Annotated in this window: 51 protein-coding genes (2 of these 51 only partly in view); 27 read left to right on the forward strand and 24 right to left on the reverse strand. The window is 65.1% G+C overall.

What is annotated here, in order from left to right; all coding sequences use genetic code 11:
• Positions 1–430, forward strand: the 3' end of a protein-coding gene (gene rsgA, locus KVX96_RS15690; RefSeq protein WP_261195654.1) for a ribosome small subunit-dependent GTPase A. The gene continues 623 nt to the left of window position 1, outside the view; 430 of the gene's 1,053 nt are visible here — the last part of the coding sequence; its start codon lies off the left edge, out of view; its stop codon occupies positions 428–430.
• A gap of 37 nt (positions 431–467) precedes the next feature.
• On the opposite strand, the gene KVX96_RS15695 is transcribed toward rsgA, so the two are convergent.
• The 4 genes from KVX96_RS15695 to KVX96_RS15710 form a co-directional block, all read right to left on the reverse strand.
• Positions 468–788 carry a hypothetical protein gene (locus tag KVX96_RS15695; protein WP_261195656.1) on the reverse strand — a complete coding sequence of 107 codons (321 nt, stop codon included), beginning with the start codon at positions 786–788 and terminating at the stop codon, positions 468–470.
• Positions 785–1,264 (reverse strand): protein phosphatase, encoded by a 480-nt coding sequence (locus tag KVX96_RS15700; RefSeq protein ID WP_261195657.1) that lies wholly within the window; start codon positions 1,262–1,264, stop codon positions 785–787. The genes KVX96_RS15695 and KVX96_RS15700 overlap by 4 nt, the downstream gene beginning before the upstream one ends.
• On the reverse strand, positions 1,257–2,789 hold the full coding sequence (locus KVX96_RS15705) for an ankyrin repeat domain-containing protein (protein WP_261195659.1): 1,533 nt from the start codon (positions 2,787–2,789) through the stop codon (positions 1,257–1,259). The genes KVX96_RS15700 and KVX96_RS15705 overlap by 8 nt, the downstream gene beginning before the upstream one ends.
• A gap of 164 nt (positions 2,790–2,953) precedes the next feature.
• Complete coding sequence (locus KVX96_RS15710) at positions 2,954–3,790, reverse strand: neutral zinc metallopeptidase (protein ID WP_261195660.1); 837 nt, start codon at positions 3,788–3,790, stop codon at positions 2,954–2,956.
• A gap of 94 nt (positions 3,791–3,884) precedes the next feature.
• On the opposite strand from KVX96_RS15710, the gene KVX96_RS15715 reads away from it, so the two are divergent.
• A complete protein-coding gene (locus KVX96_RS15715) occupies positions 3,885–5,636 on the forward strand; it encodes a DNA polymerase III subunit gamma/tau (RefSeq protein ID WP_409977132.1) in 1,752 nt (583 codons plus the stop codon).
• Positions 5,637–5,805: 169 nt separating this feature from the next.
• Here KVX96_RS15715 and KVX96_RS15720 read toward each other — a convergent pair whose 3' ends face one another.
• The 6 genes from KVX96_RS15720 to KVX96_RS15745 form a co-directional block, all read right to left on the reverse strand.
• On the reverse strand, positions 5,806–6,765 hold the full coding sequence (locus KVX96_RS15720; RefSeq protein WP_261195662.1) for an SPOR domain-containing protein: 960 nt from the start codon (positions 6,763–6,765) through the stop codon (positions 5,806–5,808).
• Between the two features lie 231 nt (positions 6,766–6,996).
• Entirely contained in the window at positions 6,997–7,629 is a 633-nt protein-coding gene (gene upp / locus KVX96_RS15725) for a uracil phosphoribosyltransferase (RefSeq protein ID WP_261195663.1), read from the reverse strand.
• Positions 7,622–8,614 (reverse strand): adenosine deaminase, encoded by a 993-nt coding sequence (locus KVX96_RS15730; protein WP_261195665.1) that lies wholly within the window; start codon positions 8,612–8,614, stop codon positions 7,622–7,624. Before KVX96_RS15730 ends, upp begins: the two co-directional genes overlap by 8 nt.
• Positions 8,611–9,822: a phosphopentomutase gene (locus KVX96_RS15735; RefSeq protein WP_261195667.1), complete on the reverse strand. Its 1,212-nt coding sequence runs from the start codon at positions 9,820–9,822 to the stop codon at positions 8,611–8,613. The genes KVX96_RS15730 and KVX96_RS15735 overlap by 4 nt, the downstream gene beginning before the upstream one ends.
• Positions 9,822–11,129, reverse strand: a complete 1,308-nt coding sequence (locus tag KVX96_RS15740) for a thymidine phosphorylase (RefSeq protein ID WP_261195669.1) — start codon at positions 11,127–11,129, stop codon at positions 9,822–9,824. The genes KVX96_RS15735 and KVX96_RS15740 overlap by 1 nt, the downstream gene beginning before the upstream one ends.
• A 1-nt stretch (position 11,130) precedes the next feature.
• A complete protein-coding gene (locus KVX96_RS15745; protein WP_261195671.1) occupies positions 11,131–11,523 on the reverse strand; it encodes a cytidine deaminase in 393 nt (130 codons plus the stop codon).
• A gap of 263 nt (positions 11,524–11,786) precedes the next feature.
• On the opposite strand from KVX96_RS15745, the gene KVX96_RS15750 reads away from it, so the two are divergent.
• Both KVX96_RS15750 and KVX96_RS15755 read left to right on the forward strand, forming a co-directional pair.
• Positions 11,787–14,066: an NADP-dependent malic enzyme gene (locus KVX96_RS15750; RefSeq protein WP_261195672.1), complete on the forward strand. Its 2,280-nt coding sequence runs from the start codon at positions 11,787–11,789 to the stop codon at positions 14,064–14,066.
• Between the two features lie 203 nt (positions 14,067–14,269).
• Positions 14,270–16,162: a propionyl-CoA synthetase gene (locus KVX96_RS15755; RefSeq protein WP_261195673.1), complete on the forward strand. Its 1,893-nt coding sequence runs from the start codon at positions 14,270–14,272 to the stop codon at positions 16,160–16,162.
• A gap of 211 nt (positions 16,163–16,373) precedes the next feature.
• Here the strand turns inward: KVX96_RS15755 and KVX96_RS15760 are convergent, their stop codons facing one another.
• On the reverse strand, positions 16,374–16,892 hold the full coding sequence (locus KVX96_RS15760; RefSeq protein ID WP_261195674.1) for a hypothetical protein: 519 nt from the start codon (positions 16,890–16,892) through the stop codon (positions 16,374–16,376).
• A 323-nt stretch (positions 16,893–17,215) separates the two neighbouring features.
• Positions 17,216–17,983 (reverse strand): NAD kinase, encoded by a 768-nt coding sequence (locus KVX96_RS15765; RefSeq protein WP_261195675.1) that lies wholly within the window; start codon positions 17,981–17,983, stop codon positions 17,216–17,218.
• 201 nt (positions 17,984–18,184) lie between these two features.
• On the opposite strand from KVX96_RS15765, the gene glyA reads away from it, so the two are divergent.
• Positions 18,185–19,480 carry a serine hydroxymethyltransferase gene (glyA, locus tag KVX96_RS15770; protein ID WP_261195676.1) on the forward strand — a complete coding sequence of 432 codons (1,296 nt, stop codon included), beginning with the start codon at positions 18,185–18,187 and terminating at the stop codon, positions 19,478–19,480.
• Between the two features lie 17 nt (positions 19,481–19,497).
• Positions 19,498–19,935: a GNAT family N-acetyltransferase gene (locus tag KVX96_RS15775; RefSeq protein WP_261195677.1), complete on the forward strand. Its 438-nt coding sequence runs from the start codon at positions 19,498–19,500 to the stop codon at positions 19,933–19,935.
• A 121-nt stretch (positions 19,936–20,056) separates the two neighbouring features.
• Here KVX96_RS15775 and KVX96_RS15780 read toward each other — a convergent pair whose 3' ends face one another.
• The 6 genes from KVX96_RS15780 to KVX96_RS15805 are packed head-to-tail and all read right to left on the reverse strand — an operon-like array spanning position 20,057 to position 26,981.
• Positions 20,057–20,842 carry a carnitinyl-CoA dehydratase gene (locus KVX96_RS15780; RefSeq protein ID WP_261195678.1) on the reverse strand — a complete coding sequence of 262 codons (786 nt, stop codon included), beginning with the start codon at positions 20,840–20,842 and terminating at the stop codon, positions 20,057–20,059.
• Entirely contained in the window at positions 20,842–22,896 is a 2,055-nt protein-coding gene (locus KVX96_RS15785; RefSeq protein ID WP_261195679.1) for an acetate--CoA ligase family protein, read from the reverse strand. Before KVX96_RS15785 ends, KVX96_RS15780 begins: the two co-directional genes overlap by 1 nt.
• Positions 22,897–22,900: 4 nt before the next feature.
• A complete protein-coding gene (locus tag KVX96_RS15790) occupies positions 22,901–24,061 on the reverse strand; it encodes an acyl-CoA dehydrogenase family protein (protein WP_261195680.1) in 1,161 nt (386 codons plus the stop codon).
• 1 nt (position 24,062) lies between these two features.
• Complete coding sequence (locus KVX96_RS15795; protein WP_261195681.1) at positions 24,063–25,472, reverse strand: carnitine 3-dehydrogenase; 1,410 nt, start codon at positions 25,470–25,472, stop codon at positions 24,063–24,065.
• Positions 25,473–25,515: 43 nt separating this feature from the next.
• Positions 25,516–26,070: a lipocalin family protein gene (locus KVX96_RS15800; RefSeq protein ID WP_261195682.1), complete on the reverse strand. Its 555-nt coding sequence runs from the start codon at positions 26,068–26,070 to the stop codon at positions 25,516–25,518.
• Positions 26,067–26,981: a 3-keto-5-aminohexanoate cleavage protein gene (locus KVX96_RS15805; RefSeq protein ID WP_261195683.1), complete on the reverse strand. Its 915-nt coding sequence runs from the start codon at positions 26,979–26,981 to the stop codon at positions 26,067–26,069. Before KVX96_RS15805 ends, KVX96_RS15800 begins: the two co-directional genes overlap by 4 nt.
• Before the next feature lie 84 nt (positions 26,982–27,065).
• Here KVX96_RS15805 and KVX96_RS15810 point away from each other — a divergent pair, with 84 nt between their 5' ends.
• The 6 genes from KVX96_RS15810 to KVX96_RS15835 all read left to right on the forward strand — a co-directional run bounded on the left by KVX96_RS15810 (position 27,066) and on the right by KVX96_RS15835 (position 32,954).
• Positions 27,066–28,040 (forward strand): GlxA family transcriptional regulator, encoded by a 975-nt coding sequence (locus tag KVX96_RS15810; protein WP_261195684.1) that lies wholly within the window; start codon positions 27,066–27,068, stop codon positions 28,038–28,040.
• A 17-nt stretch (positions 28,041–28,057) separates the two neighbouring features.
• On the forward strand, positions 28,058–28,849 hold the full coding sequence (gene pcaD / locus KVX96_RS15815; protein WP_261195685.1) for a 3-oxoadipate enol-lactonase: 792 nt from the start codon (positions 28,058–28,060) through the stop codon (positions 28,847–28,849).
• A 117-nt stretch (positions 28,850–28,966) separates the two neighbouring features.
• Positions 28,967–30,388, forward strand: a complete 1,422-nt coding sequence (locus KVX96_RS15820; protein WP_261195686.1) for a circularly permuted type 2 ATP-grasp protein — start codon at positions 28,967–28,969, stop codon at positions 30,386–30,388.
• Positions 30,389–30,392: 4 nt separating this feature from the next.
• Positions 30,393–31,343, forward strand: a complete 951-nt coding sequence (locus KVX96_RS15825; protein WP_261195687.1) for an alpha-E domain-containing protein — start codon at positions 30,393–30,395, stop codon at positions 31,341–31,343.
• Between the two features lie 4 nt (positions 31,344–31,347).
• A complete protein-coding gene (locus tag KVX96_RS15830; RefSeq protein WP_261195688.1) occupies positions 31,348–32,190 on the forward strand; it encodes a transglutaminase family protein in 843 nt (280 codons plus the stop codon).
• Between the two features lie 26 nt (positions 32,191–32,216).
• Positions 32,217–32,954 carry a peptidase gene (locus tag KVX96_RS15835; protein WP_261195689.1) on the forward strand — a complete coding sequence of 246 codons (738 nt, stop codon included), beginning with the start codon at positions 32,217–32,219 and terminating at the stop codon, positions 32,952–32,954.
• Here the strand turns inward: KVX96_RS15835 and KVX96_RS15840 are convergent, their stop codons facing one another.
• On the reverse strand, positions 32,955–34,703 hold the full coding sequence (locus KVX96_RS15840; RefSeq protein WP_261195690.1) for a mechanosensitive ion channel family protein: 1,749 nt from the start codon (positions 34,701–34,703) through the stop codon (positions 32,955–32,957).
• Between the two features lie 208 nt (positions 34,704–34,911).
• On the opposite strand from KVX96_RS15840, the gene KVX96_RS15845 reads away from it, so the two are divergent.
• The 6 genes from KVX96_RS15845 to KVX96_RS15870 all read left to right on the forward strand — a co-directional run bounded on the left by KVX96_RS15845 (position 34,912) and on the right by KVX96_RS15870 (position 42,232).
• Complete coding sequence (locus KVX96_RS15845) at positions 34,912–36,492, forward strand: ABC transporter substrate-binding protein (RefSeq protein WP_409977133.1); 1,581 nt, start codon at positions 34,912–34,914, stop codon at positions 36,490–36,492.
• Positions 36,493–36,599: 107 nt separating this feature from the next.
• Positions 36,600–38,162, forward strand: a complete 1,563-nt coding sequence (locus KVX96_RS15850) for an ABC transporter substrate-binding protein (RefSeq protein ID WP_261195692.1) — start codon at positions 36,600–36,602, stop codon at positions 38,160–38,162.
• Positions 38,163–38,238: 76 nt separating this feature from the next.
• Positions 38,239–39,222 carry an ABC transporter permease gene (locus KVX96_RS15855; protein WP_261195694.1) on the forward strand — a complete coding sequence of 328 codons (984 nt, stop codon included), beginning with the start codon at positions 38,239–38,241 and terminating at the stop codon, positions 39,220–39,222.
• Between the two features lie 4 nt (positions 39,223–39,226).
• Complete coding sequence (locus KVX96_RS15860; protein ID WP_261195695.1) at positions 39,227–40,141, forward strand: ABC transporter permease; 915 nt, start codon at positions 39,227–39,229, stop codon at positions 40,139–40,141.
• 130 nt (positions 40,142–40,271) lie between these two features.
• A complete protein-coding gene (locus KVX96_RS15865) occupies positions 40,272–41,270 on the forward strand; it encodes an ABC transporter ATP-binding protein (RefSeq protein ID WP_261195696.1) in 999 nt (332 codons plus the stop codon).
• Entirely contained in the window at positions 41,267–42,232 is a 966-nt protein-coding gene (locus KVX96_RS15870) for an ABC transporter ATP-binding protein (RefSeq protein WP_261195697.1), read from the forward strand. Before KVX96_RS15865 ends, KVX96_RS15870 begins: the two co-directional genes overlap by 4 nt.
• A 124-nt stretch (positions 42,233–42,356) precedes the next feature.
• On the opposite strand, the gene KVX96_RS15875 is transcribed toward KVX96_RS15870, so the two are convergent.
• On the reverse strand, positions 42,357–43,109 hold the full coding sequence (locus tag KVX96_RS15875) for a YbaY family lipoprotein (protein ID WP_261195698.1): 753 nt from the start codon (positions 43,107–43,109) through the stop codon (positions 42,357–42,359).
• 73 nt (positions 43,110–43,182) lie between these two features.
• On the reverse strand, positions 43,183–44,064 hold the full coding sequence (locus KVX96_RS15880; RefSeq protein WP_261195699.1) for a LysR family transcriptional regulator: 882 nt from the start codon (positions 44,062–44,064) through the stop codon (positions 43,183–43,185).
• A gap of 138 nt (positions 44,065–44,202) precedes the next feature.
• Between KVX96_RS15880 and urtA the strand changes: the two genes are divergently transcribed.
• The 6 genes from urtA (at position 44,203) to KVX96_RS15910 (ending at position 51,762) form a co-directional block, all read left to right on the forward strand.
• Entirely contained in the window at positions 44,203–45,480 is a 1,278-nt protein-coding gene (urtA, locus tag KVX96_RS15885) for an urea ABC transporter substrate-binding protein (protein WP_261195700.1), read from the forward strand.
• 72 nt (positions 45,481–45,552) lie between these two features.
• On the forward strand, positions 45,553–47,520 hold the full coding sequence (gene urtB / locus KVX96_RS15890; protein ID WP_261195702.1) for an urea ABC transporter permease subunit UrtB: 1,968 nt from the start codon (positions 45,553–45,555) through the stop codon (positions 47,518–47,520).
• Positions 47,521–47,620: 100 nt separating this feature from the next.
• Positions 47,621–48,793: an urea ABC transporter permease subunit UrtC gene (gene urtC / locus KVX96_RS15895; protein ID WP_261195704.1), complete on the forward strand. Its 1,173-nt coding sequence runs from the start codon at positions 47,621–47,623 to the stop codon at positions 48,791–48,793.
• Positions 48,790–49,530, forward strand: coding sequence for an urea ABC transporter ATP-binding protein UrtD (urtD, locus tag KVX96_RS15900; protein WP_261195706.1), 741 nt, complete (start codon positions 48,790–48,792; stop codon positions 49,528–49,530). The genes urtC and urtD overlap by 4 nt, the downstream gene beginning before the upstream one ends.
• A 3-nt stretch (positions 49,531–49,533) precedes the next feature.
• A complete protein-coding gene (urtE, locus tag KVX96_RS15905) occupies positions 49,534–50,229 on the forward strand; it encodes an urea ABC transporter ATP-binding subunit UrtE (RefSeq protein WP_261195707.1) in 696 nt (231 codons plus the stop codon).
• Between the two features lie 156 nt (positions 50,230–50,385).
• Positions 50,386–51,762: an FAD-binding oxidoreductase gene (locus tag KVX96_RS15910; protein WP_261195708.1), complete on the forward strand. Its 1,377-nt coding sequence runs from the start codon at positions 50,386–50,388 to the stop codon at positions 51,760–51,762.
• Between the two features lie 87 nt (positions 51,763–51,849).
• Here KVX96_RS15910 and KVX96_RS15915 read toward each other — a convergent pair whose 3' ends face one another.
• The 3 genes from KVX96_RS15915 to KVX96_RS15925 all read right to left on the reverse strand — a co-directional run bounded on the left by KVX96_RS15915 (position 51,850) and on the right by KVX96_RS15925 (position 54,937).
• Entirely contained in the window at positions 51,850–52,548 is a 699-nt protein-coding gene (locus tag KVX96_RS15915; protein ID WP_261195709.1) for a fumarylacetoacetate hydrolase family protein, read from the reverse strand.
• A 66-nt stretch (positions 52,549–52,614) separates the two neighbouring features.
• Positions 52,615–53,955, reverse strand: coding sequence for a D-alanyl-D-alanine carboxypeptidase family protein (locus tag KVX96_RS15920; protein ID WP_261195776.1), 1,341 nt, complete (start codon positions 53,953–53,955; stop codon positions 52,615–52,617).
• A 283-nt stretch (positions 53,956–54,238) separates the two neighbouring features.
• Positions 54,239–54,937: an HAD family hydrolase gene (locus KVX96_RS15925; protein WP_261195710.1), complete on the reverse strand. Its 699-nt coding sequence runs from the start codon at positions 54,935–54,937 to the stop codon at positions 54,239–54,241.
• A gap of 129 nt (positions 54,938–55,066) precedes the next feature.
• Here KVX96_RS15925 and clpS point away from each other — a divergent pair, with 129 nt between their 5' ends.
• The 3 genes in view from clpS to KVX96_RS15940 are tightly spaced (at most 29 nt apart) and all read left to right on the forward strand, a layout consistent with a single transcriptional unit that may run on beyond the window.
• Positions 55,067–55,411: an ATP-dependent Clp protease adapter ClpS gene (gene clpS, locus KVX96_RS15930; protein WP_409977134.1), complete on the forward strand. Its 345-nt coding sequence runs from the start codon at positions 55,067–55,069 to the stop codon at positions 55,409–55,411.
• A 20-nt stretch (positions 55,412–55,431) separates the two neighbouring features.
• Positions 55,432–56,445 (forward strand): class I SAM-dependent methyltransferase, encoded by a 1,014-nt coding sequence (locus KVX96_RS15935; RefSeq protein ID WP_261195711.1) that lies wholly within the window; start codon positions 55,432–55,434, stop codon positions 56,443–56,445.
• Positions 56,446–56,474: 29 nt separating this feature from the next.
• Positions 56,475–57,025, forward strand: partial view of an SDR family NAD(P)-dependent oxidoreductase gene (locus KVX96_RS15940; RefSeq protein WP_261195712.1) — the 5' portion only. Its footprint extends 256 nt past the window's final position; the window shows 551 of its 807 coding nt (coding positions 1–551); the start codon lies at positions 56,475–56,477; the stop codon falls past the right edge of the window.

The following is a 57,025-nucleotide window of genomic DNA, read 5'->3' on the forward strand; positions in this document are numbered from 1 at the left end:
CGCGCTTTGTGGCGACATGCAGGCCACCGGCGGCATCCGCGAGGATGACGCCAAGGGCCGCCACACCACCACGAGCCGCAGCTTCCTGCAGGCCCGCCACGGCGGCTGGCTGATCGACACGCCCGGCCTGCGCGCCCTGCGCCTGCAGGACGCCGGGGAGGGCATCGACGCGGTGTTCTCCGACGTGGCCGAGATGGCAGAGCGCTGTCGCTTTTCCGACTGCCAGCACGAAAGCGAGCCCGGTTGCGCGGTGCAGGCGGCGATTGCCGAAGGCACATTGGAGGCCGACCGGCTGCGCCGCTGGCAGAAGCTGCGTTCGGAAGACAGGCGCAACAGCGAGACGATCGCGCAATCGCGCCACCGGGAGAAACAGTTCGGCAAGATCGTGCGCGAGGCGATGCGCGAACGGGATCGGCGCGGCAAGAGCTGACCCAGTCAATGGCAGGCCGCCCCAAATGGGCGGCCTGTTACGGGCCCGGATGGGTGATCCAGGCCCAGCCGATCAGCCCGGCAATCCCCAGCACCCACAGCAGCGCCACCAGCGCGAGCAGCCGCGCCGCCCAGCGGGCCCAGCCCGTCGCCGCCCCGCGCCCGGCCTGCCAGCAGAAGATCGCCACCACCCCGGCCGCAAACTGCCCACCGAGGAACCAGGAGATCCGGTTCATCCCGCGCGTAAAACCGTCACCGGTCGGCGGCTCCCAAAGCTGCGCCACCGCCCAAAGCTGGCACGCCAGCCAAAGCGCGAGCAGAGGCCAGAGCCAGGTCCAACGCGGTTTTTCCTCTGTCATCGAAGCACCCTTTCCGCCCAAAGCCTTTGAGCCTCCGTCTCCACCGCCAGCGGGTGATGGCGGCGCAAATGGGCAAAGGCCTCCGCCTGACCTTGAGCTGTGAGCAATGCCAAGGCCACCATGCCCGAGCGCCCGCGCCCGCCGTGGCAATGGGCCAGCACCCGCCCCCCCTTGGCCAAAACCGCCAAAGCCTCAGCCTTCAACGCGGGCCAAGCCAAACTGGTGTCCGCCGAAGGCACCCCGAAATCCACAATCGGGAACCCACGCCAGCCGATGCCCGCCGCCGCGAGGCCTGCGGGCAAGTCCTGCGCGCTGCCCATCTCGGACGCTTCGGTGCAGGAGATCACGAAAGCGGGGGCGAAATCGGCAATGGCGCGCAGATCCGCCGCCAGATCCCCGCCGCGCCCCGGCAGGGGCGCAACGCCGATGCACCCCGCCCCCGCAGGAACCTGCCGGATCACGAAAGGCTCAGACAACCCCGCCCTCCGAAACCTGCTCCGGGTGCTCCTCGGCCCATGTGGCAAGGAAGGCCGCCATCTCAGGCTCCCCTGCGAACTCCGGCGCGCGGCGCGGCAGCATCGCGCCGGCCTCCAACACCAGCCGTGCGCAGGCCACATGATCGCGCGCAGCACGTGCGGGGCAGTTTTCGGAGCCGTGAATGATCGTGGACAGCAGATCGCCTCCGTACCGGTTCATCCGCCGCATCTCCGCCGCCAGATCGGGGCTTTGCGCAAGCAACCACGACACCGCCTCCGGTAGGCCCTCCCACCCGGCGATCTGCACCGGGGGCAGGCCCATCGCATCGGTCACGTCCAGCGGCGCACCTGCGTCCACCAGCCGCTTGGCCAGTGGCACATGCTCGGGCGCGTGGAGCAGTTCCAAAAGAACAGACCCAGCGGCCGCCGGAACCGGTCCCTTCGCGCGCCCCTCCAAGGCCTGTGCGATGGCGGCATCTTCCGGAGACAACGCTGTATCCGCCCCCGCCGCGGCAAGCGCCTCGGCCACGGGCTGATTGCCATAGATCCGCGCGCAGGCATAAGCCGTGCGCCCCTCCCAACGCGCGTCGAGGTCCGCCCCATAGGCGAGCAGAAGCCGCGCCATCTCCGCATCGCAATTCCTGCGCGCCGCCTGATGCAGCGCCCCCACATGACCCGTGGCCTCGCCCGAGGGGTGCGGCTGCACCCCTTCGTTCGGATCGGCCCCCGCCTCCAGCAGTATGCGCACCTTCTCATGGCTGTTGAAATCCATCGCCCGCAGCAGCGCGTTGGTGCCTTCCGGGCGCGCACCATGGGCCAGCAGCAGCTTCACCCCGTCGGCATGGGGAAGCTCGGTGGAATGGTAGAGCGACTCATTGTCGTTCGGATTCGCGCCCTCCGCCAGCAGCCAGCGCGCCAGCGGCAGGTTATCGGCATGCCCCAGTGCGCCGTAGAGTGCCGAGAGCAAGTGATCGTCGCCGGGCTGATAAGGGTAGCCGTCGTTCACATCCGCGCCGTGGGCCAGAAGCATCTCGGCAATCGCCAACATGTCGGCCTCACGCTCCGGATGGCTGTGAATATGGCGCGAGAAGGCCAGGTGCAGGATCGGACGGCGCGGGCCGAAAAGCGCTACCGCCGCGCCGGGATCCCGCGCGAGCCATGCCTCCACGGCGGGCCTGTCCAGCAGCGCCACCAGCAGGCCGAAATGCCCCTGCGCCAGATCCGGCGTATCGGCCAGAAGCCGCTCCACCACCCAATTCTGTCCATGGTAAAGCGCCACCTTCAGCCGTTGCTCCTTCGCGGCGCGGTCAAAGCCCCGCAGATCGGCGGCGAATTTCAGCTTGGGCCAGCTTTCAAAGCCGTTTTCCTGCGCCACCACATGCAGGAAATCCGCAAGCTTCAGCGCACGTCCGTCGGCGCGCGGCGGATGCAGGCGCAGCCGGTGCAAGGCATCGGCATCGCCCGCGGCATGGGCTTTCTGCAAACGGCGCGCGGCGCGGCGCAATTGGTCAAGGGATCGGGTCATCCGGTTTCTCCCGTGTCGGGCCCTGTGATCCGCTGGCTCGGGCCGGGCAAAACCAAATGGATTTCGCATATGTCATCGGGTGCCTTGCAGCTTTCCGCGGATCAGGCGGCCCCCCGACAGCCGGGCCGGCCCAAGCCTAGCGCGAAGCCAGCGCCGATCCAAGCCTAGAGGTCTTGGACCGAAAACGTATCGCAGGCGGTAATGTCGCCGGCCTCATAGCCCCGCGCAAACCAGCCCTGTCGCTGCGCCGAGGTGCCATGGGTAAAGGTATGCGGCTGGGGCACCTGCCCGGCCCGCCGCTGCAGGTAGTCATCCCCGATCCGCCGCGCCGCGTTCAGTGCCTCATCCAGATCGCCGGGCTCCAGAAGCCCGCCCACGGCCCGCGCCCAGACGCCCGCGAGGCAATCGGCCTGCAGCTCCAGCCGCACGGTTAGCGCATTGGCCTGCACCTGGCTGGCCTGCTGTCGCAGCCGGTTCACTTCCGGCAGGATCCCCAGCTCGTTCTGCACATGATGCGCCACCTCATGAGCGATCACATAGGCCGCCGCGAAATCGCCACCGGCGCCGAGCGCGCGGTTCATGTAGGCGAAGAAATCGGTGTCCAGATAGGCTTTCTCATCCAGCGGGCAGTAGAACGGCCCCGTCGCGCCCGAGGCGTTGCCGCAGGGGCTGGCCGTTACACCAGAGAACAGCACCACGACTGGGGCCTCGTATTGCGCGCCCAGCTGATCGCGAAACACCTGCGTCCAGACGTCCTCTATCGTGGCCAAAACCCGCGCCGAGAATTCCGCCGCCGCCTGCTCCTCCGCGCTCAAGGGGGCGGAGCTTTGGCCCTGGGTCGTGCCCCCGCCCTGCAGAAGCGGCGTCACATCGACACCGGCGAAATAGCCGATCACAAGGATAATCAAGAGGCCGATGCCGCCGATCCCGCCCGCCCGCGCGCCGCCGGACCGGCGGCGATCCTCGATATTGCTGCTCCGGCGCACCCCTTTCAGACGCATGACACCCTCCGCACGCTTAACCCCTGAAAGCCTAGCCCATGCTTGAAGCCCGCGCACGGCGGATTTAGGGTCTCCCCAACCACGGGGAGCCCAGATGTCCGACACACCAGAGACCGCCTACCAGGTCCTTGCCCGCAAATACCGCCCGGCCACCTTCGCCGACCTGATCGGGCAGGACGCCATGGTGCGCACCCTGAAGAACGCCTTCGCGGCCGATCGCATCGCACAGGCCTTCATCATGACGGGCATCCGTGGCACCGGCAAAACCACCACCGCGCGCATTATCTCCAAGGGGATGAATTGCATCGGCCCCGATGGCACAGGCGGCCCCACCACCGAGCCTTGCGGTGTCTGCGAGCATTGCGTGGCCATCGCCGAGGGCCGCCACGTGGACGTGATGGAGATGGACGCCGCCTCCCGCACCGGCGTCGGCGACATCCGCGAGATCATCGATTCGGTGCACTACCGCGCGGCCTCGGCCCGCTACAAGATCTACATCATCGACGAGGTGCACATGCTCTCCAACAGCGCCTTCAACGCGCTGTTGAAAACGCTGGAGGAGCCGCCCGCCCACGTCAAATTCATCTTCGCCACCACCGAGATCCGCAAGGTGCCCGTCACGGTGCTGTCGCGCTGCCAGCGCTTCGATCTGCGCCGGATCGAGCCCGAGGTGATGATCGCCCACCTGCAAAGCATCGCCGGCAAGGAAAACGCCCAGATCGCGGAGGACGCGCTGGCGCTGATCACCCGCGCCGCCGAAGGCTCCGTGCGCGACGCGATGAGTCTTCTGGATCAGGCCATCGCCCATGGCGCGGGCGAAACCACCGCCGATCAGGTCCGCGCCATGCTGGGGCTCGCGGATCGCGGCCGGGTTCTCGATCTGTTTGACATGGTGATGAAGGGCGATGCCGGCGCAGCCCTGCAGGAACTGGCCGCGCAATATGCCGATGGGGCGGATCCCATGGCCGTGCTGCGCGATCTGGCGGAAATCACCCACTGGATTTCGGTGATCAAGATCACGCCCGAGGCGGTGGAAGATCCCACCGTTTCGCCCGACGAACGCGCCCGGGGTCAGGCCATGGCCGAAGCCCTGCCGATGCGCGTGCTCACCCGCATGTGGCAGATGTTGCTGAAAGCGCTGGAAGAGGTCGCCATGGCCCCCAATGCGATGATGGCCGCCGAAATGGCCGTGATCCGCCTCACCCATGTGGCCGAACTGCCCAGCCCCGAAGATCTTATCCGCAAACTGCAAGACACCCCGCCGCCCCCGCCCAACGGCGGCCAGCCCACGGCACCCGGCGGCAATGGCGGCCACGCCCCGCAGGCCCGCGGCCCCGCCGCGCCCGTGTCCGGCGGCAGCGGCCCCCGCGCTGCGCTGGCCGTCGCGGCCCAGCCCGAAGATGCGCTGGCCCGCTATGCCCGCTTCCCGCAGGTGCTCGAACTGATCCGCCGCCACCGCGACGTGAAACTGCTGGTGGAAATCGAAACCACCCTGCGCCTGATCTCCTACAGCCCGGGCCGGATCACCTTCCAGCCCACGCCCGAAGCCCCCGCCGATCTCGCCCAACGCCTTGGCAGCAAGCTGCAAAGCTGGACGGGCGCCCGCTGGGCCGTGATCGTCGAAAACGCAGGCGGCGGGCGCACCATCGCCGAAGACCGCGACGCCGAACGCCTGAAACTGGAGGAAGAGGCCAAAACACACCCGATGGTGCAGGCCGTGCTCGCCGCCTTCCCGCAGGCGCGCATCTCCGACATCCGCACCGCGCAGGAGATCGCCGCCGAAGTTGCCGCCGAGGCGCTGCCCGAAGTCTCCGACGAATGGGATCCCTTCGAGGACGACCTCTGACCTTCATCTTGGCAAAACTATCCCGGGGGAGTCGGGCCGTAGGCCCGGCGGGGGCTGCGCCCCCTCTTTTTTGTATCCGAACCAAGCAGCCCAAAAAGCGGCCAAATAGCGGAGAGGGCCCCGCGTGCCAGTTTGCACCCGAGGCCCCCTCTCTTCTTCGCCTGCCTAACTATTTGCGGTAGACCGCATCCTTAAACCCCGCAGCCCGTGCTTTCTGCATGGCGCGGGAGAGCTCTTGCTGGCTGCTGAACGGCCCGGCCAGCACCAGTTTGATCTCGGAGCCTTTGCTGTTGTACTTGCCGTAGCGCACCGGCAGCCCCAGCTGCTGCAGCCGCTTGGCGCTGGCCTTGGCATTGCCCGGATCCCGGTAGGCCCCCACTTGCACCCAACGCGCCTTGGCGGGCTGCGCGGCGGGGCTGCTCTTGGCAACGGCGGACGGTTTCGGCGCCTTGGCGCGGGCAAACTGCGGGTTTTCCTTGCGGAACTTGATCTGCGCCTGCTTCAGCTCCAGATCCTGCCCGGCTTCCACTTCCACCAGCCTGCGCGGCACGGTGTCCGTCCAGACAAGGCGCATCTGCGCCTCGCCCTGCGCGGTGCGACGGGAGCGATAGGGGTTGAGCCGATCATCCTCCCACGCGGGCTTATAGCCCTCGGGCAGTTGCGGCGCGGCCGGGCGGATCACCCGAGATTGCGGCGAGACCGGCGAGGCCGGGGCCACGCGCGGGCCGACACCATAGCTGCCGGGGTGGTCCTTCTGCGGGCCGCAGCGCACCTCGTAGCGGCTGCCATCGCCGATATACTGCCGCGACAGCACCGACGCGCCGGGGCATTCTTCGCTGGCCTTGCGCGTTGTCGTGGTGGCCGATTTCGGCGCGGGCTGCGGCGCGACTTTCGCCGGGGCCGTCGCCACCGCGGGCGCGGCCGGTTTCGGCGCGGGCGTCGGGGCGGGTTTGGGCGTCGGCGCGGCGGTGGCCGTGCTCGTGGTGCTGGCGGGCGGATCCTTGATCACCGGCAATGGCGCTGTCTGCGTCGCGGCGAATGTCGGCTTCGCGCCGCAGACCATGCGCCGATCGCGCGAGACGCGCGGCACCCATGTCACGGCGTCGCCAACCCCTGCGCGCACGAACACGCACCCGTTGCTGTCAACGTATTGGCTGCCTTTGTAGCTTGCCGGCGGAAATTCGGCAGGCCCGGTGGAATCCCTCAGAGACTGGGCCGGGGCGAGAGTGGCGCTCGCCAAAACCACTGCCAGTCCGAGGGCGGCGGTTCTTACTGCTCGCATCGCTGCCCCCCACAAAATATAGTGGGAGGATGCAGGATATTGCCGAATCTGTAAACCCACTGTCTCCGAATCAGGGGTTTATTTTGTGCCGAACATCCGGTCGCCCGCATCCCCTAGGCCGGGAACGATGTAACCATGTTCGTTCAGACGCTCATCCAGCGCGGCCGTGACAATCGGCACATCCGGGTGCGCCTCTTTCATCCGGGCAACGCCTTCGGGCGCGGCGAGCAGGCAAAGGAAGCGGATGTTGTTGGCCCCGGCCTTCTTCAGCAGATCAATCGCCGCCACCGAGGAATTGCCCGTGGCCAGCATCGGATCGACCGCGATCACGAGCCGATCCTCAAGGCTATCGGGCACCTTGAAATAGTATTGCACCGGCTGCAGCGTTTCCTCGTCGCGGTAGAGCCCCACGAAGCCCACGCGGGCGGAGGGGATCAACTCCAGGATGCCATCCATCAGACCGTTGCCCGCCCGCAGGATCGAGATCAGCGCAAGCTTCTTACCGGCGATCACAGGGGCGTCCATCTCCTGCAGGGGCGTGTCGATGCGCTTCGTTGTCATCTCCATCTCGCGGGTGATCTCATAGGCCAGGAGCTGGCTGATCTCGCGCAGCAGGCGGCGGAACTTGCTCGACGAGGCGCTCACCTCGCGCATGTGGCTCAGTTTGTGCTGCACCAGCGGGTGGTCGACAACGGTGAGATGGTCAGTCATGTGCGGCCTCCAGGCGTTTGATCAGGGCGGCGCGGGTCTCTTCATCACAGAAGGCCGCGCGGGCGGCGGTCAGGTTGATCTCGGCGAAACTGCCGTCATCCCAGCCGAAGGTATCGGCCAGGCGATCATATTCATGTTTCATCGTGGTGTGGAAGAAGGGCGGATCATCGGTGGAGACGGTGACCTTCACCCCGGCTGCCCGCAGCCGCTCTATGGGGTGATCCTGCCACTTTTTGTAAAGCCCCAGCGCCACGTTTGAGCCGGGGCACACCTCCAGCACGATGCCATCCTCGGCGAGCCGTTCCACGAGAGCCGGATCCTCGATAGCGCGCACGCCGTGACCGATGCGTTCGACCTTCAGATCATCCAGCGCCTGCCGGACGCTCTCCGGCCCGCCCCACTCGCCCGCATGGCAGGTGAGCCGCAAGCCAGCCTCGCGCGCCATGTCGAACGCATAGGCGAAATCGCCCGGTTTCCCCGCCTTCTCATCGCCGCCCATGCCAAGGCCAGTGATGAAGCTGCCCACGGTCTCCGCCGCGCAGCGCGCGCTTTTCTTCGCCTTTTCGGGGCCGAAATGGCGCACCGGGGTGACGATGCCTTTCAGGATAATGCCATCCGCCGCCTCGGCCGCCTTTGCGGCCTCCTCGATGGCGTGGACATATTCGCGCCACGCGCCCAGATCGCCGCCACCGCAGAAATCGGGCGAGATGAAAGCCTCGGTGTAAATCACCCCGTTGGCGGCACTTTCCTCCAGCACGGCGCGGGTGAGGCGGCCGAAATCTTCGGGCGTTTTCAGCACCTCGGTGGCGGCCTCGTAGACTTTGAGGAAATGCCAGAAATCGGAAAACGCATAATGGCCGCGCTCATCAAAGACGCCCGTCAGGTTCACGCCCTTCTCCTGCGCCAGCCCCTTGATGAAGGCTGGCGGTGCCGCGCCCTCGATATGCAGGTGAAGCTCGACCTTCGGCAGATCCGAAACGCTCATAGAAAACTCCTTCCCGGCCCCTGCGCCGGTATGTCCTGTGCCGGTATGCCCAGATGATCGGCGATGGAGGCCGCCACATCGGCAAAGCCCACCTGCCCGATCGCTTTTTCGCCCACGCCCGCGCCCAGCACCGGCACGCGTTCGCGCGTGTGATCGGTGCCGCGCCATGTGGGATCGTTGCCGTGATCGGCGGTGAAAATCATCAGATCGCTTTCGCGCAGGCGGGCCAGCAGACCCGGCACCTGAGCGTCGAACCACTCCAGCGCGCGGGCATAGCCCGCCACATCGCGGCGGTGGCCATAGAGGCTGTCGAACTCAACGAAATTGGCGAAGGTGAAGCTGCCCTCTTCGGCCAGATCCATCACTTCGAGCAGGTGCTCCATCAGCTCCGCATCGCTGCCCTTGCGCACATCATCGATGCCGCGCATCGAGAAGATGTCGCCGATCTTGCCCACCGCATGGACCTTCCGCCCCGCCTTCTGCGCGCGATCACAAAGCGTGTCGGCGGGCGGCAGGATGGCGAAATCCTTGCGGTTGGTGGTGCGGGTAAAGCCGTTTTGCGCATCGCCCACGAAGGGGCGCGCGATGACGCGGCCCACTTTCATCTCGTGCAGCATCGGGGCGAGATCCTTGCAAAGCTGCAGCAGGCGCGCGAGCCCGAAATGCTCCTCATGGGCCGCGATCTGGAAGACGCTATCCGCCGAGGTGTAGCAGATGGGCCAGCCCGTCTCGACATGGCGCGCGCCCTCCTCCGCGATCACCACGGTGCCCGAGGCATGGCGATTTCCGAGGATGCCGTCTGTTCCGGCCGCCTTGCAAACGGCCTTCACCAGATCCGGCGGGAAGCTTGGCGCGGTGTCGGGGAAGTAGTGCCAGTCCCACGGCACCGGCAGGCCGGCGAGCTCCCAATGGCCCGAAGGCGTGTCCTTGCCCGGCGAGATTTCGGTGCCCGCGCCCCAGAGCCCGCGCGGTGTGGCGGTGAGGCCAGGTGTTTCTGCACCCGAGGCCAGCCGGATCGCAGCGCCGAGGCCCAAATTATCAAGATTTGGCAAGTGCAGCGGGCCAGAACGGCCTTCTTCCGCTGCGCCGCGTGCGCAGGATTGTGCGATATGTGCAAGCGTGTTGCTGCCCGCATCGCCGAAATCCGCGGCATCCGGCGCGCCGCCGCAGCCAACGGAATCGAGCACAACAAGGAACGCGCGCGCCATCAGCCAAGCCTCCTGAGAACAAGCGGAGCCGGCGCGGGCGCGGCCTCCGCGATGGTGCAGGCCGCCCGCACGGCGAGCGCGGCCTGCTCGGCATCGCTCATCGATTTGGCGTGGATCCGGCAGAGCGGCACATGAGCGTCCACCGCCTCGCCCAGCCGCAGCATATGGCTCAAACCGACAGCGGGATCGATGCGATCCTCCTGCCGCAACCGCCCGCCGCCGAGATGGACAACCACCTGCCCCAGCGCTTCGCCGTCGATGGCCGCCAGCCGCCCGGCCTCCTGCGCCATCACGTCTACCACTACAGGTGCAGCCGGAAGGCGGTCGCGCCAATGCTCCACGAAATCGCCCGGCCCGCCCAAATCGGAAATCATCCGCCCGAAGCGCTCCGCCGCCGCGCCGCTTTCCAGTGCGTCCGTTATGGCGGCCTGCCCCGTCGTGGTGTCCGCCGCGACACCGCCGAGCGCCAGCAGTTCGCCGCCAAGGGCGATGGTGAGATCGGTCAGGAGCGGGTTCACGGCATCGCCCGTCAGCAGCGCCATGACCTCCATCACCTCAAGCGCATTGCCCAGCGTCTGGGCGCAGGGCTGGTTCATATCGGTCACCAGCGCGCGCGTCGGGCAGCCCGCACCATTGGCGGTGCGCACCAGCACATCGGCCAGCGCGATGGCCTCCTCAGGCGTCTTCATGAACGCGCCGGAGCCGCATTTCACGTCCAGCACCAGCGCATCGAGCCCGGCGGCCAGCTTCTTGGAGAGGATCGAGGCGGTGATCAGATCGACGCTTTCCACCGTCGCCGTCACATCGCGGATCGCGTAGAGCCGCTTGTCGGCGGGGGCAATGCGGGCCGAAGCGCTGACGATGGCGCAGCCGGTGCTTTCCACGATCCGCCGCAGACGGGCCGTATCCACCTGCGTGTTCAGGCCCGGGATGGCTTCGAGTTTGTCGAGCGTGCCGCCCGTGTGCCCAAGCCCCCGGCCCGAGATCATCGGCACATAGGCCCCCGCCGCCGCCAGCGCGGGCGCGAGCAGAAGCGAAACGCAATCGCCCACACCACCGGTGGAATGTTTGTCCAGCACCGGACCGGGCAGATCCCAGCCCAGCACATCGCCGCTGTCGCGCATGGATTTGGTGAGGGCCACGCGGCCTGGCTCGCTCAGCCCGTTCAGCAGCACCGCCATGGCGAAGGCCCCGGCCTGCGCATCCGACACGCCGCCGTCCGAGAGCCCTTCCGCGAACCACTGCAGTTCGGCCTCGCCCGGCGTTTCGCCGGTGCGCACTTTGGCGATGATCGCCCGCGCGTCCATTTCAGCCCTTGTCCATATGGCCCTGCCCGAAGGCTCCGGGCAGAAGCTCGGCCAGAGTCATCGTGCGGGCGTTGCCGTCGAGCGTTGTCATGGTGATCTTCACATCCGCCGTGCCGAACTCTGCGAGCTTCTGGCGGCACCCACCGCAGGGGCTCACCGGGAGCGGGCTGTCGGCAATGACCAGCGCCTCGGTGAGCCGGGTCTCGCCGCTCGCGACCATCAGCGCGATCGCCCCAGCCTCGGCGCAGGTGCCTTCCGGATAGGCCACGTTTTCCACGTTGCACCCGGTATAGATCTTGCCATCCGCCCCGCGGATCGCCGCGCCTACCTTGAAGTTGGAATAGGGCGCATAGGCTTTTTCACGCACCGCGATCGCGGCTTCCAGCAAAGGCATCAGGCCCTCCCCCCGGCTTGGGTTTTATTTGACTTGTTGGTCAGTTTTCTTGCCCCTCAACGGGCGCGGATGCAAGCAGTCTATTGGAGTTGCCTCGCAAATCCACTCCCTTCCACAGACCTTTCGGGCGGAAGCCTGCCCGCCGCAAACAGCGCGCTTGCCTGCGGGCGGATGTCGTGTTGACGTAGTGGCAACGACCGGCTATCGCCGGACAGAAGTTAGTTTAAAGCTAAACTACCCTTTCCTTGGCCCGGGAGACCCACGTGAGCGACGCACCGACAGACAAACCCCAAAGCCCTTCCCTGTTTTATCACGAGTTCCCGAAACCGGGGAAACTCGAGATCCGGGCCACCAAGCCGCTCGCCAACGGGCGCGACCTCTCCCGCGCCTATTCGCCCGGTGTGGCCGAGGCCTGCGTCGAAATCAGCCAGAACCCAGCGGACGCCTCCCGCTACACCGCGCGCGGCAATCTCGTGGCAGTCGTCTCAAACGGCACGGCCGTTCTGGGGCTGGGCAACATCGGCGCGCTGGCCTCCAAGCCGGTGATGGAGGGCAAGGCCGTCCTGTTCAAGAAATTCGCCAACATCGACTGTTTCGACATCGAGCTGGACGAGAAAGATCCGGAGAAACTGGCCGACATCGTCTGCGCGCTGGAGCCGACCTTCGGCGCGATCAACCTTGAAGACATCAAGGCGCCGGATTGCTTCATCGTGGAAAAGATCTGCCGCGAGCGGATGAACATCCCGGTGTTCCACGACGATCAGCACGGCACCGCCATTGTCGTTGGCGCGGCGGCGCTGAACGCGCTGCGCGTGGCGGGCAAGAAATTCGAAGACATCAAGGTTGTCTCCACCGGTGGCGGCGCGGCGGGCATCGCCTGCCTGAACATGCTGCTCAAGCTCGGCGTGAAGCGCGAGAACGTCTGGCTGGTGGACATCGCGGGCGTTGTGCATGAGGGCCGCGCGGAAGAGATGACACCGCAGAAGGCGGAATACGCCCAAGCCACCGATCTGCGCACGCTCGATCAGGTGATCGAGGGCGCGGATCTGTTCCTCGGCCTCTCCGGCCCCGGCGTGCTGAAGCCCGAGATGGCGGCGAAGATGGCCGAAAAGCCGATCATCTTCGCGCTGGCCAACCCGACGCCGGAAATCTCTCCGGAAGCCGCGCGCGAGGCCAAGCCCGACGCGATCATCGCCACGGGGCGTTCGGACTATCCGAACCAAGTCAACAACGTGCTCTGCTTCCCGTTCATCTTCCGGGGCGCGCTCGATGTGGGCGCGACGGAGATCAACGACGACATGAAGATCGCCTGCGTGGAGGGCATCGCCGAACTGGCCCGCGCCACCACCTCGGCCGAGGCCGCCGCCGCCTATCAGGGCGAGCAGCTCACCTTCGGCGAGGATTACCTGATCCCCAAACCGTTTGACCCGCGCCTGATGGGCGTTGTCGCCACCGCCGTCGCCACGGCGGCGATGGAAAGCGGCGTCGCCACGCGCCCGCTTGCGGATGTGAAGGCCTACAAGCGCAAACTCGATGCCTCGGTGTTCAAATCCGCGCTCATCATGCGCCCGGTTTTCGAGGCCGCCAGCCAGGCCGAGCGCAAGATCATCTTCGCGGAAGGCGAGGACGAGCGCGTGCTGCGCGCAGCCTCCGCCATGCTGGAAGAAACCACCGACAAGCCAATCCTCATCGGCCGCCCGGAAGTGGTGGAAACCCGGCTGGAGCGCGCGGGGCTTTCGATCCGCCCGGGCCGGGATTTCGATCTGGTGAACCCGGAGCAGGATCACCGCTACCGCGAATACTGGGAGACCTACCATTCCATCATGGCGCGGCGCGGCGTGACGCCCGATCTCGCCAAGGCGATCATGCGCACCAACACCACCGCCATCGGCGCGGTGGCCGTGCAGCGTGGCGAGGCCGACAGCCTGATCTGCGGCACTTTCGGCCAGTATCAATGGCACCTGAACTACATCACGCAGGTGCTGGGCACCGAGAGCCTGCATCCCGTCGGGGCGCTTTCCTTGATGATCCTAGAAGACGGCCCGCTCTTCATTGCCGACACCCATGTCCACACCGAGCCGACGCCCGCCCAGATCGCCGAAAACGTGATCGGCGCGGCCCGCCATGTGCGCCGCTTCGGGGTGGAGCCGAAAATCGCGCTCTGCTCCTACTCGCAATTCGGCAATCACGCCTGCACCTCCGGCACGCTCGCCCGCGCCGCGTTGGAGATCCTCGACAGTGAACCGCGCGATTTCCTCTACGAGGGCGAAATGCATGTGGACAACGCGCTGGATCAGGGTCTGCGGGATCGCGTTCTGCCGGGCAGCCGTTTTGAAGGCGCAGCCAACGTGCTGGTGTTCACCTCCACCGATGCGGCCTCTGCCGTGCGCAACATCCTGAAGATGAAGGGCAACGGGCTCGAGGTGGGGCCGATCCTGATGGGCATGGGCAACAAGGCCCATATCGTGACCTCCTCGATCACCGCCCGTGGCCTCCTGAACATGTCCGCCGTGGCCGGCACCCCGGTGACGCATTACAGCTGATTTACACCTGAACGTTTCCGCAGCGCGGCGCATTTTCCCTGACTTTACAGGAATTTGACGCCGCGCTGCGGAAGACTGTAAACGGATTTACCACCGGTTAGCGCTAGCAGTGTCAAACCGGCGCAGGGTGCAGGCTTGCCCTTACGAAAGCCCGCAGGCTACACAGATTGCGAGAGCTTTAGCGGAAGGAAGAGGAGCCTGCCGTGAGTTACCAGAGCACCTATGACCAATGGAAATCCGATCCCGAAGCCTTCTGGATGAAGGCCGCGGAGGAGATTTCGTGGTTCAAGAAACCCAGCAAGGCCCTGTTCAGCGCGAACGCCCCCCTCTACGAATGGTTCTCCGACGCCGAGGTGAACACCTGCTATAACGCAGTGGATCGCCACGTGGAGGCCGGTCGCGGCGATCAGACGGCCATCATCTACGACAGCCCCGTCACCCACACCAAACACACGATCAGCTTTGCCGAGCTGAAAGAGCGTGTGGCGAGCCTCGCCGGTGCCCTGCGCGCCAAGGGCGTGGAAAAGGGCGATCGCGTGGTGATCTACATGCCCATGGTCCCCGAAGCGCTGGAGGCGATGCTCGCCTGTGGCCGCATCGGGGCCGTGCATTCGGTCGTCTTCGGCGGTTTTGCGGCCAACGAGCTGGCCGTGCGCATCGACGACGCCCAACCCAAATGCATCATCGCGGCCTCCTGCGGCATCGAGCCGGGCCGCGTGGTGCATTACAAACCCCTTCTGGATGGCGCCATCGACGCAGCCACGCATAAACCCGACTTCTGCGTGATCCTGCAACGAGAGCAAGAGGTGGCCCATCTGGAAGCGGGCCGGGATGTGGATTGGCACGCCTTCCAATACGGCGTTGAGCCGGCGGAATGCGTGCCCGTGGCGGGCAACCACCCGAGCTACATCCTCTACACCTCCGGCACCACCGGCCAGCCCAAGGGCGTGATCCGCCAGACGGCGGGCCAGCTCGTGGCGCTGAACTGGTCGATGAGCAACCTCTACAACGTGGAGCCGGGCGAGGTCTTCTGGGCGGCGTCCGATGTGGGCTGGGTCGTGGGCCACAGCTACATCTGCTACGCGCCGCTGGTGCATGGCAACAGCACCATCGTCTTTGAGGGCAAACCCATCGGCACCCCCGATGCGGGCACGTTCTGGCGCATCATCGAGGAATACAACGTCCGCACCTTCTTCACCGCCCCCACCGCCTTCCGCGCGATCAAGCGGGAGGATCCCGCAGGGGACTTCGTGAAGAAATACGATCTCTCGGGCCTGAAAGCGCTCTTCCTCGCGGGCGAGCGCGCCGACCCGGACACCATCGTCTGGGCGCAGAACCAGCTTGGCGTGCCGGTGATCGACCACTGGTGGCAAACCGAGCTCGGCTGGCCCGCGCTCTGCAACCCGCTGGGGATCGAGGAACTGCCCGTCAAACTCGGCTCGCCTTCCGTGCCGGTGCCGGGCTATGAATTCGCCATTCTGGACGAGGCCGGAAAGCCTTTGCCTGCAGGCGAATTGGGCGCGATCACGATCAAGCTGCCGCTACCACCGGGCACGCTCCCCAACCTCTGGAACGCCGAAGAGCGCTACCGCAAGAGCTACCTCAACAACTTCCCCGGCTACTACGAGACCGGCGATGCCGGCTACATCGATGAGGACGGCTACCTCTACATCATGGCCCGCACCGATGACGTGATCAACGTCGCCGGGCACCGGCTCTCCACCGGCGCGATGGAAGAGGTTCTGGCCAGCCACCCTGACGTGGCCGAATGCGCCGTGATCGGCGTGACGGACCAGCTCAAGGGCCAGCTACCGCTGGGCTTCCTCTGCTTGAATGCAGGCACCACCAAAGCCCCGGCCGAGGTGGAGGCCGAAGTGGTGAAGCTCGTGCGCGAGAAGATCGGCCCCGTGGCCGCCTTCAAACTCGCCACTGTGGTGGACCGTCTGCCCAAGACGCGCTCGGGCAAGATCCTGCGCGGCACCATGGTCTCGATCGCCGACGGCAAAGAGTTCAAGATGCCCGCCACGATCGACGATCCGGCCATTCTGGACGAAATCAAGGGCGCGCTGGCCGCGATTGGGTTTCCGTCGAAATAGGTGATGCGCAAGTAAGTGTCTGGCCCCTCCGGCTTTTGGCGGGGCCAAACATTGCGGACAAGCGTTGAGTGCGGGAGGCATCGCCGCGTATGTGGCGAAGCCGCTTCACTGAACCGAATGCTGCAGTTCGTTTCGCGTGCGGCGAAGGTCCGGTTCGAGCCCATCTTACGGTAAGCGCCGTTGTTACATTCAGCCCGCTCAGAAACCAGAACTACTCCTCTTGAACTCTCGCTATGATCTCATCAATCGTCGCATACCCTGCCCGTGAGAAGTGAGGACACACTATCAACTCTCCACCGAACCAGCCTGCGAGATGGTTTGCTGCAGGCACGCCGTGTGCGATTATTGTCTTCGGTTTAAAGGTTGCCAACAACAGATCGAATGCTTCTGTTTTGCTCGATGGCATATTCTCCATTCTGGTTGATGGAGTAGCGAAAATATTGGTTTCCAGTATGTCTGGTATCGCGACTTTAACACGATCGATGCGAAGGCGAGTAGCCGAAGGGCCCTTGCCGCGCCCCTTTCGCTCAGCGTCGTATTCACTGCGCCAAGAAGCAAGGTCAAAACCATTCTCCGAAGACCAAAACCGCCACCAGTCACCACCGGAAGTAGCGGCATTATATCCTACGATCCACACCGGGCAACTCGACGGAAATCCATCGCAGACAAACGGTCTTTGTGTTGATGGCTTACCAATAATTGCAGCAAGTTGCTCTACGAAATCATTCATTGGATGGTGGTCGCAGGTTCTTGAGATCGGCGCAAGAAGTGCGCCTCTGTTCAACGTCAACTTTATCCTGCTTCTGATGAGTTCGCACCCCACGCATCGAAAGCAGTTGTTTCCGGTAGCTGGCCTTTGCGGATCGCTAAATGAAGATCTCGGGAGAGCCCGTTCTGACCGATGCACGCAACAGAAACTAAATTGCTATCTATCATCTTAATAATCGGCAGTCCTATGGAACCGCCAAGTAGCGTCGATTTTGGTGTTCAAGCTTAAAGCGGTCATCGACTTAACCGGATGCAAGGTCGGCTGCGTCCGCATTGCGGGCCTTCTTAAACGAACTGCTCGCTCAGCAGCCGCTCCTCCAGCCCGTGACCGGGATCAAACAATATGCGGTGGCGGATCTCCGGTTCCGAGCGGATTTCCACCGCCAGCACGTTTTCCACCCAGCGGCTGTCGGCATCGGCCATCACCGGACGCTTGTCCGGCTCCAGCACCTCGAAGCGCACGGTAGCGGTGTTGCGCAGCAGCGCGCCGCGCCAACGGCGGGGGCGGAAGGCGGCCACGGCGGTGAGCGCCAGCACATCGGAGCCGATGGGCAAGATCGGGCCGTGGGCGGAGTAGTTGTAGGCGGTGGAGCCCGCAGGCGTGCTCAGCATCGCCCCATCGCAAACGAGCTCCTCCAGCCGCACGCGGCCATCCACAGTCAGCCGCAGCTTCGCGGCCTGCGGGCCCGCGCGCAGCAGCGAGACCTCGTTGATCGCCAGCGCCCGGTGCACGCTGCCATCGCGGGTTTCGGCGCGCATGGAGAGCGGGTTGATCACCTCTTCTGCGGCTTCCGAAAGCCGCGCGGGCAGATCGTCCTCACGGTATTCATTCATCAGGAAGCCCACGGTGCCGCAGTTCATCCCGTAGACCGGCACATCGAGCGCCTGCGTGGCGTGCAGCGTCTGCAGCATGAACCCATCTCCGCCCAGCGCCACAATCACATCGGCCTCCGACGCCGAAACCGAGCCGAATCGCTCCGTGAAGGTCTGAAGCGCCGCCTGCGCCATGTCGCCCTGGCTGGCGGTGAAGCAGATCTTCGGCGTCTTTATCATGGCTGTCCCCGTGGTTGCGCGCCCAAGTTTGCGGTCTCCGAAAGGAAACACAAGGCCCCGATGCGCTGCGCCGGGGGCCGATCCCGCGCTTTTGGGCGCGGCCATGCCGCCCGGCCCGGCGCGTGCGTCGTTTTCCGGGCTTTTGCGGCTGGCGAAGTTTCGTTACATAGCGCCAAACTCTTTGCCCCCTGGGAGATCTCCATGACCGACGCACTGCGCGACAGCGGCTTTTTCACCGAATCCCTCGCAACCCGCGATCCCGAGCTTTTCGGCTCGATTAAGAACGAGCTTGGCCGCCAGCGCGACGAGATCGAGCTGATCGCCTCGGAAAACATCGTCTCCGCCGCCGTCATGGAAGCCCAAGGCTCGGTGATGACGAACAAATACGCCGAAGGCTACCCGGGGCGTCGCTACTACGGCGGCTGCCAATATGTGGACGTGGCCGAGGATCTGGCCATCGACCGCGCCAAGCAGCTCTTTGGTTGCGACTTCGCCAACGTGCAGCCGAACTCCGGCTCTCAGGCCAACCAGGGCGTCTTCACCGCGCTGCTGCAGCCGGGCGACACCATCCTCGGCATGTCGCTGGACGCCGGCGGCCACCTGACCCATGGCGCCAAGCCCAACCAGTCCGGCAAGTGGTTCAACGCCGTGCAATACGGCGTGCGCCAGCAGGACAGCCTGCTGGATTATTTTCAGGTGCAGGAGCTGGCCACCAAGCATCAGCCCAAGCTGATCATCGCCGGTGGCTCCGCCATCCCGCGCCAGATCGATTTCGCGAAATTTCGCGAGATCGCCGACAGCGTGGGCGCCTTCCTGATGGTGGACATGGCCCATTTCGCCGGCCTCGTGGCCGCGGGCGAGCACCCCTCGCCCTTCCCCTACGCCGATGTGGCCACCACCACGACGCATAAAACGCTCCGTGGCCCGCGCGGCGGCATGATCCTGACCAACGACGAGACGATTGCGAAGAAGGTCAACTCCGCGATCTTCCCCGGCATCCAGGGCGGCCCGCTGATGCATGTGATCGCCGCGAAGGCCGTGGCCTTCGGCGAGGCCCTGCGGCCCGAGTTCAAGACCTACCAGCAGCAGGTGCGCAAGAACGCCGTGGCGCTGGCCGACCAGCTCATGAAAGGCGGGCTCGACATGGTCACCGGTGGCACCGACACCCATGTGATGCTCGTGGACTTGCGCCCCAAAGGCGTGAGGGGCAACGCCACCGAGAAGGCCCTTGGCCGTGCCCATATCACCTGCAACAAGAACGGCATCCCCTTTGATCCGGAAAAGCCGATGGTCACCTCGGGCATCCGCCTTGGCACGCCTGCGGGCACCACGCGCGGCTTCACCGAGGTCGAATTCCGACAGATCGCGGATTGGATCGTGGAAGTCGTGGACGGGCTCGCCGCCAATGGCGAAGACGGCAACGCCGAGGTGGAAGCCGCCGTGCGCGCCAAGGTGGCCGAGCTCTGCAAGGCCTTCCCACTCTACCCGAACCTGTGAGCCAAGGCGGCGGGCGGATGCCCCCATCGGCCCGCCCGCCCCGCGCCTGGCTGCCACAGGATGTGGCCGCCCTTCAGGCGCTCTACGCGGCGGCGCTACGCAACGCGTCGCCGGCCCTGCCCGAAAGCTTCATCGAAGCCGAGGTGGGCAACCTTGCCCAAACCTACCTGCCCCAAACCGACACCCGCGTGATCGGCCACCTCGGTGCGCCTGTAGGGTTTCTGAGCCTGAACGGAAATGAGATCGCCGGGCTCTTCATTCACCCGGACAGCCAGCGCAACGGCATCGGCACCGCGCTCCTGGCCTGGGCTGCAGATCAAACGGCCAACCTCGAAGCCGAGGTCTTTGCCGAAAACACCCCAGCGCGCCGCTTCTACGAAGCCAATGGCTTCACAGAAATCGCAAAGGCCGCGCATCCGGAAACCGGGCTCCCCCTTCTGCGTCTGCGCCGCTAAGCCTTTCATCTTGGCAAAAATATCCCCGCCGGAGGCATGACGTCTCTGGCGCTGCGCGCCAGACCGGAGCGGGGGCTCTGCCCCCGCACCCCCGAGGTATTTAAGGCGAGAGGAAGGAGAATCAGCGCCCTTTCCAAACGGGCGCGCGTTTCTCGGCGAAGGCGCGGGCGCCCTCGCGTTGATCTTCGGAGGTGTAGAGCCGTTCGACAGTTGAAAACTGGCTCTTGGTGATCCGGTTCATCGCGTCTTGGAACTTCATGTCCTCCGCCTCGCGTACGATTTCCTTGATGGCGGCCATCACCAGCGGGGGGCCGCTTTCAAGAAGGCGCGCGAGCTCCCATGTTGTTTCGAGCAGGGCGTCCGGCGCGCAGACCTCGCGCAGCAGGCCCCAGCGCAGGGCTTCTTCGGCGTCGAACCAGCGGCCCGTGAGGAGCAGGTCCATCGCCACGTGGTAGGGAATGCGTCTGGGCAGTTTCACGGAGGCCGCATCCGCCACGGTGCCGGAGCGGATTTCCGGCAGGGCGAAGGTGGCGGTGGTGCTCGCGAGGATCAGATCGCAGGAGAGCGCAAGTTCCAGCCCGCCGCCGCAGCAGATGCCATTTACGGCGCAGATCACCGGCTTGTTGAGCCCCGGCAGTTCCTGCAATCCGCCAAAGCCGCCGACGCCGTAATCGCCATCCACGGCATCGCCATCGGCGGCCGCTTTCAAATCCCAGCCAGGGCAGAAGAACTTCTCCCCTTCAGCCCGCAGGATTGCCACGCGCAGGCTGTCGTCATCGCGGAAGGCGCGGAAGGCTTCGCCCATCAGGCGGCTGGTGGCGAGGTCGATCGCGTTGGCCTTGGGCCGGTCCAGCGTCACCTCGAGGATGCCGCCCTCGCGGCGGGTGCGGATAGGCGTGTCGGACATCAGGGCGCCTCCTTCATGCGGATTAGGGCGTCGGCGGCATAGGCGGCCCAGGGGGTGCACATCAGCGGGTTGATCTCAACTTCCTCCACCGCCCCGTTCATGCCGCGCACGAAATCCTGCACCGAAAGCACCGCATGCACGATGGTATCGAGGTTTGCTGCGGGCATCCCGCGGTAGCCAGCGAGCAGTTTGGCCACCCGCAGCTGGGCCAGTGCTTCGCGGATTTCCACCTCGTAGACGGGCAGAAGCATCGAAACGCTGTCGGACAGCAGTTCCGTCAGCACCCCGCCCGTGGCAAGCGTCAAAACATAGCCATGCGCCGGGTCGGCGACGACACCGATCAGCAGTTCGGCCACGGTATCGGTGACCATCTCCTCCACGAGGAAGCTTTTGGCGTCGATGGCCTGCGCAGCGGTCAGCACCTCGCCGGCACCGGAAAGGTTCAGCTTCACGGCACCGGCTTCCGTCTTGTGGGCGATGCCTTCCCCTTTGAGTGCAACAGGCACCCCAAGTGAGCCCGCGAGCACCGCGGCGGCTTCCGGCGTTTCGGCGCGGCCCGAGGCGGGCACGCGCACCCCGTGGCGCGCCAGCAGGATCTTGGCCTCCGCCTCGCTGAGCACCGTGCTCTTGCCACCGCTCGCCTTGGAGGGCGACCAGACCGCCGGCGCGGGCGGGCGGGAGAGGGTTTTTCCGAGGAAGGCGGCGGCTTCCACGGCCGTGATCGCCTCGACAAGCCCATTTAGGGGCGCGATGCCTTCGGCCAGCAGCGTCTGGGCGGTTTGTTCGGGCAGCGTATCCTGCAGCGTGGTGACCAGCGCCATGGGCGTGCCGCGTTGGGACCGCGCGATGCGCATGCCATCGATCACGCGATCCCAATCCGAGCCGTCGCAACGGTCCTCGCGCGGGTAGTCGAGGATCACGCAGGCCAAGCTGAGGCCGGGGTCCAGCATCGCGGTGAAGGCTTTGCCCAGCGCTTCTGCGTCCCGCCAGATGTAGGTGTGGTAGTCGAGCGGGTTGTTCAGCGCGACCATGGGGCCGAGGGCGTCGCGCAGGTCGGTCCGCTGCTGGTCGGTGAGGGGCGCAAAGCGCACGCCGCGCCCTTCGGCGACATCGGCGATCAGGCCTGCCTCCCCGCCGGAACAGGAGAGCGAGGCGATGTTGTTGGAGGGCAGCGGCCCAACCGCGTGCAGAAGCTTCAGCGTTTCGAGCATCTGGGGCAGGCTTTCGACCTTGGCAATGCCAAGCCGGTTCAGAAAGGCGCGCGCCCCGGCATCGCTGCCCGCGAGCGAGGCTGTGTGGCTGATCGTGGCCTGCCGGGCCAGCTCGCTGCGCCCCGCTTTAAGGGCCACGATGGGTTTGCGCAGGCGGCGGGCCGTATCGGTCAGCGCTTCGAAGGCGGCGGGATCGTTCACCCCTTCGATGTGCAGCCCCAAGGCGGTGACGCGCGGGTCCGACAGCATCGCCTCGCCGATGGCCGCAAGGCTCAGCTGCGCCTGATTGCCCGCCGTGGCCACATAGGCCAAGGGCAGGCCGCCCCGCGTCATCGAGATGTTCATCGAGATGTTGGAGGACTGGCTGATCACCGCCACCCCGCGATCTGCACGCTGCCCGCCCTGCTGGTCGGGCCAGAGCGCCACACCGTCCAGATAGCTGACGAAGCCGTAGCAGTTGGGGCCGATCAACGGCATCTCCCCGGCCGCTTTCAGAAGGGCCGCCTGAAGATCCGAGGCGCCCTGATCCTCGGCGCTGGCTTCCGCAAACCCGCTCGCAAGGCAGACCACCCCGCCGCAGCCCCGCTTGGAGAGCGCCGCCACCGCATCCACCGTCGCATGGCGATTGACGCAGAGCAGCGCTGCATCCGGGGTTTCCGGCAGATCGTCCACCGTCGGGTAGGCCTGCGCGCCGGCGAGGCTTTCGCGCGTCGGGTGCACGACCCAGATCGGCCCCACATAGCCGAGCGCCCGGCAGTTCTGGATGGCGTTTTCGGCCCAGACACCGCCACCGACGATGGCAATGCTGGCAGGGTTCAAAAGGCGGCGCAGGTTTTTCGTCATGGGCTCAGGCTCCCAGGGGCCGCAGAAGATCGCGGCTGATGATGTGGCGTTGGATTTCGCTTGTTCCGTCCCAGATGCGCTCCACCCTTGCATCGCGCCAGAAGCGCTCGATGGGGAAATCGTCCATCAGCCCCATGCCGCCGAAGATCTGCAGGGTGGCATCGGTGACGCGGGCGAGCATCTCGGAGGCGTAGAGTTTGGCCGAGGCGATCTCGCGGTTGGCGGGCAGACCCTGATCGAGCCGCCAGGCGGCGGAGAGCGTCAGCCAGTCCGCCGCGTCGATCTCCGTGATCATGTCGGCGATCTGAAAGCCAACGCCCTGAAACTTGCCGATCGGCTGGCCGAATTGTTTGCGCTCCGCGGCGTAAGCAAGCGCGTAGTCAAAGCACCGCCGCGCGCGGCCCACGCAGAAGGCCGCCACGGTGAGGCGCGTCGCGTAAAGCCATTCGTTCATCACCGCGTAGCCGCCGTCGACCTCGCCCAGCACCTGCGCGTCCGGCAGGCGGCAGTCGTCGAAGGAGAGCACGTAATTCTTGTAGCCCTTGTGGCTGACCGAGGCGTAGCCCTCGCGCACCGCAAACCCCGGCGTACCGCGATCCACGAGGAAGGTGGTGATGCGCTTTTTCGGCCCCTTGGGGGTGTCGTCTTCCCCCGTAGCGATGAAGACGATGAAGAAATCCGCGTGTTCCGCGCCGGAGATGAAGTGTTTGGAGCCGTTCACCACCCAATCGCCGCCCTCCCGGCGCGCCGCACATTTCATTCCACGCACATCGGAGCCCGCATCAGGCTCCGTCATGGCGAGCGCGTCCATCCGTTCGCCGCGCACGGCGGGCAGAAGGTAACGTTCGCGCTGCTCCGCGTTGCAGGCCATCAGGATGTTCTGCGGGCGGCCGAAGAAATGGGTGAGCGCCATGGAGCCCCGGCCCAGCTCGCGCTCCACCAGTGTGAAATCGAGGTGCGAGAGCCCGGCCCCGCCCACGCTTTCGGGGAAGTTGCAGGCGTAAAATCCCAGATCGAGGCATTTCTGTTTGATCGCCGCGCCCACCTCCTGGCGCACATGGCCACTGCGTTCCACCTCAGCCTCATGGGGGTAGATTTCCTGCTCCACGAAGCTGCGGACCGTGGAGACGATCATGTTCTGCTCTTCGCTCAGGCCGAAATTCATCTCATGCCTCCTGATGCCTGGCCGCCAACGCCTCAACCCGCGCCTGAACCTCGGGCAGCGGCGGGCAGGATTTGCGGGTCTCAAGGCTGACGTGCAGCATGAACTGGGTGCAGGTGGCCAAGAGCGTGCCATCGGCGACGCGGCGCATCTCATGGGCCATGCCGAGCTTCTTGCCCGCGCCCGTCGTGATCCGTGTGGCCACTTCGATGGCCTCGCCCGCATGGGTTTCGAGCAGGTATTTGACCGAGGTTTCCACGGTGAAATAGCTGTTGCCCTCTGCGATATAAGCGGCATCGGCCCCCACATGAGCCATCACCGCATCGGCGGCATCGGAAAACACCTGCCCGTAGCGGCCTTCGTTCATGTGCCCGTTGTAGTCCGTCCAGTCCACCGGCACCGTCCGGCGCACGGTGATCAGCGGCACGGTCTCCGGCAGGGGCTGCGCCATGGCGGCCTCATGGGCGTTCAGAAGCGCCCCGGCGGCGGCGTTGCGCTGGCGCAGGGCGCGCAGCATGGCGACGAGATTGTCATCGCGCAGCCGCTCCAACTCGCGAATGCCAAGGTGGCCCGATTGCGCATCGGATTGCCCGGCGATCAGGTCCACCAGTTCCTCGGTGAACTCTGGCACGTCCATCAGCTTCGTCCAGGGCCATGCCAGCGCCGGGCCGAACTGGGCCATGAAGTGCTTCATCCCCGCTTCGCCCCCGGCGATGCGGTAGGTTTCAAACAGCCCCATCTGCGCCCAGCGCAGGCCGAAGCCCATGCGGATCGCCTCGTCGATCTCGCTCGTGGTGGCGACGCCGTCCTTCACCAGCCAGAGCGCCTCGCGCCAGACGGCTTCGAGCAGGCGGTCGGCGATATGGGCGTCGATCTCGGCGCGCACATGGAGCGGGAACATGCCAAGGCCGGTGAGTGTGGATTGGGCGGTTTCAAGCACCTCAGGCCGCGTGGCGGCAGAGGGCACAAGCTCTACCAGCGGCAGCAGGTAGACCGGGTTGAAGGGATGCGCCACGAGTACGGCACTAGGGCGAGGCAGCCCCTCTTGCAACTGGCTCGGCGTGAAGCCAGAGGTGGAGGAGCCGATCACCGCGCTTTCTGCGGCGTGTTCCGTGATCTCCGCCAGCACCCGGTGCTTGAGGTCGAGCCGCTCCGGCACGCTTTCCTGCACCCACTCCGCCCCCGCCACGGCTTGTGCAATAGAGTTACAGACCGTGAGCCTACCCTCCGGCGGCAAGGCACGATCATAGAGCATCGGCAAGGCGCGCCGCGCACCGGCCAGCACCGCGCCGATCTTGCGCTCGGACTCCGGGTCCGGATCGTAGAGCCGCACGTCCCAGCCGTTGAGCAGGAAACGTGCGAGCCAGCCGCCGCCGATGACGCCGCCTCCGACGATTGCTGCTGTCTGGCTCATGGGGGCGTCCTTCTCGATCTTGCGCGTAGGCGGCGTGGCCGGCTCAGTTGCCGGGCTGTTGTGGGTAGAGGAGTTGCGAGGGGTCGTAGCCGGCCTCTGCCAGCACAGATTTTGCTGCCTCAAGCTGGGCGTCGCTGATCTGCGGGGTGCGGGCAAGGATCCAGCCCGTGGAGCCCTTCGGGTTGCCCACAACGGCGACGTCATAGCCTTCCGTCACATCCAGCACCCAGTAATCGCCGCGCACGAAGGGCAGCGGCAGCCAAGGCACGAATGTGACGCTCAGCTCGCCGGGGGCTTCGACGCGGGCGACACCTTCGGATTGCTTCACCTCGCCATCCAGCCCGCCCTCACGGCAGGTGTTCACCACGGAGATCTGGCCATCGTCTCGCAGGGCATATTCCGCCGTCACGCCATCGCAGCCCTTCTCGAACCAGTTCGGGAAGCGGGCGATTTCATACCAGAGGCCGAGGTAGCGCTCGACATCGAGACTCTCGACGGCGGCGATGGGCACGTCGCGGTCACGGTATTTATCAGCCTGCGCGGCCGGGGCGGCGGCGAGGGCGATGAGGGCGGCGGCCACAAGGGGGCGAAGGCTCATGAGGGAGGGCTCCTTTTCTGCAAGCCCAACTTAGCCCGAACTTCGGCCGGGCCAATGATCTTTGCGCCCATGGCCTCCACAACCGTCACCGCCCGCTCCACGAGCTGTGCATTGGTGGCCAGCACGCCCTTGTCGAGCCAGAGATTGTCCTCCAGCCCCACGCGCACATTGCCGCCCGCCAGAACCGCCGCCGCCGCATAGGCCATCTGGTTGCGCCCGAGCGAAAAGGCCGAGAACGTCCAGTCCTGTGGCACGTTGTTGACCATGGCCATGAAGGTGTTCAGATCATCCGGCGCGCCCCAGGGCACCCCCATGCAGAGCTGCACCAACGCGGGCGAAGTGAGAACACCCTCCTCCACCAACTGCTTGGCGAACCAGAGATGGCCCGTATCAAAGGCCTCGATCTCGGGCTTCACGCCCAGATCCGTCATCATCTTGCCCATGGCGCGCAGCATGCCCGGCGTGTTCGTCATCACGTAGTCGGCCTCGGCGAAATTCATCGTGCCGCAATCCAGCGTGCAAATCTCCGGCAGGCAGGCGGCCACATGGGCCACGCGCTCGCTCGCGCCGATCATGTCCGTCGCCGCGGCGTTCACCGGCAGCGGCGCTTCGGTGGAGCCAAAGACCATATCGCCGCCCATCCCGGCGGTGAGGTTGAGCACCACGTCCACGTCCGCATCGCGGATCCGGTCAGTCACCTCGCGGTAGAGATCGAGCCTGCGGGACGGCGCGCCGGTGTCGGGGTCGCGCACATGGCAATGGACGATGGCGGCCCCAGCCTTGGCAGCCTCGATCGCGCTCTCGGCGATCTGTTTCGGCGAGCGCGGCACATGAGGCGAGCGATCCTGCGTGCCCCCGGAGCCGGTGACGGCGCAGGTGATGAAAACCTCCCGGTTCATGGTCAGCGGCATGGCAGGCTCCGAAGCGTTCAAATGTCAGATGCGCGACCCAATCACGGCTTGCCGAACGGCATGCGGCCAATCTAGACATGACTCATGCAGAAATGGACAAAATCACCCGCCGCACCGCAGCACGTTTCGCTGCTGTTGTTTGATGATTTTTCCAACCACTGCCTCGCCAATGCGCTGGAGCCCTTGCGGGCGGCCAACACGATCCTCGGCCGCGCCGTCTATCGCTGGCATTTTCTCACCCCTGACGGCGCGCCGGTCAGCTCCTCCTCCGGCCTGCCGATCCTGCCCAACGGCGCGCTGAGCGATGCCGCGCCCTGTGATCTGCTGGTGGTGATCGCGAGCTACAATTACCGCGCGCTCTCGACTCAAGCGACACTGGCCGGCCTGCGTCGGGCCGCAAAACAGGCGCAGATGGTTGCGGGGCTGGACACCGGCGGCTGGCTGATGGCCGAGGCCGGCCTGCTGGAGGAGCGGGAGGCCACCGTGCATTGGGATGCGCTGCCGGAATTCGAGGAGCGGTTCCTGACTGTCTCTGCCCAGCGCGCGCCCCATGTGTTTGATGGGGACAGGGCCACCTGCGCCGGGGCCATGGCGAGCTTTGATTTCATGCTGCGCCTGATCGAGGCCCGCCACGGGGCTGCGCTCTGCGTGGATATCGAGAGCTTCTTCCAGCACGAAAGCCGGGGCGAGCAACTGCGCCGCGGCCCGGCCGCGCGCGACAGGCTGGTGGCAGCGGCGCTGGCGCAGATGCGCGCCTCGGTGGAAGCCCCCCTGCCCCTTGCGGCAATCGCCCGCACACTTGGTTGCCACGAAAAGCAGATGGCACGGCGGTTTGAGGCCGCGCTGGGGGCCTCGCCGGGCAAGGTCTACCGCCACTTGCGGCTGACGGCGGCACAGCGGCTGGTGCAGAACAGCGGCCTCTCCGTGGCCGAGATCGCCGTGCGCTGCGGCTATGAAAACGCCAGTGCCCTTTCGCGCGCCTTCCGCATCCGCTACGGCTGCAGCCCATCCGAGGCCCGCAAACAGGTGCGTGCCCGCAGTTTTCCGACCCATCTCTGAGCCACCAAGGAGCCCCCATGCCCTGTGTCGATCTTGCCGATGTCTCGCTCACCTATCACGAAGCCGGGGATTTGGGCGGCGCGCCCGTTGTCTTTGCCCATGCGCTTGGCACCGATCACAGCCTTTGGGAGGCGGTGCTGCCGCGCCTGCCCCAAGGCCTGCGCCTGATCGCCTATGACCTGCGCGGCCACGGGGCTTCGGATGTGCCCGAAGGCCCCTACGCGATGGGCACTCTGGTGCGAGATGCGGAGCGGCTGCTGGAGCACCTTGGCCTGCGCGACACCGTCTTCGTCGGGCTCTCGCTGGGCGGGATGGTGGCGCAGGGGCTGGCTGTTAAGCGGCTTGATCTGGTCCGCGGGCTGGTGCTCTCAAACACCGCTGCCAAGATCGGCAGTCCGAAGCAGTGGCAGGAGCGCATGGAGGCCGTGGAGGCCGGCGGCATGGCGGCCATCGCGCCGGCCACGATCGAGCGCTGGTTCGCCCGCGGCAACCGGGCCAGCGCGCAAGCCGCCCATTGGCGCGCCAAGCTGGAGGCCACGCCTGTGACGGGGTATCTGGGCTGCTGCGCGGCGATCTCGGGCACCGATTTCTACACGCCCACCGCCAGCCTGCGCCTGCCCACGCTCGGCATTGCGGGCTCCGAAGATGGCTCCACCCCGGCCGATCTGGTGCGTGAAACGGTGGACCTGATCCCGGGCGCGGAGTTTCACCTGATCCGCCGCAGTGGCCACCTGCCCTGCGTGGAGCAACCCGAGGCTTTCGCCGAGGCGCTGGCAGGCTTTCTGACCCGGATCGGCCACACCCAATAGGCTCTGTCTTCACCCTGCCCGATTTGCAGGCATCTGCCCGGCAATGCAGCGCGTTGATTATCCTCTGCCAACGCGTGCCGCTTGACTCTGCCGCCTCCTTAAGCTGACGCTAGCGCCATGAGCACAAAACCCGATTTCTTTAACGAGATGTTTGACGGCGCGGAGATCCGCCCGGCCTACACAAAGGTCACCAAGTGGTTCGACGATCTGGGCGAGGAGATGCTCGCCCTGAAGAAGGCCGAGGCCGAGGCGCTGTTTCGCCGGATCGGGATCACCTTCGCCGTCTATGGCGAAGGCGGCAGCACCGAGCGGCTCATCCCCTTCGACCTGATGCCGCGCGTCTTCACCCGCAGCGAATGGGACAGGCTGGAGCGCGGCGTGAAGCAGCGCAGCCGGGCGCTGAACGCCTTCCTCTGGGATGTCTATCACCGGGGCGAGATCGTGCGCTCGGGCCGCATTCCGGGCGAGCTTGTCTACCGCAACGAAGCCTATGAGCCCGCCGTGGTCGGCATCAACCCGGCGCTCAACATCTATTCCCACATCGTCGGCACCGATCTTGTGCGCACCGGGCGCGATGAATTCTACGTGCTGGAGGACAACTGCCGCACGCCGTCGGGTGTGTCCTACATGCTGGAAAACCGCGAGATCATGATGCGCATGTGCCCGGAGCTGTTCCGCTCCGCCCGCATCGCGCCGGTCGACACCTACCCCGATCTGCTGCGCCGCACCCTGCACGAGGTGGCCCCGGCGAAATGCGAGGGCGAGCCGACGGCGGTGATCCTCACCCCCGGCGCGTTCAACTCCGCCTATTACGAACATTCCTTCCTTGCCGATCAGATGGGGATCGACCTCGTAGAGGGGCAGGATCTCTTCGTGGATGGCGATTTCGTCTACATGCGCACCACGCGCGGGCCGCAGCGGGTGGATGTGATCTACCGCCGGATCGACGATGCCTTCCTCGATCCGCTCTGCTTCCGCCCGGATTCCATGCTCGGCGTGCCGGGGCTGATGAATGTCTACCGCTCTGGCGGCGTGCAGATCTGCTCGGCCCCCGGCGCAGGCGTGGCCGACGACAAGGCGATCTACACCTATGTGCCCGACATGGTGCGTTTCTATCTGGGCGAAGAGCCTATCCTGAAGAACGTGCCCACGTGGCGCTGCGGCGAGGCGGACGCCTATAAATACGTGATGGAACACCTGCCGGAACTGGTTGTGAAAGAAGTGCACGGCTCCGGCGGCTACGGGATGCTCGTGGGGCCCGCTTCCACCAAGGCGCAAATCGCGGAATTTGCCGAACTGATCAAGAAGAACCCCTCGAACTACATCGCCCAGCCCACGCTGGCGCTCTCCACCAGCCCCACCTTCGTGGAGTCGGGCCTCGCGCCACGCCACGTGGACCTGCGCCCCTACTGCCTTGTCGGCAAGGAGGTGCGGCTCACCCCCGGCGGGCTCACCCGCGTTGCCATGAAGGAGGGCTCGCTCGTCGTGAACTCCTCGCAGGGCGGCGGCGTCAAAGACACCTGGATCGTGGCGGACTGAGAAAATGCTGAGCAGAACCGCAGAAAGCCTTTACTGGACCTCCCGCTACATCGAACGCGCCGAAAGCATCGCGCGCCTTCTGGAAGTGGCCTACCGCATGTCGCTGATGCCCACGGCGGGCGAAGGCCATGAGAACGAATGGGCCTCGATCCTTGCTGCCGCCGGGGTGTCGCACGCCTTTGCGGCCACCGGGCAGGAGCCGACGGCGGAGGCTGTGACCGAGTATCTGATCTTCGACCCGGAGAACCCGTCAAGCATCCGCAATTGCATCGGCGCCGCGCGCGAAAACGTGCGCGCCGCCCGGCCCGCGCTGACCTCCGACGTCTGGGAAACGCTCAACAGCGCCTACCTGCAATTCATCGACATCCTGCAGGGTCCGCCCGCGCGGCGCGACCTGCTGTCGATGTGCGAATGGACGAAGGCCAGCGCGGCCGCCGTGCGCGGCAGTTTCGAAACCACCCAGCTGCAGGATGAAGGCTATGATTTCTTCAACTTGGGCTGTTTCATCGAACGCGCCGACAACACCGCCCGCCTGCTCGATGTGAAATTCTATGTGCTTCTGCCGACGATCGACATGGTCGGCGGCGGGGTGGACCAATACCAATGGGCAGCGCTCTTGCGCGCCGTTTCCGCGCGGCGGGCCTTCCACTGGGCCTACAAGGGCGATTACGCGCCCGAGAAGATCGCCCATTTCCTGATCCTGAACCCGATCTGCCCGCGCTCGCTCATCCATTGCTGCGAGCGGATCGATCACCACCTGAGCCGGCTGTCGCGCGCCTATGGCCAGCGCAGCCTTGCCGGGCGTCTGGCGGCGGGCATGTATGGCCATCTGGCAGAAAACAACGTGCGCCATATCATCGAGGAGGGGCTCCACGAGTTCCTCACCGATTTCATCACCGAGGCCCGCAAGCTCGATGAGGCCGTCAACCGCTCCTACATGTTCTGGGGGCATTAAGATCATGCGACTGACCATCGAACACACCACCCGCTATCGCTACGAGCAACCCCAGCGCCGGATCACCCAGAGCCTGCGGCTCACCCCGGCGCGGCTCGAAAGCCAGAATATCCTGAACTGGAAAGTGTCCTGCGAGGGCGCGCAGCTCGGCGCAGGCTTCACCGATGGCGCGGGCGACAAGCTGATGTTGCTCACCATCGGCGGCAATGTGGATGAAATCGAGATCCACGTGAAAGGTACCGTGGAAACGAGCGACACGGCAGGCGTTCTGAAAGGCCTGAAGGAGAGCATGCCGCCGCTGGCTTATCTGCGTGATACGGCGCTCACCCAGCCCGATGACGCGCTGAAGGAACTGGCGCGTGAGCTCGGCGCAGGCGGCCATGACGGCGCGCTGGCGCTGGCCCATGCGCTGGCCGGGGAGACCCGTGCGCGCGTGGACTATGTGATCGGCGCGACGGAGGCCGGGATGGACGCCGCGCGCGTGCTCGAACTGGGCCAAGGCGTCTGCCAGGATCACGCCCATGTGCTGATCACGCTGGCGCGGCTCAACGGCCTTCCGGCGCGCTACGTCACCGGCTACCTGCACTCGGATGAAAGCGGCGAGGCCCATGAAGCCAGCCACGCCTGGGCGGAGGTTTTCGTCGAGGGGCTCGGCTGGGTCGGGTTCGATCCGGCCAACCGCTGCTGCCCGGACGAACGCTACGTGCGCATCGGCTCCGGCCTTGACGCCCTGCACGCCGCCCCCGTAAGAGGCATCAGCTTCGGCGCGGGCGATGAGACGATGGACTTCACGCTCTCGGTCTCTCAGGGCGCGGGCGGCCCGGCACAGAGCCAGAGCCAACAATAACACCAAGAACAGGCGACCCTGCAGACATGACATATTGTGTGGGCTTGATGCTGAACGAGGGCCTTGTGCTGCTCTCGGATTCCCGCACCAACGCGGGCGTGGACAACATCGCCAGCTATCGCAAAACCTATCTCTTCGAGAAGCCGGGCGAGCGCGCCATCGCGATCCTGACGGCGGGTAGCCTTTCCGTCACCCAGACCGTGATCGCCAAGCTGCAGGAAGCCATCGATGATCCGGACGCCACTGGCGAGACCTCGATCATGGAAGCGGGCAGCATGCTCGCCGTGGCCGAGATCGTGGGCAATATGCTCTCGTCCGTTTCTGCCGACATTCAGGCCAAGATGAACCGGATGCAGCAATCGGCTTCCGCCAGCATGATCGTGGCCGGGCAGCGCAAGGGTGGCACCCAGCGGATGTTCCTGATCTACCCGGAAGGCAATTTCATCGAGGCCACCGCCGACACGCCCTTCATCCAGATCGGCGAGCACAAATACGGCAAGCCCATCCTTGACCGCGTGATCACGCCGGAGACCTCCATCGCCGATGGCCGCCTTGCGGTGCTGCTGTCGATGGACAGCACCCTGCGCTCCAACCTTTCTGTCGGGATGCCGCTGGATCTGACGATCATCCGCGCAGGCGCGTGCCAGATCTCAGAGAAATCCCGGATCGACGAACGCGACCCGGAATTCATGGCGCTCTCGGAAGATTGGTCCACCGCGCTGCGCGACAGCTTCGCGCGCCTCAGGGACAAGCGCAAAGCCTGATCAACTGCTGGGTTTCGTCCGCCGCCCGATCCGCCGCTTGCGCGGTTTGGGCTTGGCCGCTGCTGCCTTGCGGGCCGCGGCTGCCTCCTCGGCCTTGCGCACCGCCTCCGCTTCAGCCGCAGCCTCCGCCGCCTTGGCTTCTTCCGCCTCCAGTTTGGCCTGCTCCATCTCTTCCTTGGTCGGCACCGGCGGGATTTTCGCATCCGCCGGATCGCCCTCGTAATGCGGCGACATGATCTGCACACCGTTGGAGTGGAAGACGTCCAGAATATTTGCGTGAAGCTCTGAGACGATCTTGGGCAAGTAATTGCCCCGCGTGGTGTAGCCGTTGATCTGGTAGTTCACCGCGAAATCGCCAAGCGCTGTGCGCAGCACGAAGGGATCCGGGCTTTTCTTGATGTGCCGGGTGCGCGCGGCAGCCTCAAGCAGAAGGGCCTCGATCTTCTGGCGCGGCTCGTCATAGCCGATGCCCACCGTCGTGTGCACCAGCAGCCCGCGCCCGTCGATCTTGGTGGAGTAGTTGATCACCTCGGAGTTCAGCATCTGCGCGTTGGGAATGCTGATCAGCTCGTTCTTCAGCGATTTGATGTAGGTCTCCATGATCTTGATCTCGACAACATCGCCGGTGTGATCCCCCACCCTGATGCGATCCCCGACATTGGCACTGCGCCGGTAGAGCACGAAGACCCCGGCCAGCGCGTTGGATACCACGCTGTTGGAGCCCATCGAGACCATCAGGCCCACTAGGATCGACACCGCCTGAAACGCCTGTGAACTGGCACCCGGCACGTAGGGGTAGGACAGGATCACCACGAAGACGAGCAGCAGGGCCCGCATGATGTGGAAGGTCGGCCAGATCCAATGGGTCTCGAAGCCCTCGAACTTCAGCGTTCCGGCCTCGATGTTCTCAAACACCGTGCGCAGCATCTTCAGCACGTAGCGCGTGGCGATGAAGATCGCGAACAGCGTGACGAGGTTGGGCAGGAACTCCACGATCGATTGCAGCAGGCCGAAGATCGGATCGGAAATATAGGTAATCAGGATCATCGCCACGGGCCGCGTCTCGGCAAACGAGAACAGCACGAAGGAAACATAGTAATAGGCGGCCACGAGGATGAACAACCAGAACAGCAGGCGGATCAGGAAGCCCACAAGCTCCGCCACGGCCTTGCCCCGCACGATCTCGGCGGTGGCGGCCTGAATCTGCTTCATTCGGGCTTCCGTCTTGCGACGCAGGTACTTGGGCACCTTGCGCTGCAGAGTCAGCAGAATGGCGACGATCAGAACGAAGCCGCCTGTCCAGAGCGCCACGTTGATAAAGCCCTCCCGCCGGGCTTGCGGCGTCCGGTCGGCGCGGTACTCCTGGATCGCCTTCTTCACCGCATCGCCGTTCACCAGCGCCAACACATCAAGGCTCACCTGGTCAAACTCGGCGTCATCTTCGATCAGGATCAGCATCGACACGCCGTCGACGAAGATCTCGCGCCCCAAAGGGTGGTTCTGGAAGGTCACCTGTACTGTCGGGTCAGTGGAGGAGGCCGCGAACTCCTCGATCCGGTCGGCGATCCTCTGGGCGCGCAGCTCTGCGGGCAGCGCTGTCAGGCCCCTCAACATGAACAGCTCCTGGCCGTCCACGATCACGGGCGCCATGGAATAGGCGCTGTCGTCCTCCTGAGCCGTGGCCGCGCCCAGCCCGACCAGCAGCACAGAAAACAGCACACCCAGCAGATGCCGCACAGCTTGACCCATCGTCACTCCCTTCGCTCCGGCCTTGTGGTGGCCGTTTGATGCGAGGTTATCCGCTGGCAGTATTTTTTGTAGCGTTTTTTGCAAAATCGGGCGCAACGCGGCCTTCCGCAAAGGCATCTTGTTAACGCTGTCAATTAAATCCGCCGGAGGGGTTGCGTTTTTGCGAGGATGGTTAATCATCCCTCCCTATCAACAGGGAGACTATCCAATGAACATGACAAAACCCGTTCTCCTCGCCACCCTGCTCGCCAGCACCAGCCTTGCGGCCCACGCCGAAACGCTCCGCTGGGCCCGCGCAGGCGATGCGCTGACGCTCGATCCGCACGCGCAGAACGAAGGGCCGACCTCGGCTCTGGCGCACCAGATCATGGAGCCGCTGGTGATGCGCGACATGACCGGCGCCATGGTGCCCGCGCTGGCCACCGACTGGGGCCCCAGCGAAACGGACCCGACCGTCTGGGTCTTCAAGCTGCGCGAAGGCGTGACCTTCCACGATGGCGCGGAGTTTGACAGCGAAGACGTGAAATTCTCGCTCGACCGCGCGATGACGCCGGATTCCGACTATAAGGAACTGCTCGCGAGCGTTGTGGAAGTCCGCGCGCCCGACAAATACACGATCGAGATCGTGACGGACGGCCCGAACCCGATCATGCCCAACAACCTGACCAACATGTTCATCATGGACAAGGGCTGGGCCGAGGCCAACAACGCGGTGAAGGTGCAGGACTACGAAGGCGGCGAAGACACCTTCGCGGCCAAGAACGCCAACGGCACTGGCGCCTACAAGCTGGTGTCCCGCGAGCCGGACGTGAAAACCGTTCTCGCCATCAACGAGGACTACTGGGGCAAGGATGAATTCGCGCTCGACGTGACCGAGATCATCTATACCCCGATCCAGAACGCCGCCACCCGCGTGGCCGCGCTGCTTTCGGGCGAAGTGGATTTCATCCAGGACGTGCCGGTGCAGGATCTGGACCGCGTGGCCAACGCCGATGGCCTGCAGGTCATCACCGCGCCGCAGAACCGGGTGATCTTCCTCGGCATGAACCAGGGCGACGCCGATCTGGCCAATGACTCCGTCGACGGCGCCAACCCGCTGGCCGACAAGCGCGTGCGTCAGGCGATGAACATCGCCATCAACCGCGATGCCATCAAGCAGGTGGTGATGCGCGGCCAGTCGCAGCCGGCTGGCATGATCTCCCCGCCCTTCGTGAACGGCTGGACGGCCGAGTTTGACGCGGTTCCGGCCACCGACATCGAAACCGGCCGCCAGCTGATGGCCGATGCCGGTTACGGCGACGGTTTCTCGATCCAGCTCGACTGCCCGAACGACCGCTACATCAACGATGAGGCGATCTGTCAGGCTGTCACCGGCATGATGGCGCAGATCGGCATCACGGTGAACCTCGACGCCAAGCCGAAAGCGCAGCACTTCCCGCTGATCAACACGCTGGAAACCGATTTCTACATGCTGGGCTGGGGCGTTCCGACCTACGACTCCGAGTATATCTTCAACTTCCTCGTCCACACCAAAGGCGAGAAATACGGCTCCTGGAACGGCACCCGCTTCTCCAACGCCGATCTGGACGCGAAGATCGAAGGGCTCGCCAGCGAGACGGATCTGGAGAAACGCGATGCCACCATCGCAGAGATCTGGCAGGTCGTGCAGGACGAGGTTCTCTACCTGCCGATCCACCACCAGGTTCTGAACTGGGGGATGGCTGACAAGGTCGAAACCATCGTCGCGCCCGACGATGCGGCCCACTTCAAATACTTCACACTGAAGTGATCTGACCAAGCGCCGGGTGGCTTTCTGCTGCCCGGCGCACCTAGTCTCGGGCACACCCGTGGCGTTCGCGAACGCGCCACGCTTCCTCTGACCTCGGGAGAGTTTCCATGAAATCCTTGATTTATCTGACAACCGCCGCCGCGCTCCTTGGCAGCGCCGCGCAGGCGGAGACATTCCGCTGGGCCAGCACGACGGATCCGCAAACGATGGATCCGCACGCGGTAAACTCCGCGCCGGTGCTGGGCTTCCTCAACAATGTGTACGAAGGCCTTGTCCGCCGTGGCAAGGATATGACGGTCGAAGGCGCACTTGCAGAAAGCTGGGAGCCGATCGGCTCCGAAGGCTGGCGCTTCAAACTGCGCGAAGGGGTGACCTTCCACGACGGCAGCGATTTCACCGCCGAAGACGTGCTTTTCTCCTACGAGCGCGCCTCGTCCGAGCAGGCCGACACCGCAAGCTGGTTTGCACCGGTTTCGGACGTGAAGGTGGTGGATGACTACACCGTCGAGATCTACACCAACGCGCCGAACCCGATCTTCCCGGATTCCATCGCCAACTGGATGATCATGGATTCCGGCTGGGCCGCCGCCAATGGCGCCGAGCGCCCGGCCAAGGATTCCGAGAACTTCGCCACTCTGAACACCAACGGCACGGGTGCCTTCCGCGTCACCGAGCGCCAGCCGGGGCTGAAGACCGTGCTGGAGCCCTTTGACGGCTGGTGGGGCACGCCGGAGCACAACATCACCCGCGCCGAGTTCACCCCGATCCAGAACCCGGCCACCGCCGTGGCCGCGCTGCTCTCCGGCGACGTGGACATGATCAACCCGGTGCCCATTCAGGACGCCGCCCGGCTCGAAGGCCAAGGCAACGTGGAAGTGATCCGCGGCATCGAGGCCCGCGTGATCATGCTGGGCATGCCCCATGCCGCCGAGACGCTGAAATACGGCGCGAATGCGGGCGATCCCAACCCGTTCAAGGACGTGAAGGTGCGTCAGGCCGTGGCCGCGGCGATCAATGTGCCCGCCATCCTGCAAACCATCATGCGCGGCAATGCCGAGCCGGCCAGCCAGCTCGTCAGCCCCGCCATGCGCGGCTACTCCAAGGGGCTTGAGGCCCGGCCCGCCTATGATGTGGAGGCCGCAAAGGCGCTGCTGGCCGAAGCCGGCTACGCCGATGGCTTCTCCTTCGGGCTGAAATGCCCCAACGACCGCTACCTGAACGACGAGGCTGTCTGTCAGGCTGTCGTGGGGATGCTCGCGCAGATCGGCATCACCGCCGAGCTCGACGCCATGCCGGTGCGCAACTACTGGCCGGAACTGCGCGAAGACAACTTCGACATGTACCTGCTGGGCTGGTCCCCTGGCACCTTTGACGCCGAGCACCCGATCCGCTTCCTCGCCCATACGCCGGACGCGGAGAAGAAGCTCGGCAGCTGGAACTTCGGCGATTTCTCCAACGCGCGCGTGGACGAGCTGTTGCCGATGATCCAATCCGAGATCGACGACAGCAAGCGTCAGGCCATGTTGGATGAAAGCACGAAGATCCTGCAGGACGAGGTCGCCTATGTGCCGCTTTACGTGCAGCCGCTTCTGTGGGGCACCGGCACCAATGTCAGCCTCACACAGCGTCCGGACAACTTCTTCATCCTGCGCTGGGTGACGGTGAACTGAGCCCCGCTCCCCCCCTTGCCAAACCGCCGGGGCCGCTTTAGGGCGGCCCCTCGCACTGCCAGCCGGAAGAGATCCTATGCTCGCCTATGTCATCCGCCGCGTTTTCCAATCGCTGATCGTCCTGCTGGTCGTCGGCCTTGTCGCCTTTTCGATGTTCACCTTCGTGGGCGATCCGATCGACAACATGCTCGGGCAGGAACGCACCGACGCCGACATCGCGCGGCTGCGCGCCCAACTGGGGCTGGATCAGCCCTTCCCGGTGCAATACCTGCGCTTCCTTGAGAACGCGATCCAGGGCAATTTCGGCGTGAGCTACCGGCAGGGCCGCCCCGTGGCGGAAATCATCGCCGAACGCGCGCCGGCCACGCTGGAACTGGCGTTTGTGTCCGGCATGTTCGCCATGGTCTTCGGCATCGGCCTTGGCGTCTTCACCGCCCTACGCCGCAACGGCTGGGCCGCCAACACCATCATGACGCTGAGCCTCGTGGGCGTCTCGCTGCCCACCTTCCTGATCGGCATCATCCTGATCTACATCTTCTCGGTGGAGCTGAACTGGCTCCCAAGCTTCGGGCGCGGGGAGGTCGTCGATCTCGGCTGGTGGACAACGGGCTTCCTCACCGCATCCGGCCTGAAGGCGCTGATTCTGCCCTCGATCACGCTGGGCCTCTACCAGATGACGCTCATCATGCGCCTCGTGCGCACCGAGATGCTTGAAGTGCTGCGGCAGGATTACATCCGCTTCGCCCGCGCCCGCGGCCTGAAGGATCGCGCCGTGCACTTCCGCCACGCGCTGAAAAACACGCTGGTGCCGGTGATCACCGTCACGGGCCTGCAGCTTGGCTCCATCATCGCCTTCGCCATCATCACCGAAACCGTCTTCCAGTGGCCCGGCGTGGGCCTCTTGTTCATCAACGCCATCCAGTTCGTCGACATCCCGGTGATGGCCGCCTACCTGATGCTGATCTCGGTGATGTTCGTGATGATCAACCTGATCGTGGACCTGCTCTATTTCGCCATCGACCCGCGCCTGCGCGTCGATCGCACCGCGGTGAAAGGATAACGCCATGACAGCCCTGACCCGCGCCTGGGATTCCGATTTCCTCTATTCCTTCCGCCGCTCGCCGGTGGCGGTTGTCTCCTTCCTCGTGGTGGCCACGCTGGTGCTCGCCGCGATCTTCGCGCCGCTGATTGCGCCTCATGATCCGTTCAACCCGGCCACGCTGAACCTGATGAACGGCTTCACGCCCCCGATGACGCCCAACGCCTTCACCGGCGAGACTTTCCTGATGGGCACCGACGATCAGGGCCGCGACGTGTTCTCCACCATCCTCTACGGGATGCGGATCTCGCTCTTCGTCGGCTTCTCCGCCGTGCTCTTCGCGCTGATCCTTGGCGTCTCGCTCGGCCTGCTCGCCGGCTACCGCGGCGGCTGGACGGAAACCATCATCATGCGCGTCGCCGATGTGCAGCTGACCTTCCCGGCGATCCTCGTCGCCATGCTGATCTTCGGCATCGCCAAGGGCATCACGCCGGTGGAATACCGCGACCAGATGGCAATCTGGGTGCTGATCCTCGCCATCGGCCTGTCGGACTGGGTGCAATTCGCCCGCGTCGTGCGCGGGGCCACGCTTGTGGAGAAGAACCGCGAATACGTGCAGGCCGCCCGGCTGATCGGCCGCGGCTCCGGCGCGATCATGATGCGCCACATCCTGCCCAACGTGCTGAACTCGGTGCTGGTGATCGCCACCATCTCGCTCGCGCTCGCCATCATCGCCGAGGCCACGCTCTCCTTCCTTGGGGTGGGCGCGCCGCCCACGCAGCCCTCGCTCGGCACGCTCATCCGCATCGGCCAGGGCTTCCTCTTCTCCGGCGAGTGGTGGATCCTCTTCTTCCCCTCCGTCACCCTTCTGGCGCTGGCGCTTTCCGTCAACCTGCTGGGCGACTGGCTGCGCGACGCGCTGAACCCGAGGCTGCGCTGATGGCAGATCTTCAGACCAACAGAGGGCCGAGCCCGACCGGGTGGGCGCGGAACGCGCCCGCCGTGGGGGCGGGCGGGCGCGGCCCGGACCGCAAGCGCTCCGGGCACCCATCCTCCAACGGAGACGACCAATGACCAATCCCGTCCTTTCCGTCCGCAACCTCACCGTTGAAATCCCCACCCGCCGCGGCGTCCTGCGCCCAGTGGATGGCGTCTCCTATGACATCGCCGCTGGCGAGATTCTCGGCGTCGTCGGCGAATCCGGGGCCGGCAAATCCATGACGGGCAATGCCGTCATCGGCCTGCTCGATCCCCCCGCCCGCATCACCGGCGGCGAGATCCACCTGCTCGGCGAACGCATCGACCAGCTCAAAGGCGACGCCCTGCGCAAGATCCGTGGCAAGAAGATCGGCATGATCTTCCAGGATCCGCTCACCTCGCTGAACCCGCTACTGAAGGTAGGCGAACAGCTCACCGAAACCATCCTCGCCCACCTGCCCGTGTCGCAATCAGACGCCGAAGCCCGCGCGCTCGCCGCGCTGGAGGAGGTCGGCATCCCGGCGGCTAAGCAACGGCTGAACAGCTACCCGCATGAGTTTTCCGGCGGCATGCGCCAGCGTGTGGTGATCGCGCTCGCGCTCTGCGCCGAGCCCTCGTTGGTGATCGCCGACGAGCCCACCACCGCGCTCGACGTTTCGGTGCAGGCCCAGATCATCGCGCTGCTCAAACGGCTCTGTCGCGAGCGCGGCACCGCCGTGATGCTCGTCACCCACGACATGGGCGTGATCGCCGAAGCCGCCGACCGCGTGGCGGTGATGTATGCCGGTCGCCTCGCCGAACTCGCGCCCGTGCAGCAGGTGGTGCAGGCCCCGCAACACCCCTATACCGACGGCCTCATGGGCTCCACGCCGCTGGCGAGCCTCGGCCAGAAACGCCTGCGCCAGATCCCCGGCGCCATGCCGCGCCTCACCGCCCTGCCCGAAGGCTGCGCCTTCCACCCGCGCTGCCCCCGCGCCACCGATCAATGCCGTACCAACCCCGGCCCGACGCTCTCCGCCTGCAACGGCCGCGCCGCTTGCTGGCACCCGCTCACCGATGAAGACCGCGCCGCCAAGGAGGCCACCGCATGAAGCCGCTCGTCTCCGTCACCCATCTGACGCGCATCTTCGACGTCTCCAAACCCTGGCTGAACCGGGTGATCGAACGGCTGCCGAAATCCATGCTCACCGCCGTCTCCGATGTCACCTTCGACATCCCGCAAAACAGCGTCTACGCGCTGGTGGGCGAAAGCGGCTCCGGCAAATCGACGATCGGAAAGATGGTCGTCGGCCTGCTGTCACCGTCCGTGGGCGGTGTGACGATCGAAGGCGTGGATCTGGCCCGCGAACAGGATGCGGAGAAGATCGAAAAGGTGCGCTCCGACATCCAGATGATCTTTCAGGATCCCTACGCCTCGCTCAACCCGCGCTGGCGCGTGAAGGACATCATAGAGGAACCTGCCGTCGCGCAAGGAAAGAAGCCGGAAGGCCTCGCCGAACGGCTGCTGGAACAGGTCGGCCTGTCGGCAGAGGACGTGGGCAAATTCCCCCATGAATTCTCCGGCGGCCAGCGCCAGCGCATCTGCATCGCCCGCGCGCTCGCGAGCGAACCGCGCCTGATCGTCTGCGACGAGCCCACCAGTGCGCTGGATGTGTCGGTGCAGGCGCAGGTGCTGAACCTGATGAGCGATCTGCGCGAGGATCTGGGCCTCACCTACCTCTTCATCACCCATGATCTCACCGTGGTGCAGCACATGGCCGACACCGTCGGCGTGCTCTACCTGGGCCGCCTCGTCGAGGAAGCCCCGCGCGCGGCGCTGTTTGCCGATCCCAAACACCCTTATACGCGCATGCTCTTTGATGCCGCGCCGAAGATGGACGGTTTTGGCCGCGAGATCGAGCCGCCCGAGGGCGAGATCCCCGATCCGATCAACCCGCCCCCCGGCTGCGCCTTCCACCCGCGCTGCCCGCTGGCCACCGACCTCTGCAAAGAGGCGCGCCCCGAGCCGCGCCTTGTGGGCGCCAGCAAGGTCGCCTGCCACCACGCAGACTGAACACGAAAAAAGGGGCCTCGCGGGGCCCCTTCCACTTTGTTCTGAAAATATCCTCGCCGAAGGCGAAAACCGCGCGTAAGCGCGCATCCGGCGCGCGCGCCAGCGCGCTCCTTGTGATCCGCCTTTAAGGCTTGCGCACCAGCCGCATCACGGCGCGGCCGTTCTCATCGCCCAGCACCAGCGTATCACCGGTCAGCGTGTAGCTCTGTGCAAGGGCCAGCTGTTCGTTGAACTTCTGTTCCATCTCGCCGTAGGGCTCCGGGCAGGCCATCATCGTCATGCCGCCCTGGCCAAAGCTGATGCTGCCGCCGTCGGTTTCAAAACTGCCCATCAGCCGGTTGCAGCCGGTGAAGCCGGAAATCCGGCCGTCCTCGCCAAAGGCGATCTCGGGTTTCTTCTCGGTCACAAGGATCGGCCCGCCGAAATCGGTCACCACCCATTCGCTTCCGGCCAGATCACCGCCCGCGCCCGCCTGTTCCATCGCTACGCGATCCACCATGATATCCACCTCATTGCCCGCGCCGCGCGTCAGGGCGGGCGTAACGGTCGTGTTGCGGTAGAGCGTCTTGCCCTCCACCCCGATCGTGGCCTGCACCGCGTAGCTCATGCGCTCGTCGATCAGCGCATCATCGAAGGTCAGACTGTAGTCCACCGGCACCTGCCCCTCTATGGCCCAACGGCGGGACGACAGCGTCACCGCAGGCGCATCCATCCTGGAAATATCCACCAGCGCCACGTCCAGAACGGCCCCCGGCGGCAGGGCGCTGCGGTCCTTGTAGGCGACGCTGCCGGAGAGCGTCTGATCCGCGGCAAGCGCACCACCCGCCATCAGGGCGGTGGCGGCAAAGGTGGAAAGGGCGGGAACCGAAAGGCGCATGAGAAGTGTCTCCAAAGCCAGTAAACCTGTGTCTTGATCCACAGCTAAGCGTTTGACGCAACGGCATGCAAGCTCAGCCCTGCACCCCTTCGGCAAGCTGGGCAGCAAACCGCGCAGCGGCGCTCGGCAGGTTACGCCCTTCCTGCTGACACAGGGCAATCCGCGCAGGGGGCAGTTTCGCCACCTCCACAGCACGCGCCCCCCGCTGCGCCAGCCAGTCCTCCTCCAGATCCACCAGCGGCCAGATCTGCAACGTTTGTCGGCCTGTCGCCCCGTGCGGCCGCATCAACCCATCCGTCACCTGCCCCGCCGTGACCTCCAAGAGCCGAGCCTTGAACTGAACGTCGAGAAATTCCCGAAAGCCGCTGCCCTCCGGCGGCAGGATCAAATCGTGATCAAGGAAGTGCTCGTTGCGGATCACCGGCAAGGGGCGCGCCGCATTCGGCACAACCGCCCGCAAGGCCACCGGTTCTGAAAACAGCGTCGTCACGCCGGCCCGGTACTGCGGCTGCAGGATCAGCGCCAGATCACTTTCGCCCTCCTGCAGCGCCAGCGCGAAGCGATCGGAGGCCGAGACCCGCACCTCGAAGCTGACCTTGGGGTGCGCGGCGCGGAACCGGTTGATCTGGCCCTGAAGGAAGCCGTGCATCAATTCCGGGCTGACCCGAAGGCGCACATGCCCGATTCTTGTGCCTTGCATCTCCGAAACTGTTTCGCCAACGCCGCGAATTTCATCAAGGTGCCGGGAAAACTGGCGGTAGTACATCTCCCCCACCGTGGAGAGCCGAACCCCCTGCGGCAGGCGGTCGAAAATCTCCTCACCGATCTCCGCCTCCAGCGCCTTGATCTGCCGGTTCAGCGCAGACGGCGAAATTGCCAGCAATTCCGATGCCTTACGGAAGGAACCCGCCTGCACGATGGCCCGGATCGCGGTGTAGATCTGCAGGTGCCGCACGGCCCTCCCCCCCAGCCTGTTGCAAAATATGCAACACCTCGTGCCATATTTTGTAACAGACAGCAACAGCTCAATCCTTAACCGTTACGGCGACGCTGGCTCAGCCAAGCGATCGACGAAATGAAGGGACACACTCACATGCTTAAGAAACTGCTCGCGACGACCACCGCCATGGCCTGCCTTGCCGGCGCTGCCCAGGCCGAATGCGCCGACCCGATCAAGGTCGGTGTGCTGCACTCGCTCTCCGGCACGATGGCCATTTCCGAAACCACGCTGAAAGACACCATCGAGATGTTGGTGGCCGATCAGAACGCCGCCGGCGGCCTGCTGGGCTGCGAACTGGAAGCCGTCGTGGTCGATCCCGCCTCCGACTGGCCGCTCTTTGCTGAAAAAGCGCGCGAGCTGCTGACCGTGCACGAAGTGGACGTGATCTTCGGCAACTGGACATCCGTTTCGCGCAAATCCGTGCTGCCCGTCATCGAAGAGCTGAACGGCATGCTCTTCTACCCGGTGCAATATGAGGGCGAGGAAAGCTCCAAGAACGTCTTCTACACCGGCGCCGCCCCCAACCAGCAGGCGATCCCGGCCACCGACTATTTCCTTGATGAACTCGGCGTCGAGAAATTCGCACTGCTGGGCACCGATTACGTCTACCCGCGCACCACGAACAAGATCCTTGAGCAATACCTGAAAGACAAGGGCATCGCCGAGGAAGACATCTTCGTCAACTACACGCCCTTCGGCCACTCCGACTGGTCCAAGATCGTTGCCGACGTTGTTGCGCTTGGCGAGGACGGCAAGAAGGTGGGCGTGATCTCCACCATCAACGGCGACGCCAACATCGGCTTCTACAAGGAACTGGCAGCCCTCGGCGTCTCCGCCGACGACATCCCGGTTGTCGCCTTCTCCGTGGGCGAAGAAGAGCTCTCCGGCCTCGACACCACCAACCTCGTCGGCCACCTCGCCGCCTGGAACTACTTCCAGTCCGCCGATACCGAAGCCAACGAAGCCTTCGTGGCCAAGTGGAAAGAGGTCATGGGTGACGAGCGCGTGACGAACGACCCGATGGAAGCCCATTACATCGGCTTCAACATGTGGGTGAACGCGGTAACGGAAGCCGAAACCACCGACGTGGACGCCGTGCGCATGGCCATGTACGGCCAGGAGTTCCCGAACCTGACCGGCGGCACCGCCGTGATGCTTCCCAACCACCACCTCGCCAAACCGGTGCTGATCGGCGAGATCCAGGAAGACGGCCAGTTCGACATCATCTCCCAAACGGCTGAAGTGCCGGGCGACGCCTGGACCGACTTCCTGCCGGAAAGCGCCGTGCTGAAGTCCGATTGGAAAGATCTCGGCTGCGGCATGTACAACACCGAGACCGAAAGCTGCGTTCAGCTGAAGTCCAACTACTGAGCCATCCGGCATTTAAGACCGATCTGGAGGGGGCTTCGGCCCCCTTCAATTTGAAAAGAGCAGCCCACTTCCATGATCAAGCACCTCCTTTCCCTCTGCGTGGCCCTGGCTGCGCTGGTGGCAAGCCTCGTGGCCGCCCCGGCCCAGACGGGCCAAACCGCCATCGATGCCCTGCTCGCCGAGCATCAGGCCATCATCGCCAAAGGCTCCCGCAAAACGATCGAGCCCGCCATCGAAGCTCTCGCAGGCAGCGGCCTGCCCGAAGCCCAGGTGATCCTCGAGCTGTGGCAGGCCAAGGAGCTGTGGCAGCTCAAGGAAGATAAAGCCTTCTACACCGTCGCCGAGCAGGCCGACGGCACCTATGCCATCGCGCACCCTGTCACCGGGGAGGCTGCTGGCAGCGTGGAGAAGAAGGCGCTCAAGCAGATCAAGCCCAACGCGGGCATCCGCGGCCTCATCGGTGCCGCCCTCGTTCAGTTCCAACTGATGGACACCGATCCCGAAAAGCGCCGCGCCGCCCTCACCGCCATCGAGCGCGATCCCGAGGCCAGCCACCTGAAAGCGCTGCGCGGAGCCATTGAGAAAGAACCCGATCCGGCGATCAAGGCCCAGAAGGAAGTGCTGGAACGCCTGCTCACCATCCGCTTCGGCCAGGACGAAGCCGAGCGCATCGCCGCCATCGAAAGCTTCCGCGGCGATCTCTCCGTCGGGGCGCGCGCCGCCCTGAACCCGCTGCTCACCACCCGCCGCGTCGCTGCCGCCACGCCGGTGGAGGGCAATATCGCCGCTACGCTCACCCCGGGCAGCGCCGCGCTGCCCGAGGCCGAGGCCTATGCGCTTCTGGTCTCCGAAGGGTTGGCCCCCGCCGCTCCCACGCATGATGAAATCCGCACCGCCCTCGCCGCCAACATCGAAGACGCCCGCGTCGCCGGCGTGCCCGTGGCCACGCTCAACACCGATGAGGCCCGCCTGCGCGCCTATGCCGGCCTCGCCGCAGAGGGCCGCGTGCCGCCGCTCGTCACCGAGGCCGACAAGGCCGCCGCGCTGAAAGCGCACAGCTATTACGACATCTACGAAGAGCCCTCGCCCGCCGTTACCTCTGCTGCCGAGGAAACGCTGGAGGCCATCAACACCAAGGTCGGCGTCAACCAGGCGCTGGATCTGGGTCTCGATGCGCTCTCGCTGGCCTCGATCTACTTCCTTGCGGCCATCGGCCTTGCCATCACCTTCGGCGTGATGGGCGTGATCAACATGGCCCATGGCGAGTTCATCATGATGGGCGCCTACACGGGCTACGTGGTGCAGCAATTTGTGCCCGACTACACGCTCTCGATCATCATCGCCCTGCCGCTCGCCTTCGCCGTCACCTTCGCCGCCGGCGTCGCGATGGAGCGGCTGGTGATACGCCACCTCTACCACCGCCCGCTGGAAACGCTGCTCGCGACCTTCGGCATCTCGGTGGCGCTGCAGCAGATCGCCAAGAACATCTTCGGCACGCAGGCCCGCCCCCTCACCTCCCCGGCCTGGCTCGATGGCGCCTGGGTGCTGAACGACGTGGTCTCCATCAGTTACATCCGCATCGCGATCTTCGTGCTGGCGCTGATCTTCCTCGCGCTGCTGCTGTTCATCCTGAACCGCACCCGGCTGGGGCTCGAAGTGCGCGCCGTCACCCAGAACCCGCGCATGGCCGCCTCCATGGGGATCAACCCGGACCGCATCAACATGCTCACCTTCGGCCTCGGCTCCGGCATCGCCGGGATCGCGGGCGTCGCCATCGGGCTGTTTGCGAAGGTCACCAGCGAGCTGGGCTCCGATTACATCGTGCAGAGCTTCATGACGGTCGTCGTCGGCGGCGTCGGCAACATCTGGGGCACCCTCGCAGGCGCCACGCTGATCGGCTTCCTGCAAAAGGGCATCGAGTTCTTCAACCCGTCCAACACGCTCGCTGCCCAGACCTATATGATCATCTTCATCATCGTCTTTATCCAGTTCCGCCCCCGAGGGATCATCGCCCTCAAAGGCCGCGCTGCGGGAGATTGATCATGCCTCACACAGCCTGCATCGCCCCACTTTGTTCTAGAAATACCTCGGGGGGTCGCGGGGGGCTGGCCCCCCGCGCCTTCTCCACGGAGCGCCACCCATGAACCGGTCCTTCTTCGCGAAAAACCCGTCCGTCCTCGTCTTCATTGCCTGCCTTGGCCTCTTCACCCTCGGCGTCACGCTCCTGAGCGAGGCCTTCGGCACCGGCGTGATCTCCACGAGCTTCGTGAAAACGCTGGGCAAAACGCTTTGCCTCTGCCTCATCGCCATCGCAATGGATCTGGTCTGGGGCTATTGCGGCATCCTGAGCCTTGGCCATTTCGCCTTCTTCGGGCTCGGCGGCTACATGATCGGCATGTGGCTGATGTATGCGCGCACCGAGCAGATTGTGGTGGCCTCGCTGGCCAATGCTGAAATCCCGCCCACCGCGCAGGAGGTAACAGACGCCATCGGCAACCAGATCTTTGGCGTCGTGGGGGGCAGCGATTTCCCCCTGATCTGGGCCTTTGCCGATAGCCTCACGATGCAGCTCGCCCTCGTGGTGCTCGTGCCCGGCCTGCTCGCGCTCGTCTTCGGCTGGCTCGCCTTCCGCTCCCGCGTCACCGGCGTCTACCTGTCGATCCTGACCCAAGCCATGACACTGGCGCTCTCGCTCTACCTGTTCCAGAACGATTCCGGCCTGCGCGGCAACAACGGGCTTTCGGGGCTGCAGAACATCCCCGGCGCGGAAAAGATCCCGCAGTCGATGATCTCGATCTATTTCTTCTGGGCCTCCGCGCTGGCCCTGCTGCTGGGCTACCTGCTGGCGGCCTGGGTGGTGTCGGGCAAGTTCGGCTCGGTTATCCGCGGCATCCGCGACGATGAGGCCCGCGTGCGCTTCCTCGGCTACTCGGTGGAGGGCTACAAGCTCTTCGTCTTCACCCTGACGGCCGTGATCGCGGGCATCGCGGGCGCGCTCTATTACCCGCAGGCCGGCATCATCAACCCGGCCGAAATCGCGCCCATCGCCTCGATCTACCTTGCGGTCTGGGTCGCCATCGGCGGGCGCGGGCGGCTCTATGGTGCCGTGATCGGCGCGGCAACCGTCTCGCTTCTGTCCAGCTGGTTCACCGGCGGGCAGGCACCCTCGATCAACCTCGGCTTCTACACCATCGACTGGGTCGACTGGTGGCTCGTGCTTCTGGGCTTCTCCTTCGTCCTCGTCACGCTCTTTGCCCCCAAGGGCATCGGCGGGCTGTTTGACTACCTCGTGCGCAAAGGAGACGCCAAATGAGCGCGCTTCTCGAAGTCTCCGGTGTTTCCGTCTCCTTTGACGGGTTCAAGGCGATCAACAACCTCTCCTTCCAGATTGGCGCGGCCGAGCTGCGCGCGGTGATCGGGCCCAATGGCGCGGGCAAGACAACCTTCATGGACATCGTCACCGGCAAGACGCGCCCCGATGAGGGTCGCGTGCTCTGGGGCGAGAAAAGCCAGAACCTACTGAAGATGAGCGAAGCCAAAATCGCGCAGGCCGGGGTGGGCCGGAAGTTCCAGCGCCCCACGGTGTTTGAAGACCAGAGCGTCTTCGACAACCTGCTGATGGCGCTCAAGAAAGAACGCGGCCCGCTGGACGTGCTCTTCTACAAGCGCAGCAAGGAGGATGACGCGAAGGTCGCAGCCCTGGCCGAGGAGATCGGGCTGGCCGACCAGCTGCACCGCACCTCGGGCGAGCTCTCCCACGGGCAGAAGCAGTGGCTGGAAATCGGCATGTTGCTCGCCCAGGAGCCGCGCCTTCTGCTGGTGGACGAACCCGCCGCCGGGATGACGCTGGCCGAGCGCGAACACACCACCGACCTGCTGCGCGAGGCCGCGAAAACCCGCGCCGTTGTCGTGGTGGAGCACGACATGGAGTTCGTGCGCAGGCTTGATTGCAAGGTCACCGTTCTGCACGAGGGCTCGGTTCTGGCCGAGGGTTCGATTGATCACGTCACCCAAGATCCGCAAGTGATCGAAGTCTACCTGGGGCGCTAAACCATGCTGCACACCAAAGATCTCACCCTGCATTATTCCGGCTCACAGATCCTCTACGGGATCGACATGGCCGCCGAGCGCGGGCAGGTGACCTGCGTGATGGGCACCAACGGCGTGGGCAAAACCAGCCTTTTGAAGGCGCTGTCGGGCACCCATCACCGCTCTGGCGGGCAATACACGCTGGATGGCGAGGCGATCGCCAAGCCCCCCGCCCATGCGCTGGCGCGCAAAGGGGTGGCCTATGTGCCGCAGGGCCGTGACATCTTCCCGCTGATGACGGTGCGCGAGAACCTTGAAACCGGCTTTGGCTGCATCCCGAAAGAGGAGCGCTTCGTGCCGGAGCAGATTTTCGAGCTCTTCCCGGTGCTGAAGGAAATGGAGAGCCGCCGGGGCGGCGATCTCTCGGGCGGGCAGCAACAACAACTCGCTATCGGCCGCGCCCTTATCGCCCAGCCCAAGCTCCTGCTGCTGGATGAGCCCACCGAGGGCATCCAGCCCAACATCATTCAGCAGATCGGCCGGGTGATCGAATACCTGCGCGACGAGGGCAAGATGGCCATCGTGCTGGTGGAGCAGTATTTCGAATTCGCCTACGGGCTGGCCGATGAGTTCTTCGTGCTCACGCGCGGAGCCGTCTCGCTGTCCGGTTCCAAGGCGAGCCTCGCCAAGGAAGAGGTGATGGCTTCGGTTTCGGTTTAGGCAGACGGTAACGTCACCTCCATGTACTGAGGGCGGCCCCGACCACGGGTGGGGGCTGCCCGGCGGTGCCGCCGGGCGACAGGTTTCCGTTCAGCCCTCTGGCCAATCCGAATGTGATGGGAAATAGTCGCCCCAAGTGAAGGGGAGGCCAGCCGGATGCTAATCGAGGAGTTGCGCGCCGCATTGGGCGCGAAAGGGGTGCTGTCTGGCGCGGATGCCGCGCCCTATGGCGAGGATTGGACGGGCAAATACAAGACCCATCCGCTGGCCGTGGCCCGCCCGGCGAACACGGCGGAAGTCTCTGAAACGGTGAAAATCGCCGCGCGCCACGGGGTGGCCGTGGTGCCCCTATCTGGCCGCACCGGGCTTGTAGGCGGCGGGGCCGCCGAGGGCGCGCTGGTGCTCTCGCTGGAGCGGATGAACCGCGTGCGCGAGATCCGCCCGGCAGCGCGGCTTGCGGTTGTGGAGGCCGGGGTGATCCTTTCGGCCCTGCACGCCGCCACCGAGCCCCACGGCCTCACCTTCCCGATGACCTTCGGCGCGAAGGACAGCGCCATGCTGGGCGGGCTGATGTCCACCAACGCGGGCGGCTCCAACGTGCTGCGCTATGGCAATACCCGCGCGCTGGTGCTGGGGATCGAGGTGGTGCTGCCCGATGGCCGCGTGCTCGATGCGATGAGCGAGCTGCACAAGGACAATTCCGGCTATGATCTGAAGGATCTCTTCATCGGCGCGGAAGGCACGCTGGGGATCATCACGGCAGCCGTGGTGAAGCTCGTGGAACTCCCTGCCCATCGCGGTACCGCCTTCGTGGGGCTGGAGCGGCTGGACGCGGCGCTGGATCTGCTGAACCGGCTGCGAAGCGCCACCGGCGGCGCCGTGGAGGCTTTCGAGTATATGCCCGAAGGCTACATGGCGCTGTACCGCAAGCTCTTCCCGCAAGCCCAGCCGCCGCTCGCCGATCTGCACCCGGTGCATATCCTCGTGGAGGTCGGCGCGGCCACGGAAGATGTGCCGGAGAAAATGACGGAGGTTCTGGCTGAGATGCTGGAGGACGGCACACTCACAGATGCCGCCATCGCCCAGAACGCCGCCCAGCGAACCGCACTCTGGCGGGTGCGCGAAAGTGCGGCAGAGCTGGCCTTCCACCGCCGCCCCTTCGTGGACAGCGATATTTCGGTGCCGCTCGACAAGGTGGCAGCCTTCCTTGAGGCCTACGACGCCCGCCTGCCCGCCATCGATCCGGGCGCTGAGACGCTCGTGGTGTCCCACCTGGGAGATGGCAACATCCACCATACGATCTGGCCCGCCAACGAAGATCCGGCGGTGCATGACGCTCTGCGCGCGCTTGTGGAGGAGATCACCGGCGAGCTGCGCGGCAGTTTCTCGGCGGAGCACGGCATCGGCCATTCCAAGCAGAACACGATGACCCGGCGCAAGGATCCGGTGGCGGTGAGCGTGATGCGCGCGGTGAAGGCGGCGCTGGACCCGGAGAACCGGATGAACCCCGGCAAGGTGCTGCCGAAAGACTAGAGGCGATCCGCCCGGCGGCACGCCGGGCAGCCCCCGCCCGCCCCCAAGGCGGGGGCTTTCAGCCCCCACCTACGGGCTGGGGCCGCCCTATCCGCCTTGGTAGCGCACTTCCGCCGCGCCAAGCCCCTCTATCTCCACTCGGCAGCTTTGCCCCGGCTTGATCGGCCCCACACCCGCAGGTGTGCCAGTGAAAATCAGATCCCCCGGCGCCAGCGCCACCAGCCGCGATAGATGCGCGATCACATCGGCCACCGGCCAGATCTGCTCCGCCAGATCACCGGACTGCCGCAGCTCGCCCCCGACGTGGGCCGTGATCCGCCCCGCCGCCGGATGGCCGACCTCCGCCACAGGCCGCAACGCGCCGCAGAGCGCCGAGGCGTCAAAGCCTTTCGCCATATCCCATGGCCTGCGCGCGGCCTTGGCCTCGGCCTGCAGATCGCGCCGCGTCAGATCATTGCCGGGCGCATAGCCCCAGACATGGGAGAGCGCGTCCTCTCGCGTGATGTCCTGCCCGCCACGGCCGATGGCCACCACCAGTTCGGCCTCATGGTGCAGGTCTTCGGTGGCCACCGGAAAGGGCAGTTCCGCGCCGTCCTCCACAAGGCTGTCGGCTGGTTTGGTGAAGAAGAACGGCGGCTCCCGGTCAGGGTCATTGCCCATTTCGCGGGCGTGTTCGGCGTAGTTGCGCCCCACGCAGAAGATCCGGCGCACCGGGAAACGGGCGCTTGATCCGGCAACGGCAACACTGGGCGGCGCAGGCGGGGCGAAAACGAAGGCATCAGACATGAAAAAAGGGCTCCCTCTGGAAGCCCCCTTGTGCCAAGCCGACGCCCGGCCTTCAAGCCATGGGGATCAGGCGGGCCCGTTCACCGAACAGACGCCGTTGCGCGCCACGATGCGCTTGCAGGCCAGATCGGCCTTGCCTTCGCTCAAGCCCCGGAACTGCGCTTCGAAGCCCTTGGAGGATTTCACCACCGTACGCTGCGCGCCGTCCAGCGAGCCGATCTCGTCCAGCGCCGTCTGAAGCAGCGCCTTCTCCGCGAGATACTGCGAGGAATAGAGCCCCACCGTCACGCTGTAGCGCTTCTCACCATCCAGCGAAGCCCGCGTGATCACGCGCTGCACTGAGTCAAACAGCCGCCCCTCGGGCTTCACGGACGCAAGCGTCACCTCTTCCGGGCGCGTCACCGGTGTGACTTCCACCGCCGCAGGCAGGCCTTCCTTGCGCAGGCGCGATTCATCATAGGTGGCGTCCTGCGCCTCCTGCACAGCTTCCTCGATGTCGTCCTTCAACGCGAGCAGCAGCGCATCCTTGCCGGTGCCGGGCCGCGGCTTGGGCCGCAGACTCGTTTTCACCGCCGTCACATCGCGTTTGATCACGCCGCCCGCATCCGCCAGCGCGTAATTGGGCGCGCCCGGCTTGCGGACCGTGGCGTTGGACGGTGCCTTGCGGAAGCCCAGATCCAGAAGCTCGGCCACCCGCGCGTTGCGCGTGGCGGTGGAGCGGCCTCCGAACACCGTGGCGATCACCCGCTCGTTGCCCCGTTCGGCGGAGGCCACGAGGTTGAAGCCAGCGGCGCGGGTGTAGCCCGTCTTGATGCCATCGGCACCCTTGTAGGCGTCCAGAAGGCGGCGGTTGGTGTTGTTCACCGTCTTGATCCCGGCATCCGTGGAGCGACGGGAGAAGAGGTTGTAATATTGGGGATAATCGTAGAACAGTCGCCGCCCGAGGATCGTCATGTCGTGGGCGGTGGAGAGGTGGCCTTCCTCGGTCAGGCCGTGGGCGTTCTTGAAATTGGTGCGCGTCATGCCCAGCGCCTTGGCGGTGCGGTTCATGCGGCGGGCAAAGGCCGCCTCGCTGCCTTCGATGGCCTCGCCGATGGCGGTGGCGGCGTCATTGGCCGATTTGACCGACGCCGCCCGCACGAGGTATCTGAGCTGGATTTTCTGCCCCGAGCGCAGCCCCAGTTTGGAGGGCGGCTCGGCGGCGGCCTTGGACGAGATCCGCACCATCGTGTCCATGGAGATCTCGCCGTTCTTCACCGCCTCAAAGGCAATGTAGAGCGTCATCATCTTGGTGAGCGAGGCCGGGTGCAAGCGGGTGTCGGCGTTTTCGGAATGCAGAACTTCGCCCGTTCGGGCGTCGATCACCATGGCCGCATAGGGCGCGGAAAGCGCCATGAACGGCACCATCAGCACAACCCAAAGGAGTGCCACAGGAATCGAGTAACTACGGAAGTACCGCTGGAGACGCTGTCCCACGTCGCTTGCCTCTCATCTGCCTCAAACCGCCGTGTTTTCACGGTCAGCCATTTTTTATGCTTGGATGTAGGTTAACATAGCCCCCGCCACGGGAAAACCCATTTGTTTCTTGGCAGATAGGCCGGTTGTCAACGCGCGTTTCCAAAATCTAGGGGGCAGCGCCACCTCACCCCCAAGATGTACCCTTACGCGGGGGCAGATTGATCGCAAACCCCTAAAAAGACTGTATCAAACCCGGCAACAAACCCAGATCGGCGATCTCCCGGAAGCGCGCGTGGCTGCCGGGCGCTTCGCCCTGCTCATAGGCCCATGTCAGATCATGGGGCACATAGACACCCCATGCCCCCGCCGCCAGCGCCGGAAGCACGTCCGAGCGCAGCGAATTGCCCACCATCACCGCCGCGGCTGCACCTTCCGCGTGTCTGGCGAAGATCGACTCATAGGTGGCTTGGGTCTTGTCGGAGACGATCTCCACCCCGTCAAACAGCTCGCCCAGCCCCGATTGCGCCAGCTTGCGTTCCTGATCCAGCAGATCGCCCTTGGTGATCAGCAGGATCCTGTGACTTCGCGCCAAGGCCTCCACCGCCTCGCGGGCATGGGGGAGCAGATGGATCGGGTGGCGCAGCATCTCCTGCCCGGCGGTGATCAGCTCGCGCACGACTGGGGCCGGCACCCGCTCTTCGGTGACATCAAGCGCCGTTTCGATCATCGACAGCACGAAGCCCTTGATGCCGAAACCGTAGTGGCCAAGGTTGCGCCGCTCCGCCTCCAGAAGCCGGGCCTCCAGATCGCCCGGTGCGGCGAAATCCTTCAGCAATTCGGCGAATCGCTCCTGTGTGAGCTTGAAGAACTGCTCGTTCTGCCAGAGCGTGTCGTCGGCGTCGAAGGCCACGGTGGTCGGTTTTTCAGACATCTTTAACCCATTGGTGGCCAGAGTTTTGCGCACGACTTGGGCGCCAGACTCCGCCTGCCCTCTTTTCTCTGCCGAAGAAGCGCATATATTGTCGCCTCTATGGCAAAACCGGAAGCTGCATTGCGAGACATGTCGAACAAAACGCCCCTCATGATGGCCGACAAGACCGATCAGGGTGACGGCGATACCGGCGTGCTCACCAAGACGCGCAGCAAAACGGCGCGCCCGCCGCTCTACAAAGTGCTGCTGCTGAACGACGATTACACGCCGATGGAATTCGTCGTCCATGTGCTCGAACGTTTCTTCGGGCTCAGCCACCAGCAGAGCTTCGAGATCATGCTGACCGTGCACAAGAAGGGCGTGGCCGTTGTGGGCGTCTTCTCTCATGAGATCGCCGAAACGAAGGTGACGCAGGTGATGGATTACGCCCGCCGCCACCAGCACCCGCTGCAGTGCACCATGGAAAAGGAGTAGCGGGCCAGCCCCCGCCGCCAATGCAAACATCCCGTCTTTCCCTCGCGCTCGACGCGCAGGAGGTCTCGCTGCCCGCAGAGGGCCGCATCCTCGCGTTGCGCGCCCGCGCCGCCGACGATCTGGCCGTCCTGCCCGCCGATCGCCTCGACATCCTGCAAAGCTTTGCGCCCGACCACACCGCCCTCAAGGCACGCGGCTTTCACATGGTGGAGGCCCCGGCCGCCACTCCTTATGCGGCCGCGCTGGTGTTCCTGACGCGCTCCAAGATCGAATCCCAACAGTTGATCGCGCAGGCCGTGGCCGCGACGGGCGGCGGGTTGGTGCTGGTGGACGGTCAGAAGACAGACGGCACCGACAGCCTGCTGAAAGCCCTGCGCAAGCGGGTTCCGGGCCATGTTGCGGCCTTCTCCAAGGCCCATGGCAAGCTGATCTGGTTCACCGGCGGCGGTAATTTCGCCGACTGGGCGCAAGCCACTGTCGACTCGCCCGAGGGCTTCCAGACCGTGCCCGGCGTCTTTTCGGCGGATCGGATCGACCGGGGCTCGGCCCTGCTGGCCGAAGCCCTTCCGGCCAAGCTGCCCGCCCATGTGGTGGATTTGGGCGCGGGTTGGGGCTTTCTTTCCCGTGCCATCCTCGCGCGCGAAGGAGTGCAGCGGCTGGATCTGGTGGAGGCCGAAGGTCTGGCGCTTACTTGCGCCAAGGCCAACATCACAGATGCGCGCGCGCAGTTCCACTGGGCTGACGCCACCGATTTTATTCTGGACACCCCGGCAGATGCGGTGGTCATGAACCCGCCCTTCCATACGGGTCGCGCCGGGGATCCGGCGCTGGGGCAGGCCTTCATCGAGGCCGCCGCGCGGCTCCTGAAACCCAATGGCAGCCTCTGGATGGTGGCCAACCGCCACCTGCCCTATGAAGCCAAGCTGGCCGCCCTGTTTCGCGACGTGAAGGACGCAGGCGGTGACAGCGGCTTCAAAATCCTCTATGCCCAAGGGCCTGTGCGCCGCAAAACCGCCCCGCGCCGGGGCGCTTAAGTCAGAGAAGCATCAGGAACTCCCAACACATGTCATTCTCCATCACCGGCAAGACCGCCATCGTGACAGGTGCCGCCAACGGCATCGGCCTCGCCATTGCCCGCCATTTCGCCGACAAGGGGGCAAACGTCATGTTTGCCGACATGGATGAAACCCGGCTGGAAGAAGAACTGGGCAAGCAGGTCGAGGAAGGCAACATCCGCTATTTCGCCGGCGATCTGCGCGAGAAGCTGACGATTGCCAACCTGCTTTCAGCCACGCTGGACGCTTTTGACCGCGTGGACATCCTTGTGAACGCCTGCCGTCAGGTCTGCAAATCCGATCCGCTGAACGCCGATGATGACGCGGTGGAGATCCTGCTGAAGCAGAACCTGCTCACTTCGCTGCGGCTGTCGCAACTGGTGGCCAAACGGATGAAACACCAGGCGGAAGAAGACGGCACGAGCGAAGGCTCCATCGGCACGATCATCAACCTCTCCTCCATCGCCGCGCGCCGCACCCACCCGGACCTGATGGCCTATTCGATCAGTTCCGCCGCGCTGGATCAGATGACACGCTCGCTCGCCGTGGCGCTTTCGAA

The sequence above is a fragment of the Pseudoruegeria sp. SHC-113 genome, assembly GCF_025376885.1.
Classification (GTDB): domain Bacteria; phylum Pseudomonadota; class Alphaproteobacteria; order Rhodobacterales; family Rhodobacteraceae; genus Pseudoruegeria.

Bases quoted from the DNA above. Each gene is read 5' to 3' on its own strand.
- KVX96_RS15790 (WP_261195680.1), bottom strand. From the start codon at position 24,061: ATGAATTTCGGCCTGAGCGAAGAGCAGAACATGATCGTCTCCACGGTC.
- pcaD (WP_261195685.1), top strand. From the start codon at position 28,058: ATGCCCTGTGTCGATCTTGCCGATGTCTCGCTCACCTATCACGAAGCC.
- KVX96_RS15800 (WP_261195682.1), bottom strand. From the start codon at position 26,070: ATGAGCCTTCGCCCCCTTGTGGCCGCCGCCCTCATCGCCCTCGCCGCC.
- glyA (WP_261195676.1), top strand. From the start codon at position 18,185: ATGACCGACGCACTGCGCGACAGCGGCTTTTTCACCGAATCCCTCGCA.
- KVX96_RS15820 (WP_261195686.1), top strand. From the start codon at position 28,967: ATGAGCACAAAACCCGATTTCTTTAACGAGATGTTTGACGGCGCGGAG.
- KVX96_RS15845 (WP_409977133.1), top strand. From the start codon at position 34,912: ATGAACATGACAAAACCCGTTCTCCTCGCCACCCTGCTCGCCAGCACC.
- KVX96_RS15765 (WP_261195675.1), bottom strand. From the start codon at position 17,983: ATGATAAAGACGCCGAAGATCTGCTTCACCGCCAGCCAGGGCGACATG.
- KVX96_RS15910 (WP_261195708.1), top strand. From the start codon at position 50,386: ATGCTAATCGAGGAGTTGCGCGCCGCATTGGGCGCGAAAGGGGTGCTG.
- KVX96_RS15810 (WP_261195684.1), top strand. From the start codon at position 27,066: ATGCAGAAATGGACAAAATCACCCGCCGCACCGCAGCACGTTTCGCTG.
- KVX96_RS15780 (WP_261195678.1), bottom strand. From the start codon at position 20,842: ATGTCCGACACGCCTATCCGCACCCGCCGCGAGGGCGGCATCCTCGAG.
- KVX96_RS15775 (WP_261195677.1), top strand. From the start codon at position 19,498: ATGCCCCCATCGGCCCGCCCGCCCCGCGCCTGGCTGCCACAGGATGTG.
- KVX96_RS15875 (WP_261195698.1), bottom strand. From the start codon at position 43,109: ATGCGCCTTTCGGTTCCCGCCCTTTCCACCTTTGCCGCCACCGCCCTG.
- urtD (WP_261195706.1), top strand. From the start codon at position 48,790: ATGAGCGCGCTTCTCGAAGTCTCCGGTGTTTCCGTCTCCTTTGACGGG.
- KVX96_RS15860 (WP_261195695.1), top strand. From the start codon at position 39,227: ATGACAGCCCTGACCCGCGCCTGGGATTCCGATTTCCTCTATTCCTTC.
- KVX96_RS15695 (WP_261195656.1), bottom strand. From the start codon at position 788: ATGACAGAGGAAAAACCGCGTTGGACCTGGCTCTGGCCTCTGCTCGCG.
- KVX96_RS15825 (WP_261195687.1), top strand. From the start codon at position 30,393: ATGCTGAGCAGAACCGCAGAAAGCCTTTACTGGACCTCCCGCTACATC.
- KVX96_RS15870 (WP_261195697.1), top strand. From the start codon at position 41,267: ATGAAGCCGCTCGTCTCCGTCACCCATCTGACGCGCATCTTCGACGTC.
- KVX96_RS15935 (WP_261195711.1), top strand. From the start codon at position 55,432: ATGCAAACATCCCGTCTTTCCCTCGCGCTCGACGCGCAGGAGGTCTCG.
- urtB (WP_261195702.1), top strand. From the start codon at position 45,553: ATGATCAAGCACCTCCTTTCCCTCTGCGTGGCCCTGGCTGCGCTGGTG.
- KVX96_RS15920 (WP_261195776.1), bottom strand. From the start codon at position 53,955: ATGGTGCCGTTCATGGCGCTTTCCGCGCCCTATGCGGCCATGGTGATC.
- KVX96_RS15855 (WP_261195694.1), top strand. From the start codon at position 38,239: ATGCTCGCCTATGTCATCCGCCGCGTTTTCCAATCGCTGATCGTCCTG.
- KVX96_RS15865 (WP_261195696.1), top strand. From the start codon at position 40,272: ATGACCAATCCCGTCCTTTCCGTCCGCAACCTCACCGTTGAAATCCCC.
- KVX96_RS15850 (WP_261195692.1), top strand. From the start codon at position 36,600: ATGAAATCCTTGATTTATCTGACAACCGCCGCCGCGCTCCTTGGCAGC.
- KVX96_RS15730 (WP_261195665.1), bottom strand. From the start codon at position 8,614: ATGAGCGTTTCGGATCTGCCGAAGGTCGAGCTTCACCTGCATATCGAG.
- KVX96_RS15715 (WP_409977132.1), top strand. From the start codon at position 3,885: ATGTCCGACACACCAGAGACCGCCTACCAGGTCCTTGCCCGCAAATAC.
- KVX96_RS15805 (WP_261195683.1), bottom strand. From the start codon at position 26,981: ATGCCGCTGACCATGAACCGGGAGGTTTTCATCACCTGCGCCGTCACC.
- KVX96_RS15735 (WP_261195667.1), bottom strand. From the start codon at position 9,822: ATGGCGCGCGCGTTCCTTGTTGTGCTCGATTCCGTTGGCTGCGGCGGC.
- KVX96_RS15835 (WP_261195689.1), top strand. From the start codon at position 32,217: ATGACATATTGTGTGGGCTTGATGCTGAACGAGGGCCTTGTGCTGCTC.
- urtC (WP_261195704.1), top strand. From the start codon at position 47,621: ATGAACCGGTCCTTCTTCGCGAAAAACCCGTCCGTCCTCGTCTTCATT.
- upp (WP_261195663.1), bottom strand. From the start codon at position 7,629: ATGACTGACCATCTCACCGTTGTCGACCACCCGCTGGTGCAGCACAAA.
- KVX96_RS15740 (WP_261195669.1), bottom strand. From the start codon at position 11,129: ATGGACGCGCGGGCGATCATCGCCAAAGTGCGCACCGGCGAAACGCCG.
- KVX96_RS15710 (WP_261195660.1), bottom strand. From the start codon at position 3,790: ATGCGTCTGAAAGGGGTGCGCCGGAGCAGCAATATCGAGGATCGCCGC.
- KVX96_RS15760 (WP_261195674.1), bottom strand. From the start codon at position 16,892: ATGAATGATTTCGTAGAGCAACTTGCTGCAATTATTGGTAAGCCATCA.
- urtA (WP_261195700.1), top strand. From the start codon at position 44,203: ATGCTTAAGAAACTGCTCGCGACGACCACCGCCATGGCCTGCCTTGCC.
- KVX96_RS15925 (WP_261195710.1), bottom strand. From the start codon at position 54,937: ATGTCTGAAAAACCGACCACCGTGGCCTTCGACGCCGACGACACGCTC.
- KVX96_RS15785 (WP_261195679.1), bottom strand. From the start codon at position 22,896: ATGACGAAAAACCTGCGCCGCCTTTTGAACCCTGCCAGCATTGCCATC.
- KVX96_RS15705 (WP_261195659.1), bottom strand. From the start codon at position 2,789: ATGACCCGATCCCTTGACCAATTGCGCCGCGCCGCGCGCCGTTTGCAG.
- clpS (WP_409977134.1), top strand. From the start codon at position 55,067: ATGTCGAACAAAACGCCCCTCATGATGGCCGACAAGACCGATCAGGGT.
- KVX96_RS15795 (WP_261195681.1), bottom strand. From the start codon at position 25,472: ATGAGCCAGACAGCAGCAATCGTCGGAGGCGGCGTCATCGGCGGCGGC.
- urtE (WP_261195707.1), top strand. From the start codon at position 49,534: ATGCTGCACACCAAAGATCTCACCCTGCATTATTCCGGCTCACAGATC.
- KVX96_RS15745 (WP_261195671.1), bottom strand. From the start codon at position 11,523: ATGCCTTTGCTGGAAGCCGCGATCGCGGTGCGTGAAAAAGCCTATGCG.
- KVX96_RS15830 (WP_261195688.1), top strand. From the start codon at position 31,348: ATGCGACTGACCATCGAACACACCACCCGCTATCGCTACGAGCAACCC.
- KVX96_RS15840 (WP_261195690.1), bottom strand. From the start codon at position 34,703: ATGGGTCAAGCTGTGCGGCATCTGCTGGGTGTGCTGTTTTCTGTGCTG.
- KVX96_RS15915 (WP_261195709.1), bottom strand. From the start codon at position 52,548: ATGTCTGATGCCTTCGTTTTCGCCCCGCCTGCGCCGCCCAGTGTTGCC.